55 protein-coding genes (2 of these 55 only partly in view) are annotated in these 57251 nt (G+C 62.6%); 25 read left to right on the top strand and 30 right to left on the bottom strand.

Going from position 1 to position 57251, the window contains the following annotated elements:
- The 4 genes from V8J83_RS16540 to V8J83_RS16555 all read left to right on the top strand — a co-directional run.
- Positions 1–1462: the end of a pre-peptidase C-terminal domain-containing protein gene (locus V8J83_RS16540; protein ID WP_339987542.1), read on the top strand. The gene continues 1691 nt to the left of window position 1, outside the view; 1462 of the gene's 3153 nt are visible here — the last part of the coding sequence; the start codon falls outside the window, past its left edge; the stop codon is at positions 1460–1462.
- 83 nt (positions 1463–1545) lie between these two features.
- On the top strand, positions 1546–3564 hold the full coding sequence (locus V8J83_RS16545) for a glycosyltransferase family protein (RefSeq protein WP_339987543.1): 2019 nt from the start codon (positions 1546–1548) through the stop codon (positions 3562–3564).
- Entirely contained in the window at positions 3561–4670 is a 1110-nt protein-coding gene (locus V8J83_RS16550; protein WP_339987544.1) for a hypothetical protein, read from the top strand. Before V8J83_RS16545 ends, V8J83_RS16550 begins: the two co-directional genes overlap by 4 nt.
- The gene (locus V8J83_RS16555) at positions 4667–5548 is read left to right on the top strand and encodes a hypothetical protein (protein ID WP_339987545.1); all 882 of its coding nucleotides are present in this window, start codon (positions 4667–4669) and stop codon (positions 5546–5548) included. The genes V8J83_RS16550 and V8J83_RS16555 overlap by 4 nt, the downstream gene beginning before the upstream one ends.
- Before the next feature lie 8 nt (positions 5549–5556).
- Here V8J83_RS16555 and V8J83_RS16560 read toward each other — a convergent pair whose 3' ends face one another.
- The 3 genes from V8J83_RS16560 to V8J83_RS16570 all read right to left on the bottom strand — a co-directional run bounded on the left by V8J83_RS16560 (position 5557) and on the right by V8J83_RS16570 (position 10566).
- Entirely contained in the window at positions 5557–8391 is a 2835-nt protein-coding gene (locus tag V8J83_RS16560) for a calcium-binding protein (RefSeq protein WP_339987546.1), read from the bottom strand.
- Between the two features lie 129 nt (positions 8392–8520).
- On the bottom strand, positions 8521–9192 hold the full coding sequence (locus V8J83_RS16565; protein ID WP_339987547.1) for an ABC transporter ATP-binding protein: 672 nt from the start codon (positions 9190–9192) through the stop codon (positions 8521–8523).
- Positions 9193–9204: 12 nt separating this feature from the next.
- Positions 9205–10566, bottom strand: a complete 1362-nt coding sequence (locus V8J83_RS16570; protein ID WP_339987548.1) for a KpsE/RkpR family capsule polysaccharide export protein — start codon at positions 10564–10566, stop codon at positions 9205–9207.
- Between V8J83_RS16570 and V8J83_RS16575 the strand changes: the two genes are divergently transcribed.
- A complete protein-coding gene (locus V8J83_RS16575) occupies positions 10543–11352 on the top strand; it encodes an ABC transporter permease (protein ID WP_339987549.1) in 810 nt (269 codons plus the stop codon). The genes V8J83_RS16570 and V8J83_RS16575 overlap by 24 nt on opposite strands.
- A 3-nt stretch (positions 11353–11355) precedes the next feature.
- Here the strand turns inward: V8J83_RS16575 and rlmH are convergent, their stop codons facing one another.
- The gene (gene rlmH / locus V8J83_RS16580; protein WP_339987550.1) at positions 11356–11823 is read right to left on the bottom strand and encodes a 23S rRNA (pseudouridine(1915)-N(3))-methyltransferase RlmH; all 468 of its coding nucleotides are present in this window, start codon (positions 11821–11823) and stop codon (positions 11356–11358) included.
- A 7-nt stretch (positions 11824–11830) separates the two neighbouring features.
- Positions 11831–12247, bottom strand: a complete 417-nt coding sequence (gene rsfS / locus V8J83_RS16585; RefSeq protein ID WP_339987552.1) for a ribosome silencing factor — start codon at positions 12245–12247, stop codon at positions 11831–11833.
- Between the two features lie 314 nt (positions 12248–12561).
- Here rsfS and V8J83_RS16590 point away from each other — a divergent pair, with 314 nt between their 5' ends.
- Entirely contained in the window at positions 12562–16017 is a 3456-nt protein-coding gene (locus tag V8J83_RS16590; protein ID WP_339987553.1) for a chromosome segregation SMC family protein, read from the top strand.
- A 116-nt stretch (positions 16018–16133) separates the two neighbouring features.
- Here V8J83_RS16590 and V8J83_RS16595 read toward each other — a convergent pair whose 3' ends face one another.
- On the bottom strand, positions 16134–16931 hold the full coding sequence (locus tag V8J83_RS16595; RefSeq protein WP_339987555.1) for an antitoxin Xre/MbcA/ParS toxin-binding domain-containing protein: 798 nt from the start codon (positions 16929–16931) through the stop codon (positions 16134–16136).
- 451 nt (positions 16932–17382) lie between these two features.
- Between V8J83_RS16595 and V8J83_RS16600 the strand changes: the two genes are divergently transcribed.
- Positions 17383–17790, top strand: coding sequence for a hypothetical protein (locus V8J83_RS16600; RefSeq protein WP_339987556.1), 408 nt, complete (start codon positions 17383–17385; stop codon positions 17788–17790).
- 287 nt (positions 17791–18077) lie between these two features.
- Here V8J83_RS16600 and V8J83_RS16605 read toward each other — a convergent pair whose 3' ends face one another.
- The 8 genes from V8J83_RS16605 to V8J83_RS16640 form a co-directional block, all read right to left on the bottom strand.
- Positions 18078–18917, bottom strand: coding sequence for a ParB/RepB/Spo0J family partition protein (locus V8J83_RS16605; RefSeq protein WP_339987557.1), 840 nt, complete (start codon positions 18915–18917; stop codon positions 18078–18080).
- 78 nt (positions 18918–18995) lie between these two features.
- Positions 18996–20186, bottom strand: a complete 1191-nt coding sequence (locus V8J83_RS16610) for a lytic murein transglycosylase (RefSeq protein ID WP_339987559.1) — start codon at positions 20184–20186, stop codon at positions 18996–18998.
- Between the two features lie 175 nt (positions 20187–20361).
- Positions 20362–20760, bottom strand: a complete 399-nt coding sequence (locus V8J83_RS16615; RefSeq protein ID WP_339987560.1) for a hypothetical protein — start codon at positions 20758–20760, stop codon at positions 20362–20364.
- Positions 20761–20822: 62 nt separating this feature from the next.
- Entirely contained in the window at positions 20823–21542 is a 720-nt protein-coding gene (locus V8J83_RS16620; RefSeq protein ID WP_339987562.1) for a hypothetical protein, read from the bottom strand.
- 23 nt (positions 21543–21565) lie between these two features.
- On the bottom strand, positions 21566–22474 hold the full coding sequence (gene cbiB / locus V8J83_RS16625) for an adenosylcobinamide-phosphate synthase CbiB (RefSeq protein ID WP_339987563.1): 909 nt from the start codon (positions 22472–22474) through the stop codon (positions 21566–21568).
- Positions 22471–23442 carry a threonine-phosphate decarboxylase gene (locus V8J83_RS16630; protein WP_339987564.1) on the bottom strand — a complete coding sequence of 324 codons (972 nt, stop codon included), beginning with the start codon at positions 23440–23442 and terminating at the stop codon, positions 22471–22473. Before V8J83_RS16630 ends, cbiB begins: the two co-directional genes overlap by 4 nt.
- Before the next feature lie 80 nt (positions 23443–23522).
- Complete coding sequence (locus V8J83_RS16635; protein ID WP_339987565.1) at positions 23523–24512, bottom strand: glutathione S-transferase family protein; 990 nt, start codon at positions 24510–24512, stop codon at positions 23523–23525.
- 116 nt (positions 24513–24628) lie between these two features.
- Positions 24629–25156, bottom strand: coding sequence for a CGNR zinc finger domain-containing protein (locus tag V8J83_RS16640; protein ID WP_339987566.1), 528 nt, complete (start codon positions 25154–25156; stop codon positions 24629–24631).
- Between the two features lie 227 nt (positions 25157–25383).
- On the opposite strand from V8J83_RS16640, the gene V8J83_RS16645 reads away from it, so the two are divergent.
- From V8J83_RS16645 to V8J83_RS16665, 5 genes are all read left to right on the top strand, one after another.
- Complete coding sequence (locus tag V8J83_RS16645; RefSeq protein ID WP_339987568.1) at positions 25384–25734, top strand: hypothetical protein; 351 nt, start codon at positions 25384–25386, stop codon at positions 25732–25734.
- Positions 25735–25880: 146 nt separating this feature from the next.
- Positions 25881–26882 carry an N-acetyltransferase DgcN gene (gene dgcN / locus V8J83_RS16650; RefSeq protein ID WP_339987570.1) on the top strand — a complete coding sequence of 334 codons (1002 nt, stop codon included), beginning with the start codon at positions 25881–25883 and terminating at the stop codon, positions 26880–26882.
- Entirely contained in the window at positions 26882–27832 is a 951-nt protein-coding gene (dgcA, locus tag V8J83_RS16655; RefSeq protein ID WP_339987571.1) for an N-acetyl-D-Glu racemase DgcA, read from the top strand. The genes dgcN and dgcA overlap by 1 nt, the downstream gene beginning before the upstream one ends.
- A gap of 152 nt (positions 27833–27984) precedes the next feature.
- Positions 27985–28785, top strand: coding sequence for a CE1 family esterase (locus V8J83_RS16660; protein ID WP_339987572.1), 801 nt, complete (start codon positions 27985–27987; stop codon positions 28783–28785).
- A gap of 94 nt (positions 28786–28879) precedes the next feature.
- Positions 28880–29737 carry a D-amino-acid transaminase gene (locus tag V8J83_RS16665; protein ID WP_339987574.1) on the top strand — a complete coding sequence of 286 codons (858 nt, stop codon included), beginning with the start codon at positions 28880–28882 and terminating at the stop codon, positions 29735–29737.
- A gap of 387 nt (positions 29738–30124) precedes the next feature.
- Here V8J83_RS16665 and V8J83_RS16670 read toward each other — a convergent pair whose 3' ends face one another.
- From V8J83_RS16670 to V8J83_RS16680, 3 genes are all read right to left on the bottom strand, one after another.
- Positions 30125–31060: a calcium-binding protein gene (locus V8J83_RS16670; protein ID WP_339987575.1), complete on the bottom strand. Its 936-nt coding sequence runs from the start codon at positions 31058–31060 to the stop codon at positions 30125–30127.
- A gap of 132 nt (positions 31061–31192) precedes the next feature.
- Positions 31193–31651, bottom strand: a complete 459-nt coding sequence (locus V8J83_RS16675; RefSeq protein WP_339987576.1) for a VOC family protein — start codon at positions 31649–31651, stop codon at positions 31193–31195.
- Positions 31652–31778: 127 nt separating this feature from the next.
- A complete protein-coding gene (locus tag V8J83_RS16680) occupies positions 31779–33467 on the bottom strand; it encodes a Y-family DNA polymerase (RefSeq protein WP_339987577.1) in 1689 nt (562 codons plus the stop codon).
- Between the two features lie 207 nt (positions 33468–33674).
- Here V8J83_RS16680 and V8J83_RS16685 point away from each other — a divergent pair, with 207 nt between their 5' ends.
- The gene (locus tag V8J83_RS16685; protein ID WP_339987696.1) at positions 33675–34142 is read left to right on the top strand and encodes an MOSC domain-containing protein; all 468 of its coding nucleotides are present in this window, start codon (positions 33675–33677) and stop codon (positions 34140–34142) included.
- Between the two features lie 158 nt (positions 34143–34300).
- On the opposite strand, the gene V8J83_RS16690 is transcribed toward V8J83_RS16685, so the two are convergent.
- Together V8J83_RS16690 and rnr are read right to left on the bottom strand one after the other, a co-directional pair.
- On the bottom strand, positions 34301–35848 hold the full coding sequence (locus V8J83_RS16690; RefSeq protein ID WP_339987578.1) for a lytic murein transglycosylase: 1548 nt from the start codon (positions 35846–35848) through the stop codon (positions 34301–34303).
- Between the two features lie 152 nt (positions 35849–36000).
- Positions 36001–38268: a ribonuclease R gene (gene rnr, locus V8J83_RS16695; protein ID WP_339987579.1), complete on the bottom strand. Its 2268-nt coding sequence runs from the start codon at positions 38266–38268 to the stop codon at positions 36001–36003.
- Between the two features lie 159 nt (positions 38269–38427).
- Between rnr and V8J83_RS16700 the strand changes: the two genes are divergently transcribed.
- Positions 38428–38745, top strand: coding sequence for a hypothetical protein (locus V8J83_RS16700; RefSeq protein WP_339987580.1), 318 nt, complete (start codon positions 38428–38430; stop codon positions 38743–38745).
- 24 nt (positions 38746–38769) lie between these two features.
- Here V8J83_RS16700 and dapE read toward each other — a convergent pair whose 3' ends face one another.
- Positions 38770–39924, bottom strand: coding sequence for a succinyl-diaminopimelate desuccinylase (dapE, locus tag V8J83_RS16705; protein WP_339987581.1), 1155 nt, complete (start codon positions 39922–39924; stop codon positions 38770–38772).
- A 290-nt stretch (positions 39925–40214) separates the two neighbouring features.
- Here dapE and V8J83_RS16710 point away from each other — a divergent pair, with 290 nt between their 5' ends.
- Positions 40215–41792: a Hint domain-containing protein gene (locus V8J83_RS16710; protein ID WP_339987582.1), complete on the top strand. Its 1578-nt coding sequence runs from the start codon at positions 40215–40217 to the stop codon at positions 41790–41792.
- A 15-nt stretch (positions 41793–41807) separates the two neighbouring features.
- On the top strand, positions 41808–42851 hold the full coding sequence (locus V8J83_RS16715; protein ID WP_339987583.1) for a Hint domain-containing protein: 1044 nt from the start codon (positions 41808–41810) through the stop codon (positions 42849–42851).
- Here the strand turns inward: V8J83_RS16715 and V8J83_RS16720 are convergent.
- Genes V8J83_RS16720 through dapD form a run of 3 tightly spaced genes read right to left on the bottom strand, consistent with a single transcriptional unit; the run spans position 42848 to position 44315 of the window.
- On the bottom strand, positions 42848–43228 hold the full coding sequence (locus V8J83_RS16720; protein WP_339987585.1) for a DUF8846 family protein: 381 nt from the start codon (positions 43226–43228) through the stop codon (positions 42848–42850). The two genes, V8J83_RS16715 and V8J83_RS16720, sit on opposite strands and share 4 nt — an antisense overlap.
- 3 nt (positions 43229–43231) lie before the next feature.
- Positions 43232–43483, bottom strand: a complete 252-nt coding sequence (locus V8J83_RS16725) for a GlsB/YeaQ/YmgE family stress response membrane protein (RefSeq protein WP_339987587.1) — start codon at positions 43481–43483, stop codon at positions 43232–43234.
- Between the two features lie 4 nt (positions 43484–43487).
- Positions 43488–44315: a 2,3,4,5-tetrahydropyridine-2,6-dicarboxylate N-succinyltransferase gene (gene dapD / locus V8J83_RS16730; RefSeq protein ID WP_339987588.1), complete on the bottom strand. Its 828-nt coding sequence runs from the start codon at positions 44313–44315 to the stop codon at positions 43488–43490.
- 189 nt (positions 44316–44504) lie between these two features.
- Here dapD and V8J83_RS16735 point away from each other — a divergent pair, with 189 nt between their 5' ends.
- The 3 genes from V8J83_RS16735 to V8J83_RS16745 all read left to right on the top strand — a co-directional run bounded on the left by V8J83_RS16735 (position 44505) and on the right by V8J83_RS16745 (position 45827).
- Positions 44505–44894, top strand: a complete 390-nt coding sequence (locus V8J83_RS16735; RefSeq protein WP_339987589.1) for a hypothetical protein — start codon at positions 44505–44507, stop codon at positions 44892–44894.
- An 83-nt stretch (positions 44895–44977) separates the two neighbouring features.
- The gene (locus V8J83_RS16740) at positions 44978–45388 is read left to right on the top strand and encodes a hypothetical protein (RefSeq protein ID WP_339987590.1); all 411 of its coding nucleotides are present in this window, start codon (positions 44978–44980) and stop codon (positions 45386–45388) included.
- Between the two features lie 64 nt (positions 45389–45452).
- Complete coding sequence (locus V8J83_RS16745; RefSeq protein WP_339987592.1) at positions 45453–45827, top strand: hypothetical protein; 375 nt, start codon at positions 45453–45455, stop codon at positions 45825–45827.
- Between the two features lie 535 nt (positions 45828–46362).
- Here V8J83_RS16745 and V8J83_RS16750 read toward each other — a convergent pair.
- Complete coding sequence (locus V8J83_RS16750; protein ID WP_339987593.1) at positions 46363–47070, bottom strand: 1-acyl-sn-glycerol-3-phosphate acyltransferase; 708 nt, start codon at positions 47068–47070, stop codon at positions 46363–46365.
- A 74-nt stretch (positions 47071–47144) separates the two neighbouring features.
- On the opposite strand from V8J83_RS16750, the gene V8J83_RS16755 reads away from it, so the two are divergent.
- Positions 47145–47984 carry an LOG family protein gene (locus V8J83_RS16755; protein ID WP_339987594.1) on the top strand — a complete coding sequence of 280 codons (840 nt, stop codon included), beginning with the start codon at positions 47145–47147 and terminating at the stop codon, positions 47982–47984.
- A gap of 17 nt (positions 47985–48001) precedes the next feature.
- Here the strand turns inward: V8J83_RS16755 and V8J83_RS16760 are convergent, their stop codons facing one another.
- From V8J83_RS16760 to V8J83_RS16780, 5 genes are all read right to left on the bottom strand, one after another.
- Positions 48002–48565, bottom strand: a complete 564-nt coding sequence (locus V8J83_RS16760; protein WP_339987595.1) for an outer membrane protein — start codon at positions 48563–48565, stop codon at positions 48002–48004.
- 213 nt (positions 48566–48778) lie between these two features.
- Positions 48779–49348: an outer membrane protein gene (locus V8J83_RS16765; RefSeq protein WP_339987596.1), complete on the bottom strand. Its 570-nt coding sequence runs from the start codon at positions 49346–49348 to the stop codon at positions 48779–48781.
- A gap of 158 nt (positions 49349–49506) precedes the next feature.
- Positions 49507–50412, bottom strand: coding sequence for a penicillin-insensitive murein endopeptidase (mepA, locus tag V8J83_RS16770; RefSeq protein ID WP_339987598.1), 906 nt, complete (start codon positions 50410–50412; stop codon positions 49507–49509).
- Positions 50409–51806, bottom strand: coding sequence for an MFS transporter (locus tag V8J83_RS16775; protein WP_339987599.1), 1398 nt, complete (start codon positions 51804–51806; stop codon positions 50409–50411). Before V8J83_RS16775 ends, mepA begins: the two co-directional genes overlap by 4 nt.
- A 51-nt stretch (positions 51807–51857) precedes the next feature.
- Entirely contained in the window at positions 51858–52388 is a 531-nt protein-coding gene (locus tag V8J83_RS16780) for an acyl-CoA thioesterase (protein WP_339987600.1), read from the bottom strand.
- 148 nt (positions 52389–52536) lie between these two features.
- On the opposite strand from V8J83_RS16780, the gene V8J83_RS16785 reads away from it, so the two are divergent.
- Positions 52537–52824: a YggT family protein gene (locus tag V8J83_RS16785; RefSeq protein ID WP_339987601.1), complete on the top strand. Its 288-nt coding sequence runs from the start codon at positions 52537–52539 to the stop codon at positions 52822–52824.
- Positions 52825–52848: 24 nt separating this feature from the next.
- On the opposite strand, the gene msrA is transcribed toward V8J83_RS16785, so the two are convergent.
- Complete coding sequence (msrA, locus tag V8J83_RS16790) at positions 52849–53526, bottom strand: peptide-methionine (S)-S-oxide reductase MsrA (RefSeq protein ID WP_339987602.1); 678 nt, start codon at positions 53524–53526, stop codon at positions 52849–52851.
- A 148-nt stretch (positions 53527–53674) separates the two neighbouring features.
- Between msrA and V8J83_RS16795 the strand changes: the two genes are divergently transcribed.
- The 4 genes in view from V8J83_RS16795 to V8J83_RS16810 are tightly spaced (at most 60 nt apart) and all read left to right on the top strand, a layout consistent with a single transcriptional unit that may run on beyond the window.
- Positions 53675–54376 carry a sulfotransferase-like domain-containing protein gene (locus V8J83_RS16795; protein ID WP_339987604.1) on the top strand — a complete coding sequence of 234 codons (702 nt, stop codon included), beginning with the start codon at positions 53675–53677 and terminating at the stop codon, positions 54374–54376.
- Between the two features lie 60 nt (positions 54377–54436).
- Positions 54437–56221 (top strand): adenine deaminase, encoded by a 1785-nt coding sequence (locus V8J83_RS16800; protein WP_339987605.1) that lies wholly within the window; start codon positions 54437–54439, stop codon positions 56219–56221.
- A gap of 38 nt (positions 56222–56259) precedes the next feature.
- Positions 56260–56976 carry a hypothetical protein gene (locus V8J83_RS16805; RefSeq protein WP_339987606.1) on the top strand — a complete coding sequence of 239 codons (717 nt, stop codon included), beginning with the start codon at positions 56260–56262 and terminating at the stop codon, positions 56974–56976.
- On the top strand, positions 56973–57251 hold the 5' end (the start) of the coding sequence (locus V8J83_RS16810; RefSeq protein WP_339987607.1) for an AMP nucleosidase. 1203 nt of this gene lie beyond the right edge of the window; only the first 279 of its 1482 coding nucleotides appear in the window; it begins with the start codon at positions 56973–56975; its stop codon lies off the right edge, out of view. The genes V8J83_RS16805 and V8J83_RS16810 overlap by 4 nt, the downstream gene beginning before the upstream one ends.

Here is a 57251-nt window from a genome sequence, read left to right on the forward strand (position 1 = left end):
TGGTGCAACCGACGGTGATCTGCTGAATGGCAACGCAGGTGACGATACACTCGAAGGCGGCGCGGGTGCGGATACGCTGGTGGGTGGCACCGGGCAGGACATTCTGCTTGGTGGCCTGAGCACCGACATCCTGATCGGCGAAGGCGGCAACGACAGCATGGATGGCGGAGCCGAAGATGACATCTACTACGTCGAGACCGGGGACGTCGTAACAGACAGCGGTGCAATGGGCTACGACCTGGCGCAGATCGTGGTGACAACCGGACAGAACCTCGACCTAAGCGGCTGGTCCGGTGTGGAACGCATCGAAGGCTATACCGGCGATGACACGATCGACGCGACCGGGCAGCAGACCCAGATCCTGATCTGGGGTCACGACGGTAACGACGTGATCACAGGTGGCGAGGGCAACGACATCCTGCTTGGTGGTGATGGCAATGATCGTCTGTCCGGCGGCGCCGGAAACGACACGATCATGGGTGAAGTTGGAAACGACACTATGGACGGCGGGGCCGGGAATGACGTTTTCTACATCGACGGCGCGGGCGACAGCATCTCGGACGGCGGGGCCGATTACGACGTCGCCACATTAACCAACGCCGCGGGCGCGGCGCTATCAGTTGGCGGATGGACCTCGGTTGAACGGATCGAAGGTTTCACCGGGAACGATACGATCGACGCAACAGGGGCCACCGAAACGCGCTTTCTGTGGGGCAATGCAGGCGACGATCAGATCACCGGCGGCTCCGGTGACGACATCCTTCTTGGCGGAGATGATGACGATCTGCTGCGAGGCGGGGCTGGCGCGGATACGATGCAGGGCGGCACCGGAAATGACACGTTCCATGGCGGTGACGGCGCCGATGACTTCTACATCGGCGAAAGTGGCGACGTGGTGGCAGATGGTGGCGACGGGTACGATACCGCCATCCTGAATACGGCCAGCGGCGTGGAAACTGCCATCGGCACCTGGATCAGCGTCGAACGGGTCGAAGGGTTTACCGGGAACGACACCATCGACGCAACTGGCTCAAGCGCAGGCTTCGTGATCACCGGTGGCACCGGCAATGACCGTATCATCGGCGGCGCGGGAAACGACACGGTCTATGCGGATGGCGATGATGACGATGTCTTCGGCGGCGCAGGCGATGATGCCCTGATCGGCGGCGCAGGAAACGATACCATTCAAGGTGGGGGCGGCAAGGATTTCTTGATGGGCAACTCCGGCGCGGACAGTTTCGTGTTCGGAGATGATTGGGGGGAAGATGTCGTCTCCGACTTCGCCGCTGGAACGGACGTTTTGGACCTTGCAAACGTGGGAAATGCCTCATGCATCAACGATTTGTCGATCTCAACAGATGGGACGCACACGTTCGTGTCGCTCGTTATCGGCGGCGGAGACCTGATAACTTTGGCCAACTTTAACGGAGTTTTGACCGAATCCGATTTTAACTTCGTTTGAAGCAAGCGGGATAACCCGCGCAGCACGCGAGGGTAGCCGGGGCCGAGGTGTCCCCACCCGCAACAGACGAAGGACATTCGAGCATGCAGACGTTGGTCGAAATGGGTCGCGGTATCGTTGACCGTATCCTCCACAGATCCGCAATTCAGGCCGCTGATCTCGCGCGGATGCGGCCGGATTTCGACACCGACTTCTACCTTGCCCAATTCTCCGACGGCGAACTGCTTTCCGATCCCCTGTATCATTACATGCGCACCGGCTGGAAAGACGGGCTGGATCCAAACGCCGAATTTTCAACCTCCGCCTATCTGGATATGCATCTCGACGTCGCCGACGCCGAAATGAACCCGTTTCTCCATTACCTGACTTTCGGTCGGGAGGAAGGCCGGGAAGTCGCAGCATCCAAGATTGCTCATCTCATCGTTGAGACTGCACCTTCCGCGACGCTCGACCCAGACGAGCAGCTTGTCGCGGATGCGGACGAAATAGCGGATGAGATTGATTTCCCGTTCTATCGCGCAACGAGCGGGCGAGAGTTCGTGGACGCCAAAGCCGCCGCGCGACACTACCTGCAAATCGGCTGGGAACAGGGGTTGGACCCCACACCGCATTTCTCAACCCGCACCTACCTCAGCCATTATCCCGATATTGCAGATGCCAACATCCCGCCGTTCCTGCACTACGTTCGGGCCGGCCGGACCGAAGGTCGCTTAGCGCAGGACAAGGCCGAAGATGTTGCGCGCACCCTCGCAGCCGCCCCGACACTTGAAAGCATCGAAGGCGATTGGCTGTTCGCCCACCCCGAACGCACGCCACTGCAACGCGAGTTGGGGGCCCAACAATTGCTTTCTGCACTCAAGGGCACGGACGAGAATCTCGTTTTCGCTTTCACCCATGATGATTTCCTGAAGGTACGTGGCGGCATTCAGCTGTGTGTCGGGAAAGAGATGCAAATCGCCACCGAACGTGCCGTGGGATATGTCGCGCTCCATCCGGCCCGTCCCCGGCCACGGCTGGCACCAGTCGGCGAAAATCCCGTGCTTTTCGCCACGATCGCCGGAACCCGAATCGGGCCGCTTCATTTCGACAGCATCCTTGACGTGGCCCGTCGCTTCCGCAACAGCCGCAAGATCGACATCGTACTGCACGCGTTGTTGGGCCATTCGCCGGAAGACATCGCAGCCCTTGCCAAAACCTCAGGCACGGAGCGGTTGACGGCGTGGTTGCATGACCAGTTCTTCCTGTGTCCAAGTTTCGCTTTGCAAAGCAACCTGGTACGGCAATGCAACGGCCCGGAACCCGCTTCCGCAGCATGCCGTATGTGTCTCTTTGGGGAAGAGCGTGAAGACCATCTGCGCCGCCTCCGGGCACTGGTGCAGATGATCCCGACCCAGGCCATCGCTCCATCGAAACCCGCCGCCGATATCGTTTTTGCAAAGGGGGACCTCCCCTTCGAGCGCTTCGAGATCGTCCCCCACGACAGCTTGTCAGAAGGTCCGGCAATTACGTCGCCTCGTTCCGGGCCAGCGACGATCGCCTTTATTGGGGCGCCCGCGCGTCACAAGGGGTATCCTGTGTTTCGCGATATTGCCCGCCGCAACCTCGGGCGCGAAGACGTTCGTTTCCTTTATTTCGGCGCTCCGACCCATCGCGAACCCGGCATTCCCACCATCCCGGTACATGTCACGGCGCATAATCCAACGGCCATGGTCGATGCGCTGAAACGCGAGAAAGTCGACTTCGTCCTTCATTGGGCCCAATTTGTTGAAACCTATTCCTTCGCCACAATCGAAGCGCTGCAGGCCGGAGCCCACGTGATTACGCATCCCGGCAGCGGGAATGTCGCGGCCATAGTGGAACATACCGGACGCGGGCAAATCTTGGACGACACAAAAAGCCTCGACACATTTCTTGAGCGCAAGTCGCTGGCCAAGGCCACCCGCGCGCGACGCAGAAAGCAGCCGTCCTTGATCGCCAAGCCAAGCGACTTCAGCTTCGCCGTGATTGACCACCCGCTGGTGAACTCCGCTTCGAAAAAAGCTTCAAGCGGTGTCGCCGCGAAACCAACACGGACAGTGAAGAAAGTGCGGGCTGCATCATGACCATCTACGCGTTTTCTTCTTTCACTTACTCCTACCTGGACCGCGCCAGAGTGCTTGCGCGCACTTTGCGACGTGTCCATCCAGATTGGCATATCTGCGCGGTGGTTTCCGATCTGCCCCCTGCGGGTACGTCACAATCAGACCTCTTGGCCGAATTCGACAGCATACTGATCGCCGAAGACTTACTACGTGATGAAATGGGCAAACGCTTCCAAAGTTGGATGTTCTGCCACAACATTGTCGAAGCCTGCACTGCCGTCAAAGGACGAGCCATGGCGCATTTGCTCGACCACCACGACGCGGAAAAGGTGCTTTTCTTCGACCCTGATATTGCCATCTTCGATACGCTCGCACCCTTAACAGACGCGCTCGATACAGCGGAGATACTTCTTACACCGCACCAGCTCGACCCCGAACCACGTGAAAATGCCGTCGCCATAGGCGACAATGAGATCGCGTCACTGAAATGGGGCGCCTACAACCTAGGTTTTGTTGGCGTAACAAACAGGCCAGATGGCGAAGGCCGACGTTTTGCGAGATGGTGGGGCGATCGGCTTCTGGACTGGTGTCAGGACAATCTGCCGAAAGGTCTGTTCACCGATCAAAAGTGGTGTGATTTGGTTCCCAGCTTCTTTGATGACGTCCGCGTTTTGCGGGATCCTGGTTGCAACGTTGCCAGTTGGAACCTGTCGCAAAGGCACCTATCGTTCACCGAAGCAGGCGACATTACGGTCAATGCCGCGCCACTTCGTTTCTTTCACTTCACCAAACTTGGCCCGGTTGGTGATCAGATGACGCGCCGTTATGCCCACAACAATCCCGAGGTTCTGGAAATCTGGGCCTGGTATAAACGGGCGGTAGCGCGCGCTCGTGCGCCCGAAGTGCCGGAGCGCTACTGGCACTACGGACAATTCAGCAATCGCCGCCGCATCCCGGGTGCCGTTCGAACCCTTTACCGTGATCGTGCCGACCTGCGTACAGCGTTCAGCGATCCTTTTGACGTCGAGAATGGCTTCTTTGACTGGCTCATCGCTGAAGGCCATCTTACAAATGAGGCCTCAACACCGGAAGTCGCTGCTCCGACCCAGCACGAGACAACGCTGTGACAGAGATCTACGGTGTCGTTTTCCAGATGGGAAAGGTTGCCAGCACGGCGATCACCCGGGCGCTTGGAACCCTGCGAACGGTGGAGGCCGCCCATTGCCACTTTCTGGGCGAGGATGCGCTGCGTAAGGTGCTCCGCGTCGCTCTGAACCCGGCGAATGCAGATTATTTCTTCAAGCATCAGATGGGTCAGATGACCGAGAACGCCGCCATCACCCGCGCGATAAATCGAATCCGAGCGGGAAATGATCCGCGGCGCCTAGTGGTTCTGTCGCTCACCCGCGACCCCTTCACCTGGTTTCGATCCAGCGTCTTGCAGGACATCGGCGGTTACGCAGACTTGCTCTGCGATTTGGCGCCTCACGATGCGACGGCCAACCGCGACGCGCAGCTGCGGCTGGGACTGACCCATTTCATTGGACAGATGGAACAACATCTATTTGATTTTGCGTCCGTCGAAAGCTGTCTCGACGCCAGCCGGTCCGGTGATCCGGATCGTATGGGCCGGGCGCGTTACTGGCCGCACCAGCAACGTCAATTACTTCTCTCCGCATTGCGCCCGGCAGATTGGTTCAACCAGCATTACCGGATGGGGCTTGGCTTGGATCTTGGCACGTTCAAAAAAGATGGCCCGCTTTGGCACTCTGCAGATGGAAATGCTCAATTCGGCATCATACGTTATGAGGATCTCGATACTGCGTTCCCTGTGTTTTGCGACTGGGCAATCGGCCAAACTCCACGTCTCCCGGTGGCCAACGAAAGCGGCCGCAAACCGTACTCCAACGCCATCGCCGCTGCCTTCGCCACACCGGAAGCCGCCCGGCTACAATCGGCTTTGAAACGGTCCAACTATGCAAGCCAGTTTGGGTATGCTGCCTGACAGCCAATTCAAAAAATAAAATCACCTGAATCCAGTACCGCGGTGAAACCGGCCAGCGTGATGAAGTTTTGCGGATCGCCCTCGGCATGCAGGTATTTGTGCCCGCCTGATGACCAGATTGTCAGATCCGAGAAATCACCAACGCCGGTCAAACCCGTCAAATTCATCAGGTCGGTCCCGGATTCAAAACCAGCGATGACATCCTCTCCAAATCCATTGGCGAAGACGAAAACGTCGGAGCCGACACCGCCATCAAGGAAATCATCACCAGCTCCACCCGCCAACGTGTCGTTGCCGCCCGCCCCGATCAAAGCATCATTGCCGGAATTGCCCCAAAGATAATCGTGACCTGCATCGGCGTAGATCGTGTCATTGCCACTTCCGCCTGAAAGGACATCCGCGCCATCGCCGCCGACCAGCACGAGATTGTCGCTATAGCCAAATGCGTCGAGCGTGTCATCGCCCGTCAAACCAATGACATACTCCACTCCGCTCCAGCCGCCGATAGCCAACGCAATCCCATCCGGCGTGCGCACGACCACTTCGTCATAGCCATCACCGCCATGGACAACATCACCGTCGTCAAAAACAAAAATAAGATCGTCACCGTCCCCGGCATGCACCGTGTCGTCGCCAATTCCACCAAGAATCGTGTCCTGCCCTGCCCCACCTCTGACGCTGTCCGAACCACCACCGCCCAATAGCGTGTCGTTTCCGCTTCCACCGTGGATTGTGTCGTGGCCCGCATTGGCCCAGATGAAGATCGCTTGCCCTAGGGTGGTCGCATCGATCACATCATCGCCCGCGTTGCCCTCCATTCGGTCCAAACCGGACCAGCCGCTCAACGAGATCGTATCGCCAGCTGCGTCGAGAATAATCGCTATGTCGAAGCCAAGCACTCCCGTGTCGATCAGCAGATCACCGGTGCTGACGTAGTAAATGTCATCGCCCTCTTCACCGTCCATCGTATCCGCGCCGGAAAGGCCCAAGAGGATATCCGGGTTGTCACCGCCGTAGATCAAATCATCGCCGTCGCCACCGACAAGCGTGTCTACCCCGGCCATGCCCCAAAGCGTATCGTTTCCAGCGCCACCATTCAGCGTGTCATTGTTGATCCCACCGTCTAAACCATCGGAACCGTCACCGCCCAAGAGCGTATCATCGCCCAATCCGCCAGAAAGGCTGTCATTTTGTGCGCCACCATCTACGAAGTCCGCGCCTGCCGCGGCCATGATTGTATCGTCGCCATCCCCTGCAACGATGACATCATCAAGCGATGTGCCCTGTACATCCTGCGCACCGGAATTGCCAAATATCGCATCAAAATCAGGCGCCCTGGTGGCCGTGGGCAGAATCGCCGCCTGCACCTCGGACGAGGTCAGCATCTGGCCATTGCGGGTCGCAATCTCCAACACCTCAGACCGCCACGTCAGGATTGCTCCGGTGGCCGTGGCTTCGTAGCCAATTGCGTCCGGCTCATAAAACATCGGCCAATCACTCAGATCCAGGCGGTCCTGCCCTTGCTGAAAATCCTGGATCAGATCGCGCGCCCCATCAGCGCGCAGAATGTAGATATCCGCTCCATCCCCGCCCATGAGCGTGTCCGTACCATGGCCATCTTCGATCAGGTCTGCACCTGCGCCACCAGAGAGCACATCCGACCCGGCGCCACCGATCAGAACATCATCCAGCGTACCGCCCAATAACGCCTCGCCCTGATGAGCTGCAATTTGGGTGCCGCCTTGATTGGAAAGGTTCAGCGAAATCTCGGCTAGACCGATCTGTCCTTCGGTCGCGACGAAAACACGCAAAATATCGCCATCCATCATGGTGGCGGTGGCGGTTACATTGTCCAATCCCGTCGTCTCACCGGATGTCATCACGTCAAGCAACTGCAACCGCCCGCTTGGCAACATCGTGAACAGGGTCAGGCCGTCGTCCCCGCCGCCGGCCAACACGTAGACCTGCCCGTTGTGTTCAATTATGTCCAAGCTTTGCACTTGCCCGAAAACGGTCTCGGTCGTGTCGTTGAGATGTTCGATCGATCGCATGGATCCGTCGGCACCGATCTCCAGCACGGTCAAAGCGCCCGACTGTCCCTGCCCATCATTCGGGGCAGACGCTACAATCATGAAGACCTTCCCACCGAGCGTCACCAATGCACTGTCGGTGGGCGTCATGATCCCGAGCCCCTCATTCACGCCCATGTTGGACGTGTTGAAAAGCTGGTTTGCCGGATCGATGTAAAAGACTGAGAGTCCGCCGTCCGTTTGACTGACGCTTGCCATGAACTCGATGCCGTCCACATCGAACGTTTCGATTGCAATTGCACCGCTGACGTAGGTTTGCGCGGTGTCGTTGAGGGTGATCTGCTGGGTCAGTGTGCCATTGGCCGATATCGCATAGCCTTGTATCTCAGCCGCCGCTTCACATGCCATGAACAGCATATCCGACCCCCATTGCGAAAGCTCAATTGAACGATCGTTGGAAGCATTGACCCCAGTCATCAGGGTACTGGGCTCAAAACCCGTATTGGTGAGCTCGAACAAGCGCACGTCTTGCGAACCCGAGGCTGCGACCGCGAGCGATAACGTTCCATTTGTCTCGATCAGGGTGAGGTTGCGCAGGACACTATCGGACCAGGCAGCATCGAAATGTGCAAAGTCGCTGAGGCCGATTGTGCCCGATACCCCAAGGTCATAGGCCGTCAGTCCGCCGAACGGGCCAGAAGTTGCGTAAAGCATCGGCCCGTCAGCGCCGTCGATCACCAAAATGTCGGTGATCCCTGTGTCCAAACTGCTTTGGCCGGATGAAAATCGGCCCTCGAATACCAACTGAGGCATCACTCGTAATCCCATGTCGTCTGAGGACAACATGGCGGCGATGTGGGATCAGGCTGTGGAGCAAACGCGGCGGAAGGGCGAAGAATCGGGGCGGAAGGGCGAACATCCCCTCAATTTTTCCAGGCGGTGTTAAGCTTCCTCGGGGCGGCGCATCAACGTACTGCGATGTACCTCAATCGCCTCATCGAGGTCGGAAAAGTAATGCAAACGCCCATCTTCAAGCACAAGCGCATGGTCACAATAGGCGCGTAATTCGCTCAGATTATGATTTACCATGATTGCCCCGGCATTCTGCATCCGATCGCGAAACACAGCCTTGCTCTTTTGCCGGAAGGAGGCGTCGCCAGCACCGGTCACCTCATCGACAAGATACGTATCGAATGCAATTCCCATCGAAAGCCCGAAGGTTAGACGCGCCCGCATGCCTTGGCTGTAAGTTCGGACCGGCATTCGGAAATGAGGGCCGAGCTCCGCAAAGTGTTGCACGAAATCGGCAAGCTCATCGGTATCCACACCGTAGATGCGCGCGATAAATCTTGTGTTCTGTGCACCGGTCAACTGCGGATGGAATGATCCGGCAAATCCCACAGGCCAACTGATCGACCCTTCGCTGATCACGCGCCCGACATCGGGCCGCATATTGCCGGCGATGATCTGCATCAGGGTGGATTTGCCCGCCCCGTTGCGGCCGAGCAAGGCCAAAGACTGACCCGATGGGATGGTCAGGTTCAGGTTTCGGATCACCGGGCGGCGCCGCCCGTTCACAACGAAGCTCTTTGACAGGTTCTCGAAACGGATCATTCGCTTACGGCCTCACTGCCGATCCCGAATCGAATACACAATCAGCGCAAGGATCGACCAGGCGATGAGTAAGAACAACGCGGCCTGGGCGAGGATCATCCTGTTGCGCGGGAATTCTGGCCCGTCGGGAAGCGTCGGCTCAATGTAGACGGCCAGATAGCGGCTTTGCCGTGCCGCATTGGTGCGCGCCGTATCGAGCGCCGCAACGGAGAGGCGATGATTGGTTTCCGCCAATTCCCTGGCAGCAACCAGGCTCTCGTGCTCCGTCATCACGTCGGTATAGTCGCGGCCGACTTCGCCGGGTTCCTGCACCATGAAAAGGGCCCGCTCCTCATCGATACGTCCCTGGATCGCCTCGACGCGCTGGCGTAGCTGACGCAGGCGCGCGTCAGCCATATTGGAGGTGTTTGCGCTGCGCAGGTCGTAATCAACCAACGCCTCGGCAAGCTGTTCCTGCAGGTTGGCTACGACACCCAACCGCCCTTCAAGGTCCGAGCTCGGGTCAATCAACTGCGTCTGGCTGCGAAAATTGGCCAGATCACTTCGGGCGCGCACAAGGCGCTGCGTCACGCGTTCCAGTTCCTCTTCGGCAAAGCGAATCGTATCGGCATGCAGCGCATCATTCAGAGTATTGAGAAGGATCTGGCTCTCCTCGAGAATCGTCTGCGTGATCGACATCGCAGTCTCAGGATCGAAGGCCCGCACATGGACCTGCATCAAGGCCGAGGCGCGGTCGTAATTCACCTGAACATTGCGCTGCCAGTACTCGAGGAATTGCCCAACCGTCGCATCAGGCGGCAGGGCAAAAATCGGATCCACCTCATATGTTTGGGCATAATGGGCACGAAGATCGGTACGCTCCAGCAAGCGTTCTGCAAGCGCCCGGCTGGCAATGAACTCGTTGAGGATGTCTGCATCCGGTTCCGAGCGCGCAATGGTGACCTGCGCTGCCGCTCCGGGGCGCAGCGGGGATCCCTGCATCTCGTTCGTGCGGACTGTAAATCCGACGGTCGAGGCATATTGCGGCGTCGCATGTTCCTCCAGATAGAACGCCACTGCCGCGAACGGCACCACCACCAGCACCAAGAACGACAGGATCTGCCCCCAATGGCGGAACCGCATCTTTGCGGGCCCGACAGTGGCGCGCACCTGGATCACCTTGGACCGCTCCGGCACAGCACCCGCCATCGCGGCGGCGGCGATCTTGGCAGCTGCATCTTCGTCGTCCACCAGTTTCGGTATCGGCCTTGCTGACATGATGCCCCCAGTCTTCATCACTTGTTGACGAGAGCCATAGATACTGAGTCCCGTTAATTCCGGATGAATGCCCCTCAGAATGTGAGCCCCCGTGTGATCAGCAACGTCAAAGCCCAACCCGCCGCGCTGCCGACCGGCACGTTGCAACGTGCGGCCCGCGCAACCCTCGCCCTGATGCTCCGCGAAATGTCGACACGCTACGGGCGTTCTCCCGGCGGCTACGTCTGGGCCGTGCTGGAGCCAATCGGCGCCGTCATCGTGATCTCGGTCGCCCTGCAATTCCTGATCCGGGTACCACCGCTGGGAACATCTTTTCTGCTGTTCTACGCGTCAGGCTACCTTGCGTTTTACCTTTACAACACGTTGCAGCAGCACATCAGCCTGGCGCTGACCTTTTCCAAACCGCTGCTTATGTACCCGGCCGTGTCATGGATCGACGCGGTCTTGGCGCGATTCATCCTCAACACACTCACCGGTTTCGGAGTTGTCGCCATCGCGATGACCGGGATCATCTGGTGGACCGGGACCACCACCCCTCTCGACCTGACTGCGATCCTCGGCGCACTTGCGATGATGGCGGCTCTCGGCCTCGGTCACGGTACGCTCAATTGCGCGCTTGTGGGCCTTTTTCCGGTTTGGGCGCAGATCTGGAGCATCCTAAGCCGTCCACTTCTGGTGGCCGCCGGCGTCTTTTTCATTGTCGAGGATTTGCCGCAAAATGCGCAGGATGTGCTGTGGTGGACCCCATGGATCCACGCCACCACCTTGTTCCGGCAAGGCGTCTATCAATCTTACCAACCGGATTTCGTATCCCTGACGCTGGTCGCGCTCTGGGCGTTGATCCCGCTCTTTTTCGGCCTGCTGCTGCTCCGGCGGCACCGGCAGGATATCCTGATGCAATAGCGTCTACACGCGGTGGTATGGCGCGCCCGACAGGATGGAAGCGGCCCGATATAGCTGCTCGGACAGCATCACGCGTGCCAGCATGTGTGGCCACACCATCTTGCCGAACGAAATCGCCAGACTGGCCTGCGCCCGAAATCCCGGATCCGTGCCGTCCGCGCCGCCGATCACCAAAGCCAAATCACCGGCCCCAAGATCACGCTGCGCGCCAAGTCGCTTCGCAAACTCTGGCGAGGTCATGACGTCGCCGCGTTCATCCATCACCCAGAAGGCTTCGCAGGGCAATGCACGCCGCAGCAGTTCCGCCTCTGCCGCCATACCTCCGCCCTTGCGATCCTCGACCTCCACAACACGACCAAGCGTCAGCCCAAGGCCGCGCCCCATCTTGTCGTACCGATTGAGATAATCGTCGATCAGCGTCTTTTCCGCCCCACCCTTCAAGCGGCCGACAACGCAAAGATGTACCTTCACCCGCTGATCATGTGGCCGCCGGAGGCTGCCACATCTTCTCGAGTTGATAGAATTCGCGCACCTCGGGCCGAAACACGTGGACGATCACATCCGCCGTGTCGATCAGAACCCAATCGCCCGCATCCTTGCCCTCCATCTTCGCGTTCAGGCCAAATTCGGCCTTCAACCGCTCGACAAGCTTTTCCGAAATCGCCGAGACCTGCCGGGTCGATCGCCCGGAGGCCACGACCATGTAGTCGGCGATCGAAGATTTGCCGCGCAGGTCGATCTGCACGATGTCTTCGGCCTTGTCGTCATCAAGTGAGGTCAGGATCCGCTCCAACAGCGCTTCGCTGGTGTAAGTCGGTTCGGGGCGCGCATGTCGCGCACTCGGTGCAGCGGTCTGGCCCGCCTGAGTAAGTCCGGTCAGGACCTTATCCTCCATGGCTCACGCGCCTGACACCCCGGCGCCGGGTCACACGCAGAATAACACTGCGCCGTGCGCTTCTCAACTATGCGCATTTCATGGTCATGCAAGTGTTGCGCGGGCCTATGTCGAACGTCCAACTCGTTGAACCGCCGCAGCGCCCTACTGCTCGTGCGCTGCGGCACGAGCACTCATATATCTAGGCCAAGATCTCATATCTTGGGGATAACCCGCTGGATACTACGATATGCGGTCCCGCATTATTGACTCGCGGCACCCCGGTCCGGACACTGGCACCCCATAAGAATCGCGGCAAACAAGGCAGGCATCCCGTGCGTTTTTCCAAGCTCAGACTCAACGGATTCAAATCCTTTGTGGATCCCACCGATCTTGTGATCGCCGATGGCCTGACCGGTGTGGTCGGCCCGAATGGCTGCGGGAAATCCAATCTTCTCGAGGCCTTGCGCTGGGTTATGGGGGAAAATCGGCCCACGGCGATGCGCGGCGCAGGCATGGAAGATGTGATCTTCGGGGGCGCTGCCACACGCCCGGCTCGCAACTTCGCCGAGGTTTCGCTGCAGATCGACAACACTGACCGCCTTGCGCCCGCCGGCTTCAACGAAGAGGACCAGATCGACATTGTGCGCCGGATCACCCGCGACGCCGGAAGTGCCTATAAACTCAACGGAAAAGACGTCCGCGCCCGCGATGTGTCGATGTTGTTTGCGGATGCATCCACCGGTGCGCACAGCCCCGCTCTGGTCCGTCAGGGGCAAATTTCAGAGCTGATCAACGCTCGCCCCAAAGCGCGGCGGCGCGTCCTGGAAGAGGCTGCTGGTATCTCCGGTCTCTACCAACGTCGGCACGAAGCAGAGCTGAAACTGAAAGCCGCCGAGACCAACCTGGCACGAATTGACGACGTCCTCGAACAGCTTGCAAATCAGCTCAACGCTTTGGCACGGCAAGCAAAACAGGCAGCGCGCTACCGTGAAATCGGCTCTGAACTTCGCCTTGCCGAAGGGCTGTTTCTTTTCTTGCGGTGGCGCGATGCGGACAATGCGCGTTTGCGGGCCGAAGAGGCGCTGCGCGATGGTTTGACCACAGCCGCTCAGGCCGAAGCGGCCGCACGCGATGCGGTAAAGGCCCGCGAAGCCGCCGAAGAGGCCCTGCCACCGTTGCGTGAGGAAGACGCTGTCGCCGCTGCGATCCTGCAACGCCTGCTGGTTGAACGCGATTCGTTGCAGGCCGAAGCCGAACGCGCCGAAGCTGCTGTAGACACCCTGACTGCCCGCATCGCGCAGATCGACAAGGATCGCGAGCGTGAAGAGACCCTGAACGCCGATGCCAGCGACACGGTGGAGCGCCTGCGCACCGAGCGGGTCGAGCTTCAGGCCAAGCAAGACGGTCAGGATGAGCGCCTCGCGCTGGCCCGGGACGAAGTGACCGACGCCCGCAGCGTTTTGGCCGGCCAAGAAGCAGAACTTTCTGACCTGACAGAACAATCCGCAGCACTAGCCGCGCGGCACCAAGCCATCGAACGTCGGATCGGCGAGGCCGAGAAGGCTGTCGCCCGCAACGAGTCCGACGCTGCCACCGCGACCCAAGCGGCCACCGAAGCCGAGACCCGTCTGGAGGCGCTCAAACGCGAGGCGTCCGAAGCCGCCGACGCGTTGGTTCGCGCCACAGACCTTGCTGCCCGCGCGGAAGAAACGCTGCTCGCGACCGAAGCCAGCCGTGCCGAAGCCCAAATCACCGAGGCCGACGCCCGTTCAGCCCGATCCGAGGCCGAAGGGCGCGCTGGAACGCTTGATGCGGAAGTGTCGGCGCTGGCCCGCGTGCTTGAGCGCGACCGCGGCGATGGCGGCCAGGTTCTTGACGAAGTCAGCGTGTCACCCGGATTCGAGGCCGCGATCGGCGCCGCTTTGGCCGATGACCTGAAAGCGGCGCGCGCCACGGCACCGGGCACCACGGGTTGGTCTGATTTGCCAAGCTACGACGACGCCGCGTCGCTGCCCCATGGCGTTCAGCCCGCAACCGATGTGACAAAGGCCCCGGGTGTTCTGACCCGCCGTCTGTCCCAGATCGGCATTATTGACGCCGTCGACGGCGCTCGGCTTCAGCCGATGTTGCAACCGGGACAACGCCTTGTCAGCCGCGATGGGGACCTCTGGCGTTGGGACGGCTTTGCCGTCGCGGCCGCCGATGCTGTATCTACTGCCGCGCGTCGTTTGGAGCAGGCCAATCGCCTGACAGAGCTGCAGGTCGAGCAGGCCAAGGCGCGTCGGGCTGCGGATGAGGCCGGTAAAGCCCATGATACGGTTTCGACCCGCCTGAATGAGCTGACCGAGGCCGACAAGGCGGCGCGGACCGCACGGAGGGATGCGGAAACGCAATTGAGCCAGACCAGCCGGGCTGCAGCGCGGGCCGAAGCGGATCAGAGCGTGTTGGACGGCAAGCTGGAAACGCTTCGCCTGACAGCGGCCCGCCACGCAGAAGAGGCCGAATCCGCTCGGGCAGAGTTGGTCCGGGCGCAGGATTCACTGGCCGAGCTCGATGACCTGGACGCCGTGCGCCAGAAACTTGCCGATGTGAAGACCACGGTCGAGGCCGCGCGCATGACGATGTTGGCCAAGCGCGCCGCCTTTGATGAGGTCAAGCGCGATGGTGAAGATCGCGTGTCGCGCATCTCCAAGATCGGGCAGGACATCACCTCTTGGCAGAACCGGCTGACCAATGCCGCAACGCGGTTGGCCGAGTTGGAAAAGCGGCGCGCGGAGGCCGAGGCATCCTTGGCTGACGCGCGGCAGAAGCCGGGCGAGATTGCGCAGCGGCGCGAGAGTTTGGCCGCTCAGATCACGGAGGCGGAGGCGCGCAAGGCTGCGGCGGCCGATGCGCTTTCGGTTGGCGAGTCGAACCTGCGGGCGGCGACGGCGGCAGAGCGCGATGCCGAACGGGCCGCGTCGGAGGCCCGCGAAGGGCGTGCAGCGGCGGAAGCGCGGCGGGATGCGGCGGCGGAAGCGGTGCAGGCGGCGGCGGAGCGGATTGCGGAGGATACGGAGATGTCGCCGGAAGACTTGCGCGAAAGCCTGGGCGATTTGCCGGAGCCTTTGCCGACGCTGGACCGGATCGAGGCGGATGTGATGCGGTTGCGGCGGCAGCGGGATGCGCTTGGCGCGGTGAACCTGCGGGCGGAGGAAGATGCGCGCGAGGTTCGGGAGGAGCATGACGGGCTTTTGTCGGAGAAAGAGGATCTGGAAGCGGCGATTGCGAAGCTGCGGACGGGGATCGCGTCGCTGAACAAGGAAGGGCGGGAGCGGTTGTTGAAAGCGTTCGACGAGGTGAACGCGAACTTCTCGAAACTGTTCACGCACCTGTTTGGGGGCGGGGAAGCGCGGTTGGTGCTGGTGGAGAGCGATGATCCGCTGGAGGCGGGGCTGGAGATTTTGTGTCAGCCGCCGGGCAAGAAACTCAGCACGCTGTCGCTTCTTTCGGGGGGGGAGCAGACGTTGACGGCGTTGGCGCTGATCTTTGGGGTGTTCCTTGCGAACCCGGCGCCGATCTGCGTGCTGGACGAGGTCGACGCGCCGCTGGACGATGCGAACGTGAACCGGTTCTGCGACATGCTGGATGAGATGACGCGGCAGACGAATACACGGTTCCTGACGATCACCCACCACGCGGTCACGATGGCGCGGATGGACCGGCTGTTCGGGGTGACGATGGGCGAGCAGGGCGTGAGCCAGCTTGTGTCCGTCGACCTGAAAAAAGCCGAGGCTCTGGTGGCCTGAGGGGGTGGTTGCAAGGTTGCAACCGGGTGTTAAGTGTTGGGGATTGTTGGGGAAAGTGGATTTTGTTAGGGTGTTGTTAGGGAGTTTAGCGGTCTCAGTTTGGTACCGGACCCAATTCAGTAACTCTTGTGCTTGTTGCTATCCTTTGCGCTCTTGTAGTCTCGGATATAGGCAAACACCCGTTCCGCACCTTCATCAGTTTCAATCAAATCAATTGGCCGCATCCCTTCAAGCCAGCTATTTTCTTCTCGCGCCCACTTCATAATCGCATTGTCTTTTCCAAGAACAGGGCGCGCCAAATCGAGCAGTGTCTTCAGATGGTCTGGCCTAGCATACCATGAATATGGTCTGACGGAGGCCCGGCGACCACCATGCACCACATCCGGCAACTGGGATTGCCGAAGTTCATCTTCAGTAATGTATCGCCTTACCCAGTGTGCTCTTTGGCTCAAATCTGTGTTTGCTTGACGTTCGATTTTCTGACTTTCGTTGGATTTTCTTGTGGGTACCACTAGCCCTCGAACAGTTTCTGGGCAGCGGATTTCCAGCATCTCAAAGGCTGGAACAAGATCAGTGTCGTTGGTGACCAGGACGACTTGATCAACCTCTCCGCGTACTGCATCGTCGAACATCTGCAGCGCGATGCTGACGTCTGAACGCTTCTCCTCAATCTTCCAGACCTGAACTTTTTCGCAGTCCTTTGGGAGCCGCTTTGGGTCGTCATCGGAGACTAGGGCTTGTTTGCCTTTGTAAAGCGCATAGCCACCGAGCACGATTTCTACTCGGGTATTCAAGTGTTTGGTCAGCGCGTTGTGATATTGGGCTTGCGACGAAACGGAGTCTGCCCCTTTGGCTGCGCTCTCCACGATCTTCGCGGTGAAGTATTTGACTGCACTTTCTGTCACCAACTCCATGTCCGCAGGTTCAGCACTTGGTTGTGGCCGGAAGAGTACTGTTGGCAATATCCTGTCTTCGAAAAGAGACAGTACATCCAGCCATTTGAAGGGTGATTTCGTCAGGCAACCGTAGTAGAGATTGTATCCGTCAATGTAGACGCGAGTACGTAACTTCAGAACGCTGCCCTCAAAATAAAAAAACCGGCTATCGCCGGCTTTTTACCCCTACTCTTTGGAGTCCAAGCCTCACAGAGCGCAGGGTTAGTTGTTGAATTACAGATGACATCGTTTCCTGGAATTGCAACAAGCAAACCAAAACACGAAGCGCAATAATGTAACCTCAGGAATATATTCCTGAGGTTACATTATTTTGATCGGCCTGTCAAGTGTTGTAAGGCACTGGTTTTGCGGGCTTGTTTCTTGCGTCAAGTTATACTATTTGTTGCAGAAATTGAAGTGCAACACACAAATGTCAGATAAGCTTACCTATTTTGAGAAGCGTCTCACACGAGAGCTGGAGGATATTGAGACCAAGATTCAAGGTCTCGAGGACGAGCGTCGCGCATTAAGTAGGCAACTCGCCAAGGCTCGCGCAGAGCGGGAGGGGCTAAAATTCACCACAAGAAAGAACAGCGCGAACCGCGTTTTGGCAGAGAACGCCATTTTGCAAACGCTTAGAGAGTCAAAAAGCGCTGTATCCACGCAAGTTCTGTTTCGTGAAGCACGTCTTACAAATTTTGATCTCAAGGAGACTACCTTCCGTTCATACCTTCATAGAATGAAAAAACGTGGCGATATTCGAACCTCAGGTGGGGTCGGTTATTGGGAGATTGCTCATCTGCAATCTAGCGATGACACCGAACGTCCGCGTGCTTAGCTGATCGGCGGGTCCTAGTCACGCTTCATGATTTCCAAGCACATCCCACAGAACAAGCGATGCACCAAGACTAGCCAAATCGCCGTGCCGGGGGGGCCTTCTCGGCATCTTTTTCTGAGAAAAAGAGCCTGTCAGGCAATGGGCCCGTCGATGGGCAGCGCGCTTGCGCGCTTGTTCTGCCCCGGTGCGTTGAGCGGGTGTTGTGCGGCGGTTCGACGGCCTAGCCTTCTCGGCAGACTTTGCTTTGCAAAGTCGCCTGTCAGGCTTCGGGCAGGCTTCGCCTACCCTTACCCCTGCCTACGCCCAAAATTATCCTCCACGTAATCCATGATGTCCTCCATCAGCGGGCCCTTCGCGGTCTTGCCCGTGAACACCAGATTCCAGCCGTCTTTCGTGCGCTCTCGTCTCACGGTCAGGTCGTCTTGCACGCGGGTGGCGTAGCGGGGCTGACCTTTCTTGTATTGGAGGCGCGGGGCGCGGGCCTCGGCTTCGGCGTCGTCCATGATGGAGGACAGGAGGCTCCATTGGACCGCGGGGGATTTATCGGAGGATTCCTGTAGCGCGAGGGTCATGACGTCGCCCATGCCTGCGCGCAGGTTGGTGGCGAGCCGCATGAGTTTTTGTTGGGACAGGCCGCGCGGGTCGGTCAAGGCGTGATCGCCGAAGTGGGCGACGACCTCGGCAATGGCGCGGAGGCGCGACCGGCGGGTTTTGTCGTAGGTGGGGAAGAGGCGGGGGATGGCCTCGTCGAGGGTGGCGAAGAGGCCCGCGTCGATGGCAGTGAGGGTGATGCGCGCTCGCTCCCACGGGGTGATGTCGGCGCGGATCTCGTTCTCCTCGATCATGCTGGCCATTGCGGAGGCGCCGTCGGCGGGGGTGCGCAGGAAGGCGGGGATGGTGGGCAGGCCGAGGTCGCGGTGCGCGGCAAGGCGGCGGAAGCCGGAGATCAGGCCGTATTGGTGGCCGGTGTCGCAATTGGCCGCGAAGACTTCGATCGGCATGCGCAGGCCATGGGCGGCGATGGAGAGCGACAGATCGGAGAGCGCGGTGGCGTCAACGGCGGTGCGGTCGCGCGGGAGGGCGTTTTCGTCGATCTGGGAGAGGGGGATGTGGTGGATGTCGTGCATGTTGGCCGATCCTTCTGCGGGGGGGCGAGAAGGATCGGCTGGTTCGGTTAGCGAAGGGTTAATGGGGCGTGCGGTGGGTCAGAGCGCGTTGAGGAGTGCGGTGGTGGGCCAGGCGTCGGCGGGCAGGCCCAGGCGGCGCTGTTCCTCGCGGGTGGCGGCGCGGGTGCCTGCACCGAGGATGCCGTCGATTTCGCCGACGTCATGGCCACGGGCGGCGAGCGCGGTTTGCAGGCGGCGCATCTGGTCACCGTTGAGGCCCGGATCGGGGTTGCGGGCATCGAAGACGGGCGCGCCTTCGAGGCGGGTGGCGAAATAGGCGGCGGTCATGACGTAGGTGAACGATTGGTTCCATTCGAACAGCACCGAGAAGTTCGGGTAGGCGATGAAGGCCGGCCCGTTGCGCCCCTGCGGGATGATGATGGAGGCCTGGGTGGAGGGCATCGGAAGGGCGCCGCCCGCGCGGGCCTGCACGCCGTCGGCTTGCCATTCGGCGACGGTGCGCGTGGTGTGGATGCCGGTTTGGTACCAGTCGAGATCGGACGGAAGGGTGACTTCGATGAGCCACGGCTCATTCGGGCGCCACCCCAGCGACGACAGGATATTGGCGCCGGACATGAGCGCATCGGGGGCGGAGGTTTGCAGGTAGACGTGGCCGTCGCCGTCACCGTCGATGCCGAAATTCACGATGTCTTCGGGGAGCATCTGGACCATGCCGATTTCACCGGCCCAGGCGCCCTGGGTGTTCACGGGGTCGAAATCGCCCATCTCGAACAGTTCAAGCGCGCCGAAGACCTCGGGGCGGAAGAGTTCCGGGCGGCGGCAATCGTAGGCGAGCGTCACGAGGCTATCGAGGGTGTTGTAATCGCCCTGGAACGCGCCGTAGTCGGTCTCGAACGCCCAGAAGGCCAGAAGGATGCCCTGCGCGACGCCGAAACGGTTTTCGATCTCGGCGAAGGTGGCGGCCTGCCGGTCGGCGTTGCGGCGACCGTTGTCCATGCGGCTTTGGGAGATCAGGCGACGGGCAAACTCGGTGAACGGCACGGTGAAGATGCCCTGACGGCGATCGGCATCCAGCGCGCGCTGATAGAACGACGCGTGGCGGAAGAAGGCGTCGATGGACTCGGCGGAATGGCCCCGCTCGGCGGCCTCGGCCCGCAGACCTTGGACAAATTGCCCGAAATCGCCGCCACAGGGCGCCTCTTGGGCCTGGGCGGTGGCGGTGGTGCCGAGTGTGAGGGATAGGAACAGCGGGGCGAGAAAACGACGCATGTGAAAAGACCCTGTGTGTGAAGCGTTTGCGCGGAAGATACAGGGTGCGGTGGTTGAGGCAAGGGGGCCGTGCCGGTTGGGTTTATGAGGCGGGGTCGCGTGTGGTTTTGCGGCCTTGGGATTTGGGTTTTTTTGGCAACATGAAAGGGCCGCGGGGGGGGGCGCGGCGTTTGGGTCACGCGTCGGGCCAGTCTTTCCAGAGGTGGCGTTTGTTTTGGTAGTTGGGCGGGCGGAAGGCGTCGGGGATCAGGCAGAGGCAGCCGAGGACCCAATAGGCGACGGCCAGACCGATGGCTCCGGCCATGAAGGTGTGTGCGCCGTGGGAAAACACCGTGTCGTTTTCGCCCGGCGCCAAGAAGCTTGGGATGTAGCCCTCCCAGATCAGGTCCCGGAGGCCGGATTCCGACAGCATGGCGAAAATGATCCAGCCGGTCAGGCCAGGAATGAAAAAGAGAAAGACAAAATATGGGCCGAGGGCCAAGTTGGGATGTGGGTTCTTGAATTGCCTCATGAAACGCTGCGTCTGCCGGTCGACGAAGCGAAAATACCAGGTGAAGGCGCGCAGGAGTTTCATCGGATGAGGGGATGGAAGAAAATCGTGGCGAGACATTGGCCGAACCGGGGGCCTTGACCGGGTCACTTCCGCGCAAACATGTGCCGGACGTGTCGCCCGACCCGGCCCATGATCTGACCCATGCCGCCCTTGACCCAAGCACCGCTTTCCAGCGTCACGGGGCCTTTGGGCGTTTCCAGATCGAGGCGCAGGGACGGCGCGCCGGGGGTGGCGCGCAGGCCGAGACCCAGCCCATCGAGCAGGCGGTTGAGCGGCGGCACCTCCCAATGGGTCAGGTGCAGCGCGGTGGCGAGGCATTGCGGGTCACGCGCGACGGGGTAGACCGGCGGCACATCGTGGCAGGTCAGGAAGGGGCGGGTCATGTCTTCGCCCGGCCCCATGCGACCAACTTTCATGGATTGCCTGAACCCATCGACGTCGATGTGGTGGGCCTGTACCACTTCGACGGGATGGTTCAGTTGCGCCACCAAGTCGGAGGCGATGTCGAAATCGCGCACCTGCACCGACCAGATGATCAGCTCGGGCAGGCGCAGTTTGGACAGTTCCGCACCGAGATGGTTGAGGCCCTTGTGGTCCGGGTTGGGGGCGATCACCTCTATCACCGCGCCGGAATGGGTGTGGAGCACGGCGGAGAGGTTCGGGGCATCATCGGGGGCGGGAAGCGGCATGGCCATCAGCCCGGTCTTGTCATGCAGGAAGGCGATGCCCGCCTCCAGCGTCGGCGCGCCGAGGCCGATGTTTTCGAATTCAGTGGCGCCGAAGGGGGTCAGGAGAGCGGGCATTTCGGATTTCGCATGGGACGGGATCAGAGGAGGGTGAGCGCGAGGATGAGACCTAGCGCGAGGGCCCACACCCGCCAGAGCACGGCCACGGCGGCGGTGATGTCGGCGGGGGTGGCGGCGCGGGTGCCGGAGGGGTTCATTTCGGGATCGGTGGTCAGTTCGCCGCCATAGGCGCGCGGGCCGGACAGTGACAGGCCGAGGGCGGCGGCCATGGCGGCTTCGGGCCAGCCGGCGTTGACGGAGCGGTGTTTGGGGCCGTCCCGGGCGGCGGTTTTGAGCGCCCTTGGTTTGGTTGTGAGCGCGATCAGGAGGGCGGTGAGCCGCGCGGGGAAGTAGTTGAGCGCATCGTCAAGGCGGGCGGCGGCCCATCCGAAATCGGCGTGGCGCGGGGTGCGGTGGCCGATCATGGAATCGGCGGAGTTGATGATCTTGTAGGCGAGGATGCCCGGCAGGCCCGCGACGAGAAACCAGAAGGCGGGGGCCACGACACCGTCCGACAGGTTCTCGGCGGCGGATTCGATGGCGGCGCGGGCGACGGCGTTTTGGTCGAGTTGGTCGGGGTCACGGCCCACGATCATCGACACGGCGCGGCGGCCTTGGGGCAAGGAGGCGCGCAGGGCGGTGGCGACGGCGGCGACATGGTCCACGAGGCTGCGTTGCGCGAGCAGGATCGCGGTGAGGATCAGGGACCAGAGCCAGCCGAGGGGCAGGGATTGGATCACGAGGCCAAGGGCGACGGCGAGGGCAAGGAGGGTGGCCGCGGTGGCGAGACCCTTGAGCCTGCGCGCGGCGCCGCGGTTGAGGCGTCTGTCGCAGAGATCGACGAGGCGGCCCATGAGGACGGCGGGATGGGGGGCGCGCGACCAGAGCCATTTCGGTTCGCCCAGCGCCGCGTCGAGCGCCATGGCGACGGCGAGAAGTGTTGCGGTCACAGGGCGGCTTCGAGTTGGGCCCAATCGGCGTCGGATCCCGGAAGGCCGATGCGCATCCAGGTTTCGGAATAGGGGAAAACGCGGGTCCAGACATGCGCGCGGGCGAGCTTGGCCTGCCAATCGGCGGCGCGGCCGGGCATCGCGTAGGTGCGGAACAGATCGGTGCCGCCGACGAGGCTTGCGCCAAGTGTGTCGAGCCGCGCGTCCAGGCGGGCGGCATCGCGGGCGAGGCGGATCCGCGTGGCATCGGCCCAGTCGTCATCGCCCAGCGCACGCGCACCGATTTCAAGCGCGGGGCCGGCGACGGGCCAGGGACCCAGCAGATCATCGAGCCGCCCGATGGTGCGCCGTTGCCCGATGGCAAATCCGAGGCGCAGACCGGCAAGGCCCCAGAACTTGCCGAAGCTTTTCAGGACAATCGTGCCCGGCTTGGCGGTCTGGTCGATGCGCGATTGCTCGGGGCAGGTGTCGCAGAAGCTTTCGTCGATGATGGTCAGCTCGGTGTCGCTTTTGGGAACATCGGGCCAGAGGCGGCCATCGGGATTGTTGGGATGGACGTAAACATGGACCGGCATCTCGGCATCATCGGCGGACACCAGGCGCTTGCGGGCGGCGAAGGCGGCGGCGTGTTCGTTGTAGGTCGGGCCGGGGATATAAGCGCTGGTCGCGAAGGTCAGGTCGGGGATCCGCGCGATCAGGGAGGACGCGCCGGGCGCTGCGATGATCTGCGCGCTGTCGGGGACGTTCCAAAACCGGCGCGCGGCCAGGAGCAGGGCATCGGTCGCGGTGTCATCGGGCAGGCGATTCCACGCATCGGCGGAGATGTCATGCAGCGGATAGGGCCGCGGGTTGATCCCGGTGGACAGGTCAAGCCAATCGGCACGCTGCCCGCCATATCGGGCCATCGCCGCATCAAGTCCGCCGCCATGGTCGCGGGGTTCATTCTCAGCTTTGAGGGCTACGTTCATGCCCTAGTTTGAAACCCGATTTTCCGCGACCTGCAAGGCTTTGTGCGTTTTCGCAAGTTTACCGCAAGTGGCGCGCAAGTTCACGCGGCACGCCTCGTGTCGCGCCCATGCGGTGCGTGCCAGTCCAGGGTCGGGTTGATGGGGATGATCCGGTGCGGGTTAATGGTTTCGTGGCTGTAATGGTAATGGCGCACGATATGGTCGAAATTGATCGTGTCCTCGACCCCCGGCATCTGGAACAGCTCGCGCGTGTAGGCCCAGAGGTTGGGATAATCGACGATCCGCGCGCGGTTGCATTTGAAATGCAGGTGATACACCAGATCGAAGCGGACCAGCGTGGTAAACAGACGCCAATCGGCCTCGGTCAGGCGATCGCCGGCGAGGTAGCGATTGACCGAGAGGATGTCTTCGATCCAATCGAGCGCCTCGAAAAGGGTGTGCACGGCCGTGTCATAGGCCTCTTGCGTGGTCGCAAAACCGGACTTGTACACGCCATTGTTGATCTCGGAATACACCCGCGCGTTGATGGCGTCGATCTGCGTGCGAAGTTCGGTGGGGTAATAATCATCGGTATTGCCGGTGACGCCGTTGAAGGCGCTATTGAACATGCGGATGATCTCGGCGCTTTCGTTGGAAACGATGGTCTCGCGCTGCGTATCCCAAAGGATCGGAACGGTCACGCGGGTCGTCACATCGGGCCGGGCCTTGGTGTAGAGGTCGCGGGCAAACGGCAGGCCATAGAGCGTATCACCGGTGGCATCGGGAAAATCGGTCCCGAACGTCCAGCCATCGCCAAGCATGTCGGGATGCACGATGGAGATGTCGATATGCGGCTCCAGCCCCTTGAGCGCGCGGAAGATCAGCGTGCGGTTGGCCCAGGGGCAGGCATGCGACACATACAGATGGTAGCGCCCGCTTTCGGCCTTGAAGCCATCGGTGCCGGTGGGCCCGGCGCTTCCATCGGGGGTGATCCAGTTGCGAAACTGCGCCTCGGTGCGCTTGAACGCGCCGCCGGAGGATTTGGTATCATACCATTGGTCGTGCCATTCGCCGTCGATCAACTGACCCATCGGGAAACTCCTTCGCTGTGCCTGGCGCTGAAATATCGCCCCACCGGCACGCCATAAACGCCCAAAGGCGCAGGGCCGGTTCCGCATCAGCGCACAGGTAGAGGCGCGCGCGCGTGTCAGCCGGTGGCGCGTTTACGGGCGCGGTAGCTTTCGGCCTTGGCGCGGTTGCCGCACCGGGCCATGTCGCACCAGCGTCGCCCCTTGCCCCGGCCGTGGTCGATGAACAACCGCGTGCAGCGCCGACATTCCGACAGGCGGATGACCTCGGCCGAGGTCATCAGGTCATGGGCCGCCAGCGACAGGGCGTCGACCTGCGTGCAATCCGGCCCGGGGCGCATCGAAAGGCCCTGCGGCAACAGGGCGATATCGGCGCGCGACAGGCTTGCGCGGATCGCATCCTGCACCCGACCCGCGACAGACGGATCGGGCGCGTGCCCGGCGGCCATGGCGGAGAACGCGCGGTAGTACATCTCGCGCAGCGACAGGAGCGCCGGAAGCGGCGACGGGGCAACCCGCGACAAGGCCGCATCCTCCACCAAAGCGATCAGGCCCGCATGGTCGGCAAAGGCATTCTGCGCCCGCGTTTTGCCGTCATCCTCGATTGAATTCACGAATCTCAGGACCGGGTAATCGGTATTTTTCATTATGTCAGAATCGCCCGTTCATGTTGAGTGAACAGATAAAGATCGTTCTTATACAAGTACTCTGCGCTGCCGCATTTCCGCCAACGCCCTAAGAATCGGGTGGAATCCTGCACTTGTCCACCGGCCATGCCGCAGTGCCGCTAAATCGGCGGAGTTCTGTCATTGACCTGTCGTTAACCGAGATCACAGTAGGGCATGAACACCCACTGCCTACGCCTGAGGATAAGATGTCCGAATACCTGCCCAAAGAGCTGCGCGATCAGCTTCTCGCCGCGCAACGCAAGGCGAAACGCAAACGCGCGACGCGGTCGGTCCATGTCGGGGACGAGGCCTTTGCGATCCTCGACATGTCCGACAATGGCTTTGCCGTCGCAAGTGACGACACCCCGCATCTGCGCGGCCTGGTCGACATTTTCGAAGGTCCCCGGCACCTGTATCAGGCGCTGATCGTGGCCTCCGCCGAGGCGGGCGACATGATGCGCTACGACTTCAAGCGCAACACCGCCGCGATGGCGGATCCGCCGGTGGATTTCGAACAGAAGGCTCCCGGGCCCGCCGGATTGTTGTCCAAGGCCTGATCAAAACGCACGCTTCCTGCGGCAAGGATCAGCGTGGCGGGATAATCTCCCGTTGCTGGACGTATGGTGTGCGATCTTTCCGAAGTAATTGCATCCGGTCGCACGTAACCTGCGGCCGAGTTTCATTGCACCCGGGGAGCCTGACCATGATCGAAACGCCGTATCTTCTGTTCCTGGGCGACGCGCCCGACCAATTGGGCGCCAAGGTGGCGCAGGGCATCCGCGATTGGCGGCCCGAGAATGTCATCGGTCAGTTCCGCATGGACGGGTGCGGCGCGGATGTGAGGGTGGCCGATATGGACCTGGCCGGTGCGAAAGCCTCGGGCGCGAAAACGCTTGTGGTGGGCGTGGCCAACCGTGGCGGGATGATTTCGAGCGCCTGGAAGCGGGTGCTGATCGAGGCGCTGAGCGAGGGCTTCGATATCGCGTCGGGCCTGCACAACCTGCTGCGCGATGAACCTGACCTGGTGGCCGTGGCGGCGGAATACGGCCGGCAGCTGCATGATGTGCGCATCCCGTCGGTCGCCTATCCGATTGCGAACGGCGAGAAACGGTCCGGCAAGCGGTGTCTGGCGGTGGGCACGGATTGTTCGGTCGGCAAGATGTACACGGCGCTTGCGATGGACAAGGAGATGAAGGCGCGCGGGTTGAAGTCGAGCTTCCGCGCCACCGGGCAGACCGGAATTCTGGTCACCGGCGACGGCGTGCCGCTGGATGCGGTGATCGCCGATTTCATGGCCGGTGCCGTCGAATGGCTGACGCCGGACAATGACGCGGATCATTGGGACATGATCGAAGGTCAGGGGAGCCTGTTCCACGTGTCCTATTCCGGCGTGACGATGGCCTTGATCCATGGCGGGCAGCCCGATGCGCTGATCCTGTCGCACGAGCCGACGCGGACGCATATGCGCGGCCTGCCGGGTTATGATCTGCCGTCGCTGGAGGCGCTGCGCGACACGGCGCTGCCGCTGGCGCGGATCGCGAACCCGACGGCGGAGGTGGTGGGGATCTCCGTCAACACCGCCGCGATGGGCGAGGATGAGGCGATGACCTATCTGGAGGGGGTCGAAAAGCGGATGGGCCTGCCGACATGCGACCCGTTCCGGCAAGGCGCGGGCAAGCTGTGCGACGCGTTGGACGGCGTCTGATGCTGCGGATAACGCGTGACCGGTTTCGTTTGGCCGAAGTGTTCACGATCTCGCGTGGATCGCGAGCCGAAGCGCAGGTCCTGACCGTTCATATAGAAGAAGACGGCGTCACCGGGCGCGGCGAATGCGTGCCCTATGCGCGCTACGGCGAGACGCTGGACAGCGTGACGGCACAGATCGAAGCTTTCGGCGCGGGCCAGCCGCTGGCCGAGATGCCGGCCGGTGCGGCGCGCAACGCGGTCGATTGCGCGCTATGGGATCTGCAGGCAAAGCGCGCGGGCAAACGGGTATGGGAGCTCGCCGATGAACCCGCGCCCGGCCCGGTGACCAGCGCCTTTACCCTGTCGCTGGATACGCCGGACAACATGCGCGCGGCCGCCGCGAAACATCGGCACCGCCCGCTTTTGAAGATCAAGCTTGGCACGGCGGATGACATGGGGCGGCTCGAAGCCGTGCGCGCCGGGGCGCCGGATGCCGCGATCATCGTGGATGCCAACGAAGGCTGGACCGCCGACGTATATACAGACCTTGCCCCGCATCTGCTGCGCCTTGGCGTGCAGACGGTCGAACAACCCCTGCCCGCGGGCGAAGACGGAATGCTGGCCGAAATCGCGCGCCCCCTGCCGGTCTGCGCCGATGAATCCTGCCACGACCGCGCGTCCCTGCCCGCGCTCAAGGGCAAGTACGACATGGTCAACATCAAGCTCGACAAGACCGGCGGCCTGACCGAAGCGCTCAGCCTACGCGATGCCGCCCGGGCCGAGGGCTACACGGTGATGGTGGGCTGCATGGTGGGCTCCTCGCTGGCCATGGCGCCCGCGATGATCGTGGCGCAGGGGGCGGAGATCGTGGACCTCGACGGCCCGCTCCTGCTGGCCGAGGATCGCGCGACGCCCCTGCGCTTTGACGGCTCGCTGGTCCACCCCCCGGAGGCGGACCTATGGGGGTGAGACCCTGCTTCCTTGTTTCAGAAATACTCCGGGGAGCGCGAGGGGCTGGCCCCTCGCTCCCGCAAGATGCCAAAACGACCTTTCGCCGGTGTGACGCGCCGCAAATCACGCTATCTTGCCGCGCGACAGACCCTGCTTTGATGGAGCCCCCAATGCGCCTGATCCTCGCCGCCCTGCTCGGCCTTGCGACCACGCCCGCGCTGGCCTGCGGGGCGGACACAGATTGCACGATCCTGAATGGTGAGCGGACCTACCGCTACTACATGCCCGAAGGCCTCGACGGCCCGGTCGGCGCGGTTTTCCACGCCCACGGCTATCGCGGCTCGGCCCAGGGTGCGATGCGCAACGCGGCCTTGCAGAGGATGGCGGATCGGCTCGGCATGGCCCTTGTGGCGATGAACGCCGATGCGGACGATTGGAACCTCGCCCACCGGCCCCGCGAACCCGAACAGGCACAGGCGCGCGAATTCGACTACGTGCGCGCGGTGATCGAGGATGTCGCGGGCCGGGTCGACCTGAACCGGGAGCACCTGATCGCAACCGGGTTTTCGGCGGGCGGCATGATGACCTGGACGCTGGCCTGCGGCATGGGCGACACATTTGCGGGCTTCGTGCCCTATTCCGGCACCTTCTGGGCCCCGGTGCCCGACACCTGCACCAGCCCGCCCTCGCGGGTCATCCACATCCACGGGTTGCAAGATGAGGTCGTGCCCCTGCAGGGACGCCCCATCGGCCCGGCGCGGCAAGGCGACGTGATGCAGAGCTTTCAGATGTACGCCAATCACGCGGGCCTGCCCGCGCCGGAACAGGCGGAGTTCCCCCATGGTGAGGCCTGCATGGTCAGCATGGGCGACGGCCCCGGCGCGCTTGCCCTGTGCGTGTTCGAGGGCGGGCATTCCTATTCGACGGAGCGCGTGGAATGGGCGATTGAGCAGATACTGGATACCATGTGAGTTGAGATGACGCGCGCCCGGGCCGGAAAATGCGGTTCCCTTGCCCCCACGCCGGGGATAGATGCGCGCAGAAGTGCCAAAGGAGTTCAAAGCCATGACCCGCACCGTATACGTCAACGGAACCTACCTGCCCGAGCATGAGGCGACCGTGTCGATCTTTGATCGCGGGTTCCTGTTCGCCGATGGCGTCTATGAGGTGACGAGTGTTCTGGACGGCAAGCTGATTGATTTCGACGGTCATGCGAAGCGGTTGCAGCGCTCGCTGGATGAGTTGGAGATGAAGAACCCCGTCACCGATGACGAGCTTTTGGAAATCCACCGCGAATTGGTCCGCGCGAACGGGATCGACGAAGGGTTGATTTACCTGCAGGTGACGCGCGGCGCGGCGGATCGCGATTTCGCCTATCCCAGCGAGGATACCGAACCGACCATCGTTCTGTTCACGCAGGCCAAGGCGGGGCTGGCCGACAACCCGATGGCCAGGACGGGGATGAAGGTGATCTCGATCGAGGACCAACGCTGGGGCCGGCGCGACATCAAGACGGTGCAGCTTTTGTACCCGTCGATGGGCAAGATGGCGGCGAAGGCCGCGGGCGCCCATGATGCCTGGATGGTCGAGGATGGCGTCGTGACCGAAGGCACGTCGAACAACGCCTATATCGTCAAGGGCAACACGATCATCACCCGGCATCTGGGCAACGAGATCCTGCACGGGATCACCCGCGCCGCCGTGCTGCGCTTTGCGCGCGAGGCGCAGATGCAGGTCGAAGAGAGGGCGTTTTCGATGGACGAGGCGAAAGCCGCCGACGAGGCGTTCATCACCAGCGCCTCGACCTTCGTGATGCCCGTGGTGGAGATCGACGGAGCGGCCATCGGCACCGGCCAACCCGGTGCCGTCACGGCGCGGTTGCGCGAGATCTACCTTGAGGAAATGCGCAAGGCGGCCGTCTGACGGCGCCGCCCGCGCACAAGGACATGTCCTTTTAGACTATTGCTGCGGGCGCGAAATACCTGTATACAGGTATCAATCTGATCGCGTGTTTGGTATGTATGTTGCGTAATGATCAGCAAAATCCCCCAAATACAGGGGTTTGTATCGCCTAAGCCCCAAAAATCGGGCAGGCTCAAGCGCAGTGTGCGTAAACTGCGTATCTGTGTAACGAGTGCGCCGTCTTATGCGGCGACCGCGTAAAACAATTCGCTGCTCGTCATAGGGGGACGAGCAGCCTCTCTTTCCCCTCTAACGGTATTCTGGTGATGCGACCGGCTCGGAAACGGGTCGGATCGATCCGCCGTTCGGCACATCCCACACGCGGCGATCCGGACCACGCGGCGGATCTCAGAGGGTCAGGACGTTCAGTGATCCATTGATGGCGCTGCCGGGCGTCCCGGCCAGCCCTTCGAACACAAGGATCGGGCTTTGCAGGCCATCGGGCGTGTTGAGCAAAAACAGAAGGTCGCTGCCATTGGGCGCGTCAGTCACGGTGACGCCGCTTGGGCCCATCGCCTGAAGGTCAGCGCTGAGGAAGATGACCAGCTCGACACTTTCTTGGGCAAGGTCGAAATCGGTGACGACCACCGGTTCGCTGCCGGGACCGACGACAACGTCGAATTCATCGATCCCGTCCCCACCGGTCAGGATGTCGCCATCGTCGCCAAGCAGGGTGTCGTTGCCGTCGCCGCCATCAAGAACGTCGGGCGCATCCGGCCCGGTAAACAGCGGCAGGTCCAGCGCATCAAGCAGGTCGTCATCGGCCCCGCCCGAAAGCGTGTCGGACCCGAGGAACGACACCAGGGTATCATTGCCGTCCTCCCCTTCGAGCACGTCATTGCCGATATCCCCGAACAGGAAATCATTGCCGAATCCGCCGGAGAGCGCATCGTCGCCGGCGTCGCCAAACAGGTCATCATCGCCGAACCCGCCGGTGATCGTGTCATCGCCGTTGCCCCCCTCCAGCGTATCGCGCCCGATGCTGCCGTTGACCTCATCATCGCCGCCGCTGGCCAGGACCAGGTCATTGCCGACGCCAGCCGCCACCAGGTCATCTTCGTCCGAGCCGTTGACCGTATCGTCGCCATCCCCGGCGAAGATCCTGCTGGCCCGGATGGCATCGAGCATATCGCCGCCGTCGGTGCCGGGCAGCGCGATGCGGGTATCGTCACTTTCGTTGGAAATGGGCTCGGACGCGTCGCTATCATCGTCGCTATCGTCATCACCACCAATAAAGGTCAGACCGATCCCAAGCACCAAAAGCGGGATAATCAGGAAATCCATGAAACTCTTCCAAGACTCGTTAAGAAACAACGATCAACTTTACACACAGCCTGCGAAACGAAAGCATTAATGTCGAAATTTCGGCAAAATCCGGAAAACAATCTGTTTCGGGTTTTTCCGAGTGTGCGTCAATTAATTGGTTAATAGATCGGAATGGAACGCCACCAATTCGACGGTATTGCCCTCGGGATCTTCGGTGAACACCCCGCGCCAGCCGACCCAGTCGAAATGCTCCACACGGTAGGTCAGGCCATGGGCGTCGTACCAGGCCATCGCGGCTTCCTGCTCGGCGAAGGCCATGCTGAGGGCGATGTGATGAAGGGACGACCGCGCACCGGTTTCGGGCACGTCCGGGCCGGTGGCCGGCGGGCCGGCGGGCCCCGACATCGCTTTGTCGAACAGCGCCAGAACCTGCGTATGGCCGCCGAACCCTTCGGCGATGCGAAAGAACACGATGCCCGCGGCGGCGTTGCCCCGCAGCCGCTGCAGGCCAAGGATATCCCCGTAGAACGCAGCCATGCGCGCGACATCGTTGCAGCGAATGGCGATCTCGCCCAGGGCGCGGATCGTGAAGGGAGGCGTTTGCGGCATGGGGCGAGCTTAGCGGATCTTGGCGAAAGATAAACGTTTGGCCGAAATCACCCCCGTGGGCGGAGGCTCACCCGAAATCACCCCCGTGAGCGGAGGCTCACCCGAAATCACCCCCGTGAGCGGACGCTCACCCGAAATCACCATGCGCGAACCAGCCGGAGGAGGTCAGCCCGCCATGGGCATAATAGAGCCACAGCCGCGCGCCATCTTCCGTCACCACCCGCCAGTAATCGCGCACGCCCGAGCGCCAATCGGGATCGTCGAGCCACCATTCCGGCGCGATGCGTTCCGGCCCCGTGGCGCTGAGCGTGGAGAACATGCGCCCCCGCCAACGGAATTGCGCGGGCATGTCGGCCCGATTGGGCGCATTGACCGGTTCGGGGCGAAACAGGATCAGGGGCCGGGGCCGGGTCGGTCTGGGCCAAGTGCCGGGCGGCTCGGGCTGCGACCAGGCGGCGGCAAGCGGCACGGAGGTCTTTTCGGGGGCATGGCTGTCGGCGGGGCGGGCACGGCGGATCGCATCCAGGCCCACGCGGGCGCCAAGGCGGGCGATCAGGTCGGCCATCTCGTCGCGGTCGGTGCGCGGGCGTGCGGCCTCTTGCGCCGCGATCATGCCGCCCTTGTGGGTGGTCATGTGCAGGGGTTCGGTGACGGTCGCCTCAAGGCGCAGCTGATCAATGCCGAAGCCTGCATCGATCTCATCGAGCTTCATCGCAAACAGCGGGCGCAGCATATCGGGCCGGTCGGCGGGGCGGGCCAGCCCGATCTCGATCACCTGTCGGTCGCCATCGACACGCGCCAGTTCCAACCGCATCCGCCGCGCCCCCCGCCCCTTGGCCCGCAACGCATCGCAAAGCGCCGGCAGCAGGCGGTCGAGACCGGCGAGGATGTCATCCTGCAGGCCGATGGGATCCGGCAGGCTGAGGCGGACGGCGAAATGCAACGGGGCGCGGGCGGGTGAAATCGGCTCGGGTTCCGTGCCCAGCGCCTGATCCAGCCGCCAGGTCAGCCCGCGCCCGAACCGCCGGCTCAGGTTGGCGCGCGGCAGGCCCAGCAGATCGTCGATGCGGCGCAGGCCCAGCCGCGCGAGGCCTGCGGTGGTGGCGGCCTCCACGCGCAGCGCGGCGATGGGCAGGGTGCCGATGGCCTGCCGGGTGCCACCGGGCGGCGCGATCCGGGCGACGCCGCCGCCGGTGACCTTGGCGGGCGGGGCCGCGCCGCCCTTGACCCAGTGCCGCTTGCCGGCGCGGGACCGGGTCGCGCGCGCTTCCTGGTCAATGGCGTCGCCGGTGCGGCCCTGCGCCACCCCGCCGCCACCGGCATAACGGGCGAGGGCCCAGGCGGCCCCGGCGGTATCGGCAATCCCGGCACAGACGCTGAGCCCAAGATCGCCGCAATCCTCATGGACCTGCGCAAAGAGGCGGTCCTCCCCACCAAACAGATGCGCGCAGCCGGTCAGGTCGATCACCAAGCCCTCGGGTGGTTCTTCGGCCACCCACGGGCTGAACTTGCCCGCCCATCGCCGCAACGCCGCAAGCAGCATCGCCTCGCGCGCCGGATCGGCGGGGCGGGTGAGGATGTCGGGACACATGGCCATCGCCTCGCTCAACGCCTGCCCGCGCGACAGGCCCTTGGCCTCGGCAGGCGCGGTGGTGGAAGCGATCTGGCGCAGGTTGCCAACCTCCGCCACCGTCACAAGCGGCACCTCGACCAACCCCGGCTCGGCCCTGAGCACGCGATCCGCGCCCAGGCGTGGAAACCAGAGCGACAGGATCCTGCGATGCGACGCGGTGGGGATGATGCGGCGTGTGGACATGGGACAGGGGGACAGCAGCTTTGTTCACATTTTGTTCTCAAATTAGGGCGCGTGTCGCCGGGAGTCGAGTCCAAGGATGGATGAAGCGTTTCGAGACATGACCGGGACAGCGGCTTGTCTCGGACCGCACAGATGATCCACCTGTCGCGGGCGCTTCGATTTGATAGGCTGACGCAGGTTCAAACCGAAACGCTCAAGGATGCGGATATGGAAACGCTTGCCACCCTCACCACGCGCCATGCCGGGCCCGGACGCATCGATTGGATCGGGCTGCGCCCCGTGCGGCTGGCCGACCCGATATCGGTTGAGACGGCGCACTTGGGCGAAAGCGGGCTTGAGGGCGACCACGCGCGGCCGGGCAAACGCGCGCTGAGCCTGATCCAGGCAGAGCACCTGCCGGTGATCGCAGCGCTTGCGCATATCGGGGCGGTCGCGCCCGAGACGTTGCGCCGCAACCTTGTGATCTCGGGCCTGAACCTGTCGGCGCTGCGCGGCAAACGGCTGCGCCTGGGGGAGGCGGTGGTCGAGCTGACCACACCCTGCGCCCCGTGTTCACGGATGGAAAAGGCGCTGGGTCCGGGGGGCTACACCGCGATGCGCGGCCACGGCGGGTGGTGCGCCAAGATCATCACCCCCGGCACGCTGTCCATCGGAGCGCCCGTTCTGCCGGCTTGATCGCTCCTCGGCCCGTTCGGGCCTGCTCGCAGCGCGCGTCTTTCATCTTGCCAGAAAAACCTCGGGGGGAGTCGCCTCAAGGCGACGGGGGGCAGCGCCCCCCTGAACTAAACCAAGGGGCAGCGCCCCCCCTGACCAAAGACAAAGCGCACAATGGCTCAACCCCGGCGCAGGCGCTCCAAGATCGAAAGGGACGCGTACCCATCGGGGGTCAAACCCTCGCCCTCCTGATAGGCGCGCACGGCGGCGATGGTGATCGGTCCGACGAGCCCGTCGATATTGCCGGAGTAATAGCCCGCCGCCTGCAGATGGCGCTGCATCTCCTGCCGTTCCGCAAAGCTGAGCGCGCGGTCTTCGCGGGGCCAGTCGGCGCGGAACGCGGGTCCGCCGGTGATCCGGTCGCTGAGGTGCCCGATGGCAATGACGTAGGCATCGGCGGGATTATACCGCTCGATGACCCGAAAATTGTTGAACGTAACCAACGCCACCCCTTCGGCCCCCATCGGCAACCGGATCGAGGCCGGGCCATGGTCGGGGATTGGGTCGCCATTGATCAGGCGCACGCCCTGCCCGTTCCAGAACGCGGCGCGGATGCGTTCGTGTTCGCCCGCCAGCCGGTAGTCAAACCCCTCGGGCAGACGCACCTCAAGCCCCCAGGGTTGGCCATAGGTCCATCCATGTTCGGCCAGATAATGCGCGGTGGAGGCCAGCGCATCGACGGGATTGTCGCCCCAGATGTTGCGCCGTCCGTCGCCGTTGAAATCCTGCGCATACTCCAGATAACTCGTTGGCATGAACTGCGTATGGCCCATCGCGCCGGCCCAGGAGCCGACCATGTTGCGCGGGCTTGTGTCGCCCGATTGCAGGATGCGCAGGGCGGCGATAAGCTGTTCTTCGAAGAAGTCCTGCCGCCGTCCGTCATAGGCCAGCGTCGCCATGGCCGCGATGATATCGGTGGACCCGCGCATCGCCCCATAGGCGCTCTCCAGGCCCCACACGGCGACGACGATCTCGGCCTCGACCTCGTATTGCGCCTCGATCCGGCCCAGCGTGGTGCGCCATTCGTCCATGCGGTCGCGGCCATTGCGGATCCGTTCGGGCGAGACGGCGGTATCGAGATAATCCCACAGAGCGCGCGAGAATTCGGCTTGGTTGCGGTCGCGGTCCAGCACGCGGTCCTGGATCTGCACGCCTTCAAAGGCGCGGTTGAGGGTCCCTTGGGAAATGCCCGCGGCGCGCGCACGCGTCTGGAACCCGGTGATCCAGGCCCGGAATTCAGGGTCGCGCGTGGGTTCGGGGCGGCTGGCCGCGAGGGCTTCGTCATAGGCCCGGCCACGTTCCTCGGAGCGGGCCAGCACGTCTTCGGGAACGGTGCCGCGCGGTTGCGGGCGGGGCGATCGCTCGGCGGCCAGGGCGCTGACCTCCGTGGTTGCGGGCGTTGCGGTATCGGCGTCGGCGTCACGGAGCGCACTGCTGGCCAGCGACGCGATATCAACAGGCTCTGCCGCGCGCTCGTCGATGACGTCGATGATCACCCGCGACTGGGCGGAGGCCTGCACCTCGACCACGTCCGCCGCAGCCGGGGCCACCTCTTGCGCGGGGCGCGGCACGGGGACCAACGACACCACCGGCGGCGCCGCGAAAGCCGGGGCACAGAGGGGGAGGGTCAGGGCAAATGTGAGCCGGATCATCTTGGGATGGATCATGTTCAGCCGCATGGGATTATGTGCTCGATTGCGCAACAATATAGCCGAGATTACCGTTATTTACAGGGAGTCCGTCCCGGTGCGCGGAGTCTCGCCGCAGATAATGGTGCAAAACCGGTTACCGAAAGGTGAGCCGACCCTATGCACCACCCCTATACACCCCGCTTGCGCGCGGCCTTCTTGCGCAGCTTCGTGCGCTTGCCCTTGCTGGCCCCGGCCTTGCGGCGCGTCGGGCCCTTGCGACGGCCCGAGCGGCGCGGCGTGGGGCGGGCGCGACCGTCATGTTCCAGCAGTTCGAGGATCAGCCCGCCAGTCACCGGCACGGCTTCGGCGAGTTTGACCAGAACGCGATCCCCGATGCCGATCACAAAACCGGTGTCGGCGCCCATCAGCGTCTGCGTCTCGGCATCGTAGTGGTAATATTCATCGCCCAGCGCGCGCATCGGCAAAAGCCCATCGGCCCCGGTTTCATCCAGCTTCACGAAGACCCCAAAGCGCGCAATGCCCGAGATACGGCCCGCGAATTCGGCCCCGACCCGGTCCGACAGATAGGCGGCCAGATAACGATCGTTGGTGTCGCGTTCGGCCACCATGGAACGGCGTTCGGTATCCGAGATCAGCTTGGCCGTTTCGTCCAACCGGTCGATCTCTTCGGGTGCAAGGCCATCCGTTCCCCAACCATGGGCCGTGATCAGCGCACGGTGCACGATCAGGTCGGCGTAGCGTCGGATCGGCGAGGTGAAATGCGCGTAATGCTGCAAGGCGAGGCCGAAATGGCCAAAGTTTTCCGCGTTGTAATAGGCCTGCTGCATGCTTCGCAGGGTGGAGATCGAGATCAGTTCGGAATGCTCTTCACTGGCCTGATTGAGCAGCGCGTTGAGATGCGAGGTCTTCAGGACCTGCCCCTTGGCAAGCGTCAGGCCGGAGGCCTGCGCCACCTCGCGCAGGGCGTCGAGTTTCTCCGGCGAGGGTTCTTCGTGGACCCGGAACAGAAGCGGCGTGCGCTTGGCGATCAGCGTCTCGGCGGCGCAGACATTGGCCAGCACCATGAATTCTTCTATAAGTTTGTGGGCATCCAGCCGCTCCTTGAAGGCGACGGAGGTGACCTTGCCGTCGTCGCCCAACTCGATGCGGCGTTCGGGCAGATCCAGGTCCAGCGGCTGCCGGTTTTCGCGCGCGGCCACGAGCGCCGCGTAGGCCGCGTAAAGCGGGCGGATGACATCGTCGAGCAGGGGCGCAGTGCGGTCATTGGGGGTCCCGTCCTGGGCGGCCTGCACTTCCTCGTAATGCAGCGAAGCGGGCGAGCGCATCAGGGCGCGGTGGAACGAATGGCCGCGTTTTTGACCTTTGCCATCAACGACCATCCGCACCGCGATCACGGCGCGGTCCACGCCTTCGTGCAGCGAACACAGATCGCCCGACAACGTATCGGGCAGCATCGGCACAACACGGTCGGGGAAATAGGTGGAGTTGCCCCGCTTGCGCGCCTCGCGGTCGAGCGCAGAGCCGGGGCGCACGTAATGGGCAACATCCGCGATGGCCACCCAGATGACGTGGCCGCCCGCGTTGCCGGGGTCGGTGTCGGCATGGGCGTAGCAGGCATCGTCGTGATCGCGCGCATCGGCCGGGTCGATGGTCACAAGCGGCAGATCGCGCAGGTCTTCGCGGCCCGCCATCATCGCGGGCTCGGCGGCGTCGGCCTCGGCCACCACCGCATCGGGGAAGACATCGGGAATGCCGTTTTCGTGGATCGCAATCAGCGACACGGCGCGCGGCGCACCGGGATCGCCCAAACGGTCGGTGATGCGCGCGCGCGGCAGGCCCATGCGCGCCTTGGGTCCGGCCAATTCGCCCTGGACCAATTCGCCGTCCTTCGCGCCGTGGGTGTCGCCCGAACGGACGATCCATTCCTTGTCGGACCCCTTCGATATCGGCGAAATGCGCCCGCCGTCGTCGCTTTTGCGGAAAATGCCGAGGATCTTGCGGGGGTTGGTGCCGATCTTGCGGATCAGCTTGGCGGTGTATTGGTGGTCGGCTTTGTCGGGGCCGTCGACCTCGAACAGCTTGGCGAGGATGCGGTCGCCCTCACCCACCGCCGGATCGCTCTGGCGCGGCGTGTAAAGCACGCGCGGCTCCGGCCCGTCGCCATCCCAGTTCATCGGGCGCGCAAAGAGGTCGCCATCGTGATCGGGGGCCTGCACGATCATCACACCCACGGGCGGCAGCTTGGCCGGATCACGGTAGAGGCGACCCTTCTTCTCGATATGCCCCTCGTCCTCCAGCTCCTTGAGCATGCGCTTGAGGTCGATCCGCGCAGCCCCCTTGATGCCGAAGGCTTTCGCGATGTCGCGCTTGGTCCGCTTGCCGGGATTGTCATTGATCCACGACAGGAGGTCGTCTTTGGAGGGAAGCTTGCTCATGAGATCGGGCGTATCATGGGCGTGGGGGGGCGTCATGGGGGAATTGGCGGGCGTTGGGCGCGGGTTCGGCGTGAGAACGAAGGACCCGTTCTATTGCCTCGGGCCGATGATCCTTAGTATCAGGGCAGAGTGCCGTCAGGATAGGAGCAAGTTAAAGCCGTGAACGACCAAGACCTCGAATCCTTCGTCGAAAATGAAATCAGGATCGCGGAGGGACATATCCGCAAAGATGCGCGCTTTACCTTTATCGTTTCCATTCTGTGTATTGGCTTCACTGCAACCGCAACGATTGGACAGTTCTTCAATGGATTTTTCCACGGAATAGTCACATGCGCCATACTAGGCACATTGAGCTTTTTCATGATCCGAGGCGCAGCTCGTCTGACCGAGGAACGTCACGTGAGCCTTTCACGAGAAGTTAAAAACAGAACCGAGCAGCTTGAACGCATCCGATCTGAAAAACGTCGCAAGGCCTAACGAGCCTAAAGAGCGCTCGCGGGACTACTTCGCAAAGTAATCCGTCAACACCCGGCCATAGACTCGCTTGAGATCGTGGATGTCGCTTATGCGGACGCGCTCATCGACCTGATGCATGCGGTGGCCGACAAGGCCGAATTCCACCACGGGGCAGTGGTTTTTCACGAAGCGCGCGTCCGATGTGCCGCCGGTCGTGGACATCTCGGGGGTGCGGCCGGTTTCCGACGTCACGGCCTTGGCGACCAGCGAAGAGAGATCGCCGGGCGGGGTCAGGAACGACTCGCCCGAGAGCTTGGTGGTCATCTCGATGCGGGTGCCGGATTCCTCCGCCACGCGGTCGGCTTCGGCGCGAAGCCATTGGGTGAGGCTCTCGCCGGTATGGGTGTCATTGAAGCGCAGGTTGACGGTCATGCGCGTTTTGGCAGGGATCACGTTATTCGCCGGATTGCCGGTGTCGATCGTGGTGATCGCGCAGGTGGAGGCGTCGAAATGATCTGTGCCCTCATCGAGCACATGGGAGGACAGGCGATGGCCCAAGAGCGCCACGGCGGGCATCGGATTGATGACCTTGTGCAGATAGGCGGAATGCCCCTGCTTGCCGATCACCTCGAAGAATGCGGTCAGCGCGCCGCGCCGCCCGATCTTCATCATATCTCCCATCTCGGCGGGGCAGGTCGGCTCGCCCACGATGCAATGATCCATGCGTTCGCCGTTTTCGCCCATCCAATCGAGAAGCGCGATGGTTCCGTCGGTGCTTTCGCCCTCCTCATCGCCGGTGATGGCCAGCACCACCGCACCGTCGGGCGGCGTGGTGCGCACGAAGTCGATGGCGGCGGCGGCAAAGGCGGCCACGCCGGATTTCATGTCGGTCGCGCCGCGCCCATACATCCAATCGCCGTCAATCTCCGCGCCGAAGGGCGGATGGGTCCAGGCCGCTTCATCGCCGATGGGCACGACATCGGTGTGGCCGTTGAACCCGAAGGCCTTACCGTTGCCGCGTTCGCCCCATTTGGCATAGAGATTGGCGATGCCGCCCCGGTCCACGCGGGTACAGGTGAACCCCGCCTCCGACAAAAGCGCCTCCAGCAGGACAAGCGCGCCGCCTTCAAGCGGGGTGACCGAGTTGCAGCGGATCAGATCAGCGGTCAGGGCAACGGGATCAACGGGGGCGTGGGTCATGCTAACCTCAGGAAAAGACGCGGGAACCCAAAGCCTATCGGCGTGGCCGGCAGACCACAATGCGGCGCGAAGGTGGCGCGTTTGTGTTGGAGCGATGGATTTATCCACAACCGGCCTCTAGGTTAACCGGATAATAATACGCCGAGGCAGGCAGCGGATGCCGTAAAAACAAAGGCACCGCATCGAGTAGAGTAATGAGAGTTTCGCTTTGAACGCACCGCCCTTGGGTCGTGCGGATGGCTCTGTGTGATGTTTGCCTGATCTCGGCCCGAATTGGGTGAAGGCCAGCGATGCCCGCAACGGGACAAGAGCTACCGATCAACACATCCGCCTCTGCCATGCAGATGGCGCAGACGATCTTCGGGCCGGGTGTCACGGTCAACTCCGCCAGCTACACCGGGTGGAGTGAATCGTCGGGCATCTACACCAACGGCGACAGCGTCTCAAACCGGCTGACCCCATCGGATACCGGTGTGATCCTGTCCACAGGCCGGGCCCGTGACATCACCCGTTCCAGCGGCGACCCCAACCGCGTCGGCAATGAGACGACGAACACCCCCGGCCCCACAAACGACCCCGACTTCACCGCGGTCGCGGGCACGTCGACGTTTGATGCGTCGTATATCGAGGCGAATTTCATACCGACGACCGATTTCATTTCGGTGCAGTTCACCTTCGCGTCGGACGAATATCCGGAATTCACCGGTTCCATCTACAACGACGCGGTCGGCGTCTGGATCAATGGCAATCTGGTGACATCGCCCACGGTGAACGTCACGCAGATCAACTCGGTCAACCAGAACGACAACTCGACGCTGTTCAACGACAACACCAGCGACGAATTCAACACCGAGATGGACGGCTTCACCGTGACGCTGGCGCTGGTGATCCCGGTCAACAACGGGGTGCCGAACGACATCAAGATCGGCATCGCGGATGTGGCGGATGCCAATTACGACAGTTCGGTCCTGATCGCGGCGGATTCGATCCAGGGCGAATTCATCGCCTATGACGATGCCGTCGCCCGGCAGGAAGGCGTGGTCGCCGTGCTGGATGCGCTGGCCAATGACCCGACCTCGGGCGGGATCGCCTTCATCACCCATATCAACGGGATCGAGGTCAATCCGGGCGATACGATCACCCTGAATTCAGGCCATCAGGTCACGCTTCTGCCGTCCGGTGAGCTTGAGATCGTGCCGCCCCCCGATCAGACCGGGCTGGACGCCGACGAAAGCTTCAACTTCACCTATACCGCCGATGATGGCACCGGCATCACCGACACCGCCTTTGTCACGGTCACCACGATCCCGTGTTTCGTACGCGGCACGCGGATCCTCACGGAACAGGGCGAGCGTTTGGTGGAAGACCTTCGGCCCGGCGACCGGATCGAGACCCGCGACAACGGCCTGCAACCGATCCGCTGGATCGGCACGCGCACGGTCGCCGCCGAGGGGCGCCATGCCCCGGTGGTGATCGAGGCGGGCACCTTCGGGATGCATCGCCGTCTGGTCGTGTCGCCGCAGCACCGGGTGATGCTGACCCATTGGATGGCCGAGCTGATGTTCGGCGAGGACGAGGTGCTGGTTGCCGCGAAGGATCTGGTCAACGATTGCTCGGTGCGGGTGCTCGAAGGCGGCGAGGTGGAATATTATCACCTGCTGTTCGATCAGCATCAGATCATCTGGTCCGAAGGCCTGACCACCGAAAGCTTCCTGCCCGGGCCGACCGTGATCAACGACCTCGACGCGGCGGTGCAGGACGAGGTTCTGTCGTTGTTCCCCGAGATCAACCGCGCCACAAAGCAGGGCTACGGGCCATCCGCGCGGCGGCCCCTGCGGGGGTTCGAGGCCCGCGCAATGCTGGGTTAGGCGGGACGCGCGCGCATGTCATGGACCACCATATGGGCCGAAGGCCACGCGATCCGGATGCCCCGGACGCCGCTGGACACGGCCCTCCGGGCGATGACCCTTTGGCTTGAATTGACCGGCCCGCGCCGCCCGCCGCACAGGCGTGGGCAGGCCGCCGATGTGCCGCTGCGCCTATGGCGCGGGCAGGCGGGTGACACCGGCAGCGCGATCCAGCTTTACCTGATGTCCGACAATGCCCTGCGACTGGTGCATGGTGAGATCGACCTGTGCACGTCGCCCGATATGCTGCGCCCCGGCGAGACCATCGGCTTGCGCTATGTGGCCTGCCATGAGGGGCGGCGCGATGTGTTGGAAGTCACGAATTATGATCAGGGCCAGAGTCAAAGCCTGCGCGCCGGGCTGGCGCAGACGGCGCGTGTATCCGACGCGACCCCGGCCGATGACGGCTACCTGAACGTGGCCCATATCGCGGCGATTGCGCCCTGCGTTGTGCCGGCGACCGACCTGCCCGGTATCGAAAGCGGCGCCGTGGTGGCCACGGCGCAGGGGCCGCGCCCGGTGGATGCCCTGCGGGAGGGCGATCTGCTGCTGGATGACAGTGGCGCGACGCATCCGCTGCGCTGGATCGAAGCGCGCACGCGGCTTTGCATGGGGCGCACCGCGCCGATGCGGCTGCGCGCGCCGTATTTCGGACTGGCGCGCGATCTGGTGGTCACGCCGCAGACGCGCCTTCTGCAATCGGGTCCGGTGGTCGATTACCTGTGCGGCACCGAGGCGGTCCTTGCCAACGCCCGCGACCTTGCCAACGGGCGCGCGGTGTTTCGCGACCGGGACAAACCGGTGCGGACGTTCTTTCACATGATGCTCGATGATCCGACCTGTATCATCGTGGAAAACTGCCCCATCGAGACCGCGCATCTGGGGGATGTGATGGCCTTGGCCGATCCGCAGGTCGGGCTCGCCGCTGCGCCAAGTGCGCGCGACACGACACCCTCGTTGCCGTTGCTCGACAGGGCCACGGCGCGGGCGCTTCTGACCGCCAATTCGCGGGCGGCCTAAGCCTTTTCCTCACCGTCGAAGAACGGCGTCATCTGCACGACGATCACGGCATTTTCGGCGCGCGCCCGGTCCATCAATTCGCGTTCTTCGGCGTTGATCTCATCGCCCTGCGCCGCACGCTCGGCCCGTGTACCATAGCCCGTCACGTCAAGCGGGTTCAGATCGGCCTGCTTGAGCACGGCCACCGTCTCGCGCACCGCCTCGGCCTCGTCCACGCCACTGGCAAAGCACAAAAGCCCCGCGCCGGTGGAGCCGTCGGGAAGGCCATCGCCATCCTTGCGGCCCACCTGAACGAGCAAGGTGTAGACGTCCGTGGGGCGTTTGGGTTTTTTCGGTTTCGGCTTCGGCTTCGGCTTGCCATCGTCGGGGCGCGACATGCTCTACCGTCCCCGAAGAAAGCGGATCACCGCGATCAGGATGCACGCGCCCATGAAGCCCGCGAAGCCTTGGCTGATCCACGTGGGGGAGGTCGTCGCCCCCACAAGACCCAGAATGAAATTCCCGACAATCGCGCCAACGATGCCCAGGACCACATTCGTCAGGATGCCGGTGCGGGCCTGCATGAACATCGACGCTGCCCACCCGGCAAGGCCGCCCACGAATATCGCCGCGATCAATCCCAGACCCTGCATGCGCTCAGTCCCGCAGCAATTCGTTGATCGAGGTCTTCGACCGCGTCTGCGCGTCCACGCGCTTCACGATCACCGCGCAATAGAGGTTCACACCGTTCTTCGACGGCATCGACCCCGCCACGACAACCGACCCGGCGGGCACTTCGCCATACATGACGTCACCGGTTTCGCGATCCACGATCTTGGTGGATTTGCCGATGAACACGCCCATGCCAAGCACCGAGCCTTCGCGCACGATGCAGCCTTCGACCACCTCGGACCGCGCGCCGATGAAGCAATCGTCTTCGATGATGGTCGGCCCCGCCTGCATCGGCTCCAACACGCCGCCGATGCCAACGCCACCCGACAGGTGCACGTTGCGGCCGATCTGCGCACAGCTTCCCACGGTGGCCCATGTGTCCACCATCGTGCCGCTGTCCACATAGGCGCCGAGGTTCACGAACGACGGCATCAACACGACGCCGGGCGCGATATAGGCCGACTTGCGCACGACGCAGTTGGGCACGGCGCGGAAGCCCGCAGCCGCCCATTCGTTCTCGCCCCAGCCTTTCCACTTGCTGTCGACCTTGTCCCACCACGATCCGCCTTGGGCGCTGCCGCCCTGCATCTCCATATCCTTCAGGCGGAAGCCCAGAAGCACGGCCTTCTTGGCCCATTGGTTGACGTGCCAATCACCGCCCGCCTGCTTTTCCGCCACGCGCAGCGACCCGCTGTCCAAAGCGTTCAAGGTATCCTCGATCGCCTCGCGGGTCTCACCGGTGGTCGCGGGCGTGATGGTATCGCGCGCGTCCCAGGCGGCTTCGATGGCGGTCTCGAGTTGGGCATTGGACATGGGCTTGGGCTCCTTGACGAGAGGGCAACGGTTCGCGCGGGCTATAGAGGCGGGCCGGTCGCATTGCAACGCGGCAGGCGGATCGCAGGACTTTCAGGATCCGCGAAGCGGGGGCGCATCCGCAAAAAATCTTGATTTTCAATCAACCCTTGCACACGATCCCGGTCAACAAACTGGGGGACATCAAAAATGACCAAAATTTCATTCGTGGCTGCCGCCGCGTTGGCGCTGCTGGCGTCAGGCTGCGTCGCCGTTCCGATTGGACCTGTGACCAGCGGTGGTGGCGGCACATCCAGCTCACTGGCCAGCGTTGTGGGTGGCGGGCAAGCTTACGTGAATACGCAAACCGGCCAGAGATTGAACTTGTGGAGCGACGGGGGCTACACCATGACAACCGGCGGTCAGCAATCCTTCGGAACATGGCGCACCGTCGAAAACCCGGTTTCGATGTGCTTCACCGGCCCGGTTGCGGCCTATGCGGGCGGTGCCTGCGTGCGGGTCCGGTATGACGGCGATTTCCTCGAACTGTACGATGTTTCGGGATCGTTTGTCGCCGAATCCTGGGCCGTTGAAGGATAAATCCCGATTGCGCATCGGCCCCAGACCACTTGGCAGGTCCGGGGCCCTGTTCCAAAACACTTTGAAAAGCTAGTCCCATGAAAATGATCAAACTTTCCTTTGCCGCCTTCGCGGCTCTTGCCCTGTCCGGCTGTGTGGTTCTGGACGAGGCCCCTGCGGGTGCGGTCGGCCCAGGCCCGTTTCTGACCGGCGGCGGGGCCGCTGCGCCCGCACCCGCCGCTGCACCCGACCTGGGCAGCCGGTTGGCGGGTCGGACGCTTGTTGGCGGTCCGGAAATGCAGGGTGCGACATGGACCCTGCGCAATGACGGGTTTTCGGTCACAACCGCACCAAACGGACAGCAACTTGGCGGCGGTCAGTGGTATACCGAGGGTCGGCAGTTGTGCCACGAAAGCTTCGGTGGCGGCTTTGACTGCGCCATCGCCGAGATTTCCGGCTCAACCCTTCGACTGACGTATGGGGACGGCCGGTCAGCGGTCTTCACGATCACCTAGGCATAGCGTCGCCGCCAATGCGGGGTGTCAGACCCCTTCACAGCCTCTTAGAAAGACCAATTCCATGCGCCTTACAACTCTCACCCTCGCCGCCGTCGCCTCTATCGGCCTCTCGGCCTGCGTCACCGTTCCCACTGTCCCCGGCACCTCGCCCGCGCCGCAGGGGGCCGTGTCCCTGCAACAGCGCCTCAGCGGTGCGCAGTTGATCAACAATGACGAACAACACAGGCTTCTGCCCGGTGGGCAGGTGGCAGGTCGTATCTTTTTCGGGCCGTCCGAACGCGACTTTTCGCCGGTCAATGGGACCTGGTCAGTCAATGGAAACACCTTTTGCTTCGGTGTCGAGGTCAGCGAGCCATTCTGCGGCCCGGCGGAAATCTCCGGCAACCGGCTGATCCATTATTCCGACGGCGGCACGATGACCTGGGTGATCGAATAACGCATCATACGCGCGGTGTGCCACCGCCAGCCAAGGAGGCTCGAATGGAAGGCCTCCGGGGTGGCTTGTGGGGCTCCGCGCGTTCACGATCAAGCCGAAGGGACCTAAAATGATGATGCTCAAATTGTGCACCGCGACGGCTGTTGCCCTGATCCTGTCTGGCTGCGTCGTGCTCGACACAGCCCCGCCCTAGGCCGTCGACCCCGGCCCGTTCCTGACCGGCAATTTCAACGGCCCCGCAGCCGCCCCTGCACCAGCCGCCGCGCCCGACCTGCGCAGCCAATTGGCGGGCCGAACGCTGTCCTCTCCTGACCTTACGGATCGGGTGTTTGTCCTGGACGCCAGTGGCGCCCTGTTGATGAGGGCCCTCAACGGAGCACAGATTGAGACCAGTCGGTGGTATACCGAGGGTCGGCAGCTCTGTTTTGAACACCGCGCTGGCACCTCTGAGTGCACCATCGCCGTTGTCAGCGGCTCGACCCTTCGGCTGATGCAAGGGGACGGACGCGTAACGACTTATACCATCAGCTAGGCCTTACGCCGCTGGCCAATGGGGGGGCGCGTTGAAGCGCTCCTCCAGATCGGCGTTGAACGCGTCCAATGGCAGACTGGTATCCAGCCCGTCCTCCAGCCGCGCAATCGTGATGTTCACGTGCCGCCGCCCCTTGTGGATGCCGATAAAGCTCCAGAACAGATCGCGGATGGATTTATCGTATTTGCTCAAGCCCTGAATGCGCAGAATTGCGACCGGGCAGCCGGGATTGGCGCGCAATGTCTCATAAGCGCCGCTGAAATGCGGCAGAATGATCTCATGGGCCTGACGCTTGGCCTGCCCGCCGGGAAACAGCAGGACAATCTTGCCGCTTTGGATGGTGTCGTTCAGCTTGTCCTGCGCCCATTCTTTCCGCTCGGCCCGCTTTTCGGCTGGCCAGCTTTTGGGCGAGGACAGCGGAATGCAGCCGGACGGGGCCAGAACCAGAAACTGCGCAGGGTGATAATATTCGTTGTAATGCACCGCCGGCAGAACCCGGCGCGTGGGATACAGCATCGAGGCCACCATCGGCCCGTCCAGCCGCGTCACATGGGTGGCAAGGATCAACCCGCCCGGCATGTCCTGCAGCAGGTGCTTGTTGGAGATGCTGATATTGTAGAACAGCCCGAAATAGGTGCGCAGGCAGACAAAGAAGAAATGACGCAGAACCCGTCCAAGGGTCGCATCCACAAACCGTTTCATCCCGTTCATCCAAACGCCCAGTTGCTGCGCGACCCCGGGTAAGGGTATAGGCGTTCAACCGCCCTGCAACTACGGGAATCCGTATGAAAGACGATCGCCGCCCCTTCCGTGATGCCCATGAGGACATCGAATATTCCAAAGCGCTTCCCGATACGCCGCAGGCCCAGTCGCCCGCCTATCGCCTCGCCTTTGCCGATCCGGATTTCCTGTGCCGGGATGAATTGCGCCCGGTGCGGTTGCAGCTTGAGCTTCTCAAGCCGCAGCTTGGCCTCGACGAGCGTGGCATCGAAAGCACCATCGTCCTGTTCGGTGGCGCACGGATCCCCCGGCCCGAGGATCGCGACACCGCCCGCAGTGACACATTGCGCGACATGTCGAAATACTACGATGAGGCCCGTGAATTCGCCCGCGTTATTACGGAGCGCAGCGTTGAAACCAACTGCACCCAGAATGTCGTCGTCACCGGCGGCGGGCCGGGTGTTATGGAGGCGGGCAATCGCGGTGCTGCGGATGCGGGGGGATGTTCCATCGGCCTCAACATCGTGTTGCCGCATGAACAGGAACCGAACCGCTACGTCACGCCTGAATTGTGTTTCAACTTCCATTACTTCGCGATCCGCAAAATGCACTTCCTGATGCGCGCCAAGGCCATCGCGGTGTTCCCCGGCGGCTTCGGCACGCTGGACGAGACGTTTGAGGCGCTGACGTTGATCCAGACGGGGCGTATGGAGCAGGTGCCCGTCCTGCTGTTCGGGGAAGACTTCTGGCGCGAGATCGTCAATTGGGACGCATTGGTGCGCGCCGGTACGATCTCGGCCGATGACCTGAACCTGTTCCGCTTTGTGGAAACGGCTCAGGATGCGCTGGAGGTGATCGACACCTGGACGCTCAGCGGCAAGCGTGGCGAGATACCGGGGCGCTAAGGCACCCCGGTACAATCTCAGAAATTGATATTGAACTGCGCGCTGAGCGTCGTCTGCGTGACGGAATTGTCGGCGCCTTCATTGAAGTTCTGGTAGCTTTCGCGCACCGCTTCGACACCGATGTCGGTCGATTGGCCAAGGCTGTACAAAACGCCGAGCCCGCCAAACGTTCCGAACGAAGACGTATCGCCGAACCCGATGGTATCCTGAAACGTCATGCGGCCGATCCCCGCCGTGCCATAGGGCAGGAACCGCCCCAGGTCATACCCGAAAGTGCCGCCGATCCGCGAGGTTGTGACGCGCGTATCTGTGCCGCCCAGATCCGGCTCGGACACCAGAAATTCAATCTCGGCGCCATAGACGAAGGCATCGCGCTGCCGACGGAAACCGAAGTGACCACCGCCTTGGATCCCGTCCAACTCTTCTTCGAGCCCGGGGGCGGAATCCAGCGTGAAGGAGCTCTCAAGGCGATTGCCAAGCTGCACGCCAAGGTAATTGCCAGCCCAGGTATCGCCAGTGGATTGTGCAAATGCAGGGGTGGAGAGGGCCATTGCAACCAATGGCAAAACAATGCGGTTCATTTCGAACTCCGTTAATTTTGACTGCCCGACCGTTTTTCGGCCTTTCCTCAGCTATAAAACAAGTTTTGCGAAATCTCACAGGCTTTTTGTGAGACGGATCAGCGTGTTGCAATTGCGCAAGTGCCCTTTGACGCGAGCCAAAGGGATCAGCGGTGGCCCAAATGAAAAGGCGCACCCGATGGTGCGCCTTTTCCAATCACTTGGACGATCCGATCAGAACGCGAAGGCCACGTTCAATCCGAACGTGGTGAAGCTGCCATCTGCGGATCCGCCGGCAATGCCGGAGAATTCGTGCTGCAACGCCTCGGCCCCGATCAGGATCCGGTCACTGGCGCGGAAATCCAGGCCCACGCCGTAGAAAAAGCCGCTGTCCGTGGACGACAAGGTCTGAAACTCGAGATCCGCCTCGACATACCCGGCGGTCGCGTAAGGCAGGGCATTGCCAAGGTCATAGCCAACCTCACCCCCCACGCGGAGCAGCTGCGCGTCATAGTCGAGGTTCAGGGTCGTCGCCCCAAGGGTGACCTCGCCGAAGTCGAAATTGCCACGCACGAAGTCAATTTCGGCCCCGATGGTGACATTGCCCAGATCGTAGCGATACCCGGCGAAGACGCCGCTCAACGTGCCGTCGAAATCGGTCCCGGCGGTTTGGCCGTCCATCGTCTCGACCTGGATACCGCCGTAGAACTCGGTCCAGTCGGGCTGAACCGTCGGGCGGACGGGCGGCGGCGAGGATGGCGCGACGCCACCGGCGAATGCGGGCCCCGACAACAGGATTGCCAAGATGGGAAGAACGAATGTGCGCAAGGGACTCTCCAAAGACTAGGGAGGCAGCATAAGGCATTAGCATAAATAGCCCCGCCCGTTGGATCACGGGTTTTGGCCGAAACCGGCCGAGCTTGGGGCGCGGTGTTGCAGATTTGCCCTTCGCGCGGGTCGCCTCAGTTCAGCTCGCTCAGCAACGAAATGCATTGGTTCGGGACGTCCTGCAACGCGACCCGCATCCCGCGCGGGGGTTGCGCGGGCGGAGGCGTCGTATCCGGCGGGCCGGGCGGCGGCGGGTTCAAAATGCGCGCCGCGCGGTCATAGGCTTCCTGACAGCCATCGCCTTGCGGAAGCGGCTGGTTCTGGCAATTGCGGTCGCCCGCGGGGCATTCAAGGCGCACATGGAAATGGTAGTGATGGCCATTGGCGGGGCGAATATGGCTGAGCCAATCTCTGTCGCCGGTGACGTTTTCGCACAGCCACACCTTCACCCCGGTGGTCACGAAAATCCGCGCCGTGCGCGGATCTGTGGCCGCAAGGCGCAGAACCTCTGCATGCTCCTGCGTCCAGTTTTCATTGACCGAAGCGCCGCGTTGCGCCCGGACCGAGATGGAGGACAGGTTCTCACGATCCTCACGGGTCAGGCTCAGGTCACGCGCCGGCAGCATCCAGATATCGACGTCGATGCCCGATTGGTGGCTCGCATGCCCGGTCAGCATCGGCCCGCCGCGCGGCTGCGCCATGTCGCCGACGTAAAGCCCCTGCCAGGACGTGCTGGCCGCGACATTGGCGCTGAGTGTTTCGATGTAGTCAATCAGTTCCGTGTGACCCCAATTGCGGTTCCGGCTTAGCCGCATCGCCTGCCAGGTTGGCCCGGTTTCCGGCAGCTCCATCCCTCCCGCAAGGCAGCCGTTGGAATAAAACCCAATGGCTTCGGACGCCCCGGAGGAGGCGCTGGTCTCGGCCCCGAAGAATTGCCGCGCTTCCTGACCGGAGATCGTTGGATCAAGTTGAACGGTGGATCCGCCACCCGACCCGCAAGCCGCCAAGATCATCAACGCAAATGGGAAAAATCGTTTCATGACGCGTCCTCACCCTCATAATTGCGGCCCTTGGGATCCACCCAGAATAGCAGGATCAGGCCAATCAGAAAAAGCACCACCAACGGCACAACACCGATCTGCTGAGATCCGCTGATCTGGGTCATGACCCCGATGGACAAAGGCGCGATGAACGACGTGGCCTTGCCCGCCAGCGCATAAAGCCCGAAGGCTTCGGTCATGCGGTCGGGATAGGCCTGCCGCACCAGCATCGTGCGCGAGGCCGATTGCAACGCCCCGCCGCAGGCCCCGATGAACGCGCCCAGAATGTAGAAGGAAATGTCGGGCAAGCGCGAGCCTTCGTCTACGGGCAAGCCGAAGACGCTGTCGCGGCTGACAAACACAACCGCCAGCGCCACGCAGGTCAGCACGATCACGTTCAGCACAATCACCGGTTTCGGCCCGAACGCGCCGTCCATCCGGCCGCCCAGCCACGAGAAAACCGCGCCAGTCAGAATGGCGAGGATGCCGAAGATGCCCACGTCCACGATGCTCCAGCCCAGCACACCGGAGGCGTAGATGCCGCCGAACACATACATCCCGTTGAGCGCGTCGCGGTAGAACATCGACGAGGCCAGGTAAAACATCAGCGGGCGTTCCGACGGCAACCGCTTGAGCGACACCACAAGCGACGGCCAGGCCCCGCGCAACGCCGCGCCCATCGGGATCGCGCCCGGCAATCTTTCATCGCGCACCCAAAGGAAGAACGGGATCATCCCGACCGCAAACCAGATCGCGGTCAACGGCCCGACCGCCCGCGTGCCTTCCCGTGCCTCTGCGTCCAAGCCGAACACCGGGTCCATGCCCAGAAGCGTTTTGCCCGTCTCGGCGTTCTCCGCAAAAAAGAACAGCATCAGGATCAGGGACAACAACCCGCCGACATAGCCCCAGGCAAAGCCGGTGCCAGAAATGCGCCCGATCTCGCGCCGATTGCCCAGCGACGGCAACATCGCGTTGGTGAAGATCGTCGCGAACTCCATCCCGATCAGGCCAATCGCGAACAGCACCAGCGTCGCGATCAGGTTGAAATCGCCCGGCGCGGCCCACCACAACCCGTAGGCGCCCACCACATACATCACCGAAAAGATGTAGATGAACGGCATCCGCCGCCCCGACAAATCCGCCATCGCGCCCAGGAACGGCGCCGAAATCGCGATCAGGAACCCCGCCGCACCGACACCATAGCCCCAGGCCGTCTGCGCCTGCGTCCCGTCGCCCAGCAATTCGTTGATATAGGGGCCGAATATGAACGTCAGCAGCAGGGTGTTGTATGGCTGGCTGGCCCAATCAAATGCCCACCATCCCCAGATGCGTTTGCGAAGGGTCGAGGCCGGGGTCGGGGTCGGGGTCGAGGCGGGGGGGGATGTGCGTTCCATGGGCGCAACCATCTTGCGGCGTGCCCGGTTTGTCCAATGTTTTGGCGGGGCTCAGACCTGCGGCGGCCAGGGACGTGTCGCATCCGCCGCAGCCCAGCCCTGCACCCATTCGGGCAACGGGCGGCTGGCTTCGCTGATCGCCATCGCGCGGGCGACATCATCGACCGGAGCCAACCGCCCCTTCTGCGTGACCCCGGTGCGCAGCAGTGCGTGGTTACAACAGGTCTCGCCGCGCCACATGGCCTGTTCGAGATAGAAGAACCGCGTGTCCCAGCCCAGAAACCGCGTCCGCATCTCGAAGGTTTGCAACGGCCTGATCCGCGAGCGGTAGCGCACGGTCGATCCCGCCACGACCAGACCCCATCCCTCTCGCTTCAACACATCCCAAAGCCCGATCCGGATCGCCAATGCCGTGCGCCCAAGGTCGAACAGGGTCAGGATGCGCCCGTTGTTCATCTCAAGGAAGTAATCGATGTCGAACGGCCAGCAGCGCATCGTCATCACATGCGTGTCGTAAAGCCCAAGGCGCGGCTTGCGACTTTCCTTGGCGGCGATGGCGAGGGTGCGGGCAAATGGATACATGGCCTGCAAATCGCGGAGCACGCGGCAAAGGACAAGAGGGCCGTCGCGTCAAATGCGCGTCGATTCCCGCAAATCTACATCGATTGCTTGCGGCGGCGCGATGTCCTGCCTATTTCCCGTGCAACATTCCATTGGCCGGACATGATCCATGACCTCTATCCTCCAGATCCTGATGCTGCTTCTGAGCGTGGCAAAATTCATCGTGATCGCGCATATCATCATGTCGTGGCTGATCAATTTCGGCGTGCTGAACATGGCGCAGCCCATCGTCGCGCAGATCTGGGACGGGTTGAACCGGCTGTTGGAGCCGATCTACGGCCCGATCCGGCGCATGTTGCCGAATATGGGTGGCCTCGATCTTGCGCCGCTGGTGGTGATCCTCGGGATCCTCGCGCTGGAGATCGTCATCCGCAACAACGCGGTGCTGTTCCTGTAGGTGCCTCGTAGCGGACGCCGTCCCCTATAGATGGTCCGCGGCGAAGGCGGCTTCCTGTCCCCAGATGTCGAGCACGCGCTGATCCCGGCCACAGGCGTCGCGGTACAGCTCGTAGGCGACGGATTTCCGGCGCGGGCCGAACCGGGTGAGGATGATCTCGTCCGACCGGTAGTAATCCTGATGATAGGCCTCGGCCTCGAAGAACGGGGCCGCATCGCGGATCGGCGTTACCACGCGCGCGCCCAGCACACCCTCGGCCTCAAGGATCGCGCCCCGTGCAATCTCGCGCTCCGCCGCGTCGCCTGTGAAAATCGCGGTCGTGTAACTTTCGCCCCGGTCACAGAACTGCCCCCCGGCATCCAGCGGATCGATCGAGCGCAGGAACAACCGCAACAGCGATGCATAGGGCAGCACATCGGCGTCATAGGTGATTTCCACCGCCTCCAGATGCCCCGTGCCGCCACGCACGACTTGCCGGTAGCTGGGGTCGGGAACCGTACCACCGGCGAACCCGGAGACGACCTCGATCACGCCATCGACCCGCTCGAAATCGCTCTCGACGCACCAGAAACACCCACCGGCGACCACGGCGGTGCGGATATCCTGCGCATGGGCCTTACCGTGGCCAAGGACGGCGCCAGTCAGAATTGCGGCGCTGAGGATCAGGGTCTTGAGGTTCTCGCGGATCGGGGTGCGGGACATGGGTGGGGTCCTTCGGTTAGCGTTGCAGGCAGCGAAACGCGACGCAGTCGGCATTGCAAGACACGCCCGCTTGATGTCACGAAAGGGTGAAACCGGTGGGATCCGATGCGTTACGAAAAAACGACAAAAAAACTACAGGAAAATTCATATGAAAATCGCGATGTGGTCGGGGCCCCGAAACCTGTCGACGGCGATGATGTACGCCTTCGGAAACCGCTCTGATTGCGAGGCCTGGGATGAGCCGTTCTACGCCGCCTACCTTGCAGCAACCGGTGCCGATCATCCGATGCGCACCGAGACAATCGCAAGCCAACCCGTCGATGTTCTGGACGTGATCGCAGACATTCGTGCGCCGCAGGACAGGCCGGTCCGATACCTCAAGCTGATGACCCATCACATGGTGCCGGACTTTCCGCTGGATTGGGCCAAGGACTGCGCGAATGTCCACCTGATCCGCCATCCCGCGCGTGTCATCGCAAGCTATGCCGCCAAGCGTGAAACGATCACTTTGGACGATATCGGCTTTGCCGAAGTGGCGCGTATATACGACGCCCTGCCCGGCCCCGTGATCGACAGCGCAGACATCCGCGCGGACCCCGCCCCGATGCTTCGCACGCTGTGTGCCGAGGTCGGGCTCCTCTTCGATCCGGCCATGCTGACATGGCAGGCCGGGCCGAAAACCTTCGATGGCGCCTGGGCTCCGCATTGGTACGATGCGGTGCACCGCTCCACCGGATTTGCAGGCGCAGAAGGCGAATTGCCCGAGGTCGCGCAAGCGCATCGCGGGCTGCTCGACGCGGCGCTGCCGATCTATGAAGCCATGTGGGCGCGGCGTTTGAAACTCCGCTAAGGCGTGCCGGTTTTCCAAACGACCCTTGCAGGCCCCGGGGCGCTTCGGCAAAACTGCGACATGGAGATTACCCCGTTCCCCACATGGCCCGATGTCGCCTCGGGTCTGGTTGCCACCGCCGCCGGGCGCGCGCCTGCCGATCTGGTTGTGATCAACGCGCGCGTCGTTCTGGTGCAGACGCGCGAAGTGATGGACGGCTGGCAGGTTGCCATAAAACAAGGCCGTTTCGCCTATGTCGGACCGGATGCAGCGCATTGCATCGGGGACGGGACGCAGGTTCAGGATCTTGACGGCAAATACCTGCTCCCCGGCCTCTGCGATGGGCACATGCATATCGAGTCAGGCATGCTGACGCCCGCCGAATTTGCCCGTGCCGTGATCCCGCACGGCACGACCAGCATGTTCACCGACCCCCACGAGATCGCCAATGTCTTCGGCCTGCGCGGGGTGCGGTTGATGCATGACGAGGCGTTGATGCAGCCCGTCAACATCTGGACGCAGATGCCCTCCTGCGCGCCCTCCGCGCCCGGATTGGAGACCACCGGCTACGAGATCGGTCCCGAAGATGTGGCCGAGGCGATGGCCTGGCCCGGGATCATCGGCCTGGGCGAGATGATGAACTTTCCCGGTGTGGTGAACGGCAGCCAGCAGATGCTGGCCGAGATTGCCGAGACGCAGAAGGCCGGCAAGACCGTTGGCGGGCACTACGCCTCGCCCGATCTGGGCCCCGCGTTCCACGCTTATGCCGCCGGTGGCCCCGCCGATGATCACGAAGGCACCAGTGAGACCGACGCGATTGCGCGGATGCGGCAAGGTATGCGGTCGATGATCCGCCTTGGGTCTGCGTGGTACGATATCGAAAGCCAGATCACCGCGATCACCGAACGTGGCCTCGACCCGCGCAACATGATCATCTGCACCGACGATTGCTTTGCCAAGACGCTGGTGGAGGAAGGGCATATGAACCGCGCCGTGCGCCATGCGATTGAATGTGGGTGCGATCCGTTGATCGCGCTGCAGATGGCCACGATCAACGCCGCGACGCATTTCGGGTTGGAGCGCGAGATTGGGCAGATTGCGCCGGGGCGGCGGGCGGATATGATCGTGACTTCCGATCTTGAGGCCCTGCCGATCGAGGCCGTCTATGGGCGCGGCGTGATGGTGGCCGAGGCGGGTCAGGTTCTGGTCGATTGCCCGCATCTGAAGTGGCCCGACGACACGCGCGCCTCCGTGCATCTCGGACGTGCATTGAAAGCGGCGGATTTCGAGATCCGGTCAGACGCCGAACGCGTCACCGCCAATGTGATCGGCGTGGTCGAAAACCAGGCACCCACCAAGGCGCTGATCAAGGACCTGCCGGTGCGGGACGGCATCGTGGAGCCCGACGGTATCGCGCAGATCGCGTTGGTCGAACGGCATCGCGGCACGGGCGGCGTGGTCAACGGGTTTGTCAGTGGCTTTGGCTACGGGCCGGGGATGGCGATGGCCTCAACGGTGGCGCACGACAGCCACCACATGATCGTCGTGGGCACAGACCGCGCGATGATGGCGCAGGCCGCGAACCGGTTGGCCGAGGTCGGTGGCGGCGTGACGCTGTGGCGCGACGGCGTGGAACAGGCGCTGGTGGAACTGCCTATCGCGGGCCTTATGTCAGATGCCCCTGCGGCGGAGGTCGCGGCGAAGGTCACGCGCCTGGTGGAAGCGATGGGTGATGCGGGATGCACGCTCAACAATGCCTATATGCAGCACTCGCTTTTGGCATTGGTCGTCATCCCGGAGTTGCGGATCAGCGACCTTGGGCTGGTGGACGTGCGGACGTTCGAATTAACGGAGGTTCTGCAGTGAGTTTCGCAGACGAGGTACGCGCGCGCTTACCCGAAGGCATGACCTTGCCAGAACCCTTCACGCAAACGTTCGACTGGCTGGAAGCACAAGGCTGGGGCGGGATATTCACCCGCCTCGATCAAGAAGCTTTCTCGTCTCGGTATCTGTCAATCTATCCGCCAGATGTCCGCGATGAATATGGCGCCAGCTTCGTTCTGTTCCGCTTCGAAGCTGGCCCGCCTCTCCATGATCCGCCGCCCCAGGCGATCGCCCGGATCACAACCATCGCAAAGATCGCAGGCGACGGTGGAACGCTGTCCTTCTGGCTCGACGACGACGGCAAGCAATGGATCACCGTTTTCAACCACGGCATCCCCCATGTGCTGACCGATGACCCAATCGTCGCGCTGCAATTTCTGGCCATCGGCTATTCGGAACCCGGTGCGTTGACCGACCCCAACGTTACGCCACTGGAGGCCCAGTACGGCGATCCGATCACCGTCCCCAAAGCATTTCAGGACTTCATCTCGGCGACCTTTGGCGTCTCGATTCCGGCGCGCGCTTCGGATCTGGGCATCGTAATCCCGCCGGAAAGCGCGCCTGATCCGCTGCGTGCCTGGCTGGACGAGGTCATGCCCGAACCCGAGATCGGGGCCATTCCCGGCATGACGGCCGAAAACCCCTATATTGTCACTCCGGAACTCCGCGAAATTCTGGGCGATGCGGGCGTCGCCGCGCTGCGCCGGGTCTATGAATTTGTGATCGAGGAAGAATGAACCAGAACACATCAAGAGTCCGCTCCCCCAATCAGGGCGAGCCACGCAGCTTCACAGATGCCGAGGCTGCCGTCGCATATTTGCAGAAATTGTACACGGAAGCCGCGGCGTTTTTGTGCGATCATTTCTCGTCCACACTGACCGAGGGCGCGCCGGAGGCCACGCGGTATCGGGCCTACTACCCCGAGGTCCGCATCCGTACGACCAGCTTCGCCGGCGTCGACAGCCGGTTGAGCTTTGGCCATGTGTCGGAGCCCGGCATTTATGCAGCCACA

The sequence above is a fragment of the Gymnodinialimonas ulvae genome, from assembly GCF_037543845.1.
Classification (GTDB): Bacteria; Pseudomonadota; Alphaproteobacteria; order Rhodobacterales; family Rhodobacteraceae; genus Gymnodinialimonas; species Gymnodinialimonas ulvae.

Coding starts and splice junctions, on each gene's coding strand:
- V8J83_RS16600 (WP_339987556.1), top strand. CDS start 17,383: ATGTCAGATAAGCTTACCTATTTTGAGAAGCGTCTCACACGAGAGCTG.
- V8J83_RS16750 (WP_339987593.1), bottom strand. CDS start 47,070: ATGAACGGGATGAAACGGTTTGTGGATGCGACCCTTGGACGGGTTCTG.
- V8J83_RS16550 (WP_339987544.1), top strand. CDS start 3,561: ATGACCATCTACGCGTTTTCTTCTTTCACTTACTCCTACCTGGACCGC.
- V8J83_RS16635 (WP_339987565.1), bottom strand. CDS start 24,512: ATGGGTCAGTTGATCGACGGCGAATGGCACGACCAATGGTATGATACC.
- msrA (WP_339987602.1), bottom strand. CDS start 53,526: ATGTCCCGCACCCCGATCCGCGAGAACCTCAAGACCCTGATCCTCAGC.
- V8J83_RS16560 (WP_339987546.1), bottom strand. CDS start 8,391: ATGCCTCAGTTGGTATTCGAGGGCCGATTTTCATCCGGCCAAAGCAGT.
- V8J83_RS16675 (WP_339987576.1), bottom strand. CDS start 31,651: ATGCCGCAAACGCCTCCCTTCACGATCCGCGCCCTGGGCGAGATCGCC.
- V8J83_RS16670 (WP_339987575.1), bottom strand. CDS start 31,060: ATGGATTTCCTGATTATCCCGCTTTTGGTGCTTGGGATCGGTCTGACC.
- rnr (WP_339987579.1), bottom strand. CDS start 38,268: ATGAGCAAGCTTCCCTCCAAAGACGACCTCCTGTCGTGGATCAATGAC.
- dapE (WP_339987581.1), bottom strand. CDS start 39,924: ATGACCCACGCCCCCGTTGATCCCGTTGCCCTGACCGCTGATCTGATC.
- V8J83_RS16725 (WP_339987587.1), bottom strand. CDS start 43,483: ATGCAGGGTCTGGGATTGATCGCGGCGATATTCGTGGGCGGCCTTGCC.
- V8J83_RS16780 (WP_339987600.1), bottom strand. CDS start 52,388: ATGTATCCATTTGCCCGCACCCTCGCCATCGCCGCCAAGGAAAGTCGC.
- V8J83_RS16760 (WP_339987595.1), bottom strand. CDS start 48,565: ATGAACCGCATTGTTTTGCCATTGGTTGCAATGGCCCTCTCCACCCCT.
- dgcN (WP_339987570.1), top strand. CDS start 25,881: ATGATCGAAACGCCGTATCTTCTGTTCCTGGGCGACGCGCCCGACCAA.
- V8J83_RS16720 (WP_339987585.1), bottom strand. CDS start 43,228: ATGTCGCGCCCCGACGATGGCAAGCCGAAGCCGAAGCCGAAACCGAAA.
- dapD (WP_339987588.1), bottom strand. CDS start 44,315: ATGTCCAATGCCCAACTCGAGACCGCCATCGAAGCCGCCTGGGACGCG.
- V8J83_RS16710 (WP_339987582.1), top strand. CDS start 40,215: ATGCCCGCAACGGGACAAGAGCTACCGATCAACACATCCGCCTCTGCC.
- V8J83_RS16795 (WP_339987604.1), top strand. CDS start 53,675: ATGAAAATCGCGATGTGGTCGGGGCCCCGAAACCTGTCGACGGCGATG.
- V8J83_RS16615 (WP_339987560.1), bottom strand. CDS start 20,760: ATGAAACTCCTGCGCGCCTTCACCTGGTATTTTCGCTTCGTCGACCGG.
- V8J83_RS16620 (WP_339987562.1), bottom strand. CDS start 21,542: ATGCCCGCTCTCCTGACCCCCTTCGGCGCCACTGAATTCGAAAACATC.
- V8J83_RS16800 (WP_339987605.1), top strand. CDS start 54,437: ATGGAGATTACCCCGTTCCCCACATGGCCCGATGTCGCCTCGGGTCTG.
- V8J83_RS16565 (WP_339987547.1), bottom strand. CDS start 9,192: ATGATCCGTTTCGAGAACCTGTCAAAGAGCTTCGTTGTGAACGGGCGG.
- V8J83_RS16755 (WP_339987594.1), top strand. CDS start 47,145: ATGAAAGACGATCGCCGCCCCTTCCGTGATGCCCATGAGGACATCGAA.
- V8J83_RS16545 (WP_339987543.1), top strand. CDS start 1,546: ATGCAGACGTTGGTCGAAATGGGTCGCGGTATCGTTGACCGTATCCTC.
- V8J83_RS16660 (WP_339987572.1), top strand. CDS start 27,985: ATGCGCCTGATCCTCGCCGCCCTGCTCGGCCTTGCGACCACGCCCGCG.
- V8J83_RS16595 (WP_339987555.1), bottom strand. CDS start 16,931: ATGGAGTTGGTGACAGAAAGTGCAGTCAAATACTTCACCGCGAAGATC.
- V8J83_RS16610 (WP_339987559.1), bottom strand. CDS start 20,186: ATGCGTCGTTTTCTCGCCCCGCTGTTCCTATCCCTCACACTCGGCACC.
- rsfS (WP_339987552.1), bottom strand. CDS start 12,247: ATGGAGGATAAGGTCCTGACCGGACTTACTCAGGCGGGCCAGACCGCT.
- V8J83_RS16740 (WP_339987590.1), top strand. CDS start 44,978: ATGATCAAACTTTCCTTTGCCGCCTTCGCGGCTCTTGCCCTGTCCGGC.
- V8J83_RS16640 (WP_339987566.1), bottom strand. CDS start 25,156: ATGAAAAATACCGATTACCCGGTCCTGAGATTCGTGAATTCAATCGAG.
- V8J83_RS16690 (WP_339987578.1), bottom strand. CDS start 35,848: ATGATCCATCCCAAGATGATCCGGCTCACATTTGCCCTGACCCTCCCC.
- dgcA (WP_339987571.1), top strand. CDS start 26,882: ATGCTGCGGATAACGCGTGACCGGTTTCGTTTGGCCGAAGTGTTCACG.
- mepA (WP_339987598.1), bottom strand. CDS start 50,412: ATGAAACGATTTTTCCCATTTGCGTTGATGATCTTGGCGGCTTGCGGG.
- V8J83_RS16775 (WP_339987599.1), bottom strand. CDS start 51,806: ATGGAACGCACATCCCCCCCCGCCTCGACCCCGACCCCGACCCCGGCC.
- V8J83_RS16735 (WP_339987589.1), top strand. CDS start 44,505: ATGACCAAAATTTCATTCGTGGCTGCCGCCGCGTTGGCGCTGCTGGCG.
- V8J83_RS16715 (WP_339987583.1), top strand. CDS start 41,808: ATGTCATGGACCACCATATGGGCCGAAGGCCACGCGATCCGGATGCCC.
- V8J83_RS16645 (WP_339987568.1), top strand. CDS start 25,384: ATGTCCGAATACCTGCCCAAAGAGCTGCGCGATCAGCTTCTCGCCGCG.
- V8J83_RS16605 (WP_339987557.1), bottom strand. CDS start 18,917: ATGCACGACATCCACCACATCCCCCTCTCCCAGATCGACGAAAACGCC.
- V8J83_RS16680 (WP_339987577.1), bottom strand. CDS start 33,467: ATGTCCACACGCCGCATCATCCCCACCGCGTCGCATCGCAGGATCCTG.
- V8J83_RS16665 (WP_339987574.1), top strand. CDS start 28,880: ATGACCCGCACCGTATACGTCAACGGAACCTACCTGCCCGAGCATGAG.
- V8J83_RS16745 (WP_339987592.1), top strand. CDS start 45,453: ATGCGCCTTACAACTCTCACCCTCGCCGCCGTCGCCTCTATCGGCCTC.
- V8J83_RS16785 (WP_339987601.1), top strand. CDS start 52,537: ATGACCTCTATCCTCCAGATCCTGATGCTGCTTCTGAGCGTGGCAAAA.
- V8J83_RS16805 (WP_339987606.1), top strand. CDS start 56,260: ATGACCTTGCCAGAACCCTTCACGCAAACGTTCGACTGGCTGGAAGCA.
- V8J83_RS16630 (WP_339987564.1), bottom strand. CDS start 23,442: ATGAACGTAGCCCTCAAAGCTGAGAATGAACCCCGCGACCATGGCGGC.
- V8J83_RS16685 (WP_339987696.1), top strand. CDS start 33,675: ATGGAAACGCTTGCCACCCTCACCACGCGCCATGCCGGGCCCGGACGC.